55 protein-coding genes (1 of these 55 running past the window's edge) are annotated in these 57671 nt (G+C 34.0%); 26 read left to right on the forward strand and 29 right to left on the reverse strand.

Annotation, left to right across the window (positions count from 1 at the left end):
- The 3 genes from KA845_RS05045 to KA845_RS05055 form a co-directional block, all read left to right on the forward strand.
- Positions 1–194, forward strand: a 194-nt coding sequence (locus tag KA845_RS05045) for a hypothetical protein (protein ID WP_210127818.1), incomplete at its 5' end; no start/stop codon positions are given.
- 148 nt (positions 195–342) lie between these two features.
- Entirely contained in the window at positions 343–2211 is a 1869-nt protein-coding gene (locus KA845_RS05050; protein WP_210127819.1) for an endonuclease/exonuclease/phosphatase family protein, read from the forward strand.
- A 142-nt stretch (positions 2212–2353) separates the two neighbouring features.
- Positions 2354–2848, forward strand: coding sequence for an isoprenylcysteine carboxylmethyltransferase family protein (locus tag KA845_RS05055; RefSeq protein WP_107382472.1), 495 nt, complete (start codon positions 2354–2356; stop codon positions 2846–2848).
- A 173-nt stretch (positions 2849–3021) separates the two neighbouring features.
- Here the strand turns inward: KA845_RS05055 and KA845_RS05060 are convergent, their stop codons facing one another.
- A complete protein-coding gene (locus KA845_RS05060; RefSeq protein ID WP_210127820.1) occupies positions 3022–4728 on the reverse strand; it encodes an ABC-ATPase domain-containing protein in 1707 nt (568 codons plus the stop codon).
- 250 nt (positions 4729–4978) lie between these two features.
- Positions 4979–7189 (reverse strand): YSIRK-targeted triacylglycerol lipase, encoded by a 2211-nt coding sequence (gene lip, locus KA845_RS05065; protein WP_103388295.1) that lies wholly within the window; start codon positions 7187–7189, stop codon positions 4979–4981.
- Positions 7190–7409: 220 nt separating this feature from the next.
- Here lip and KA845_RS05070 point away from each other — a divergent pair, with 220 nt between their 5' ends.
- Positions 7410–7610, forward strand: coding sequence for a hypothetical protein (locus KA845_RS05070; RefSeq protein WP_174888165.1), 201 nt, complete (start codon positions 7410–7412; stop codon positions 7608–7610).
- A 144-nt stretch (positions 7611–7754) separates the two neighbouring features.
- Here KA845_RS05070 and KA845_RS05075 read toward each other — a convergent pair whose 3' ends face one another.
- Complete coding sequence (locus tag KA845_RS05075) at positions 7755–9044, reverse strand: YhgE/Pip domain-containing protein (protein ID WP_210127821.1); 1290 nt, start codon at positions 9042–9044, stop codon at positions 7755–7757.
- A 158-nt stretch (positions 9045–9202) separates the two neighbouring features.
- Here KA845_RS05075 and KA845_RS05080 point away from each other — a divergent pair, with 158 nt between their 5' ends.
- The 6 genes from KA845_RS05080 (at position 9203) to KA845_RS05100 (ending at position 12479) form a co-directional block, all read left to right on the forward strand.
- Positions 9203–9820, forward strand: coding sequence for a TetR/AcrR family transcriptional regulator (locus KA845_RS05080; RefSeq protein WP_210127822.1), 618 nt, complete (start codon positions 9203–9205; stop codon positions 9818–9820).
- 284 nt (positions 9821–10104) lie between these two features.
- A complete protein-coding gene (locus KA845_RS05085; RefSeq protein ID WP_210127823.1) occupies positions 10105–10485 on the forward strand; it encodes an RrF2 family transcriptional regulator in 381 nt (126 codons plus the stop codon).
- Between the two features lie 66 nt (positions 10486–10551).
- Positions 10552–10650 carry an FAD-binding protein gene (locus KA845_RS13010; protein WP_245338050.1) on the forward strand — a complete coding sequence of 33 codons (99 nt, stop codon included), beginning with the start codon at positions 10552–10554 and terminating at the stop codon, positions 10648–10650.
- 16 nt (positions 10651–10666) lie between these two features.
- The gene (locus tag KA845_RS05090; protein WP_325958108.1) at positions 10667–11446 is read left to right on the forward strand and encodes an NAD(P)/FAD-dependent oxidoreductase; all 780 of its coding nucleotides are present in this window, start codon (positions 10667–10669) and stop codon (positions 11444–11446) included.
- Positions 11447–11669: 223 nt separating this feature from the next.
- Positions 11670–12044, forward strand: coding sequence for a nuclear transport factor 2 family protein (locus tag KA845_RS05095; protein ID WP_210124393.1), 375 nt, complete (start codon positions 11670–11672; stop codon positions 12042–12044).
- Positions 12045–12086: 42 nt separating this feature from the next.
- On the forward strand, positions 12087–12479 hold the full coding sequence (locus tag KA845_RS05100; RefSeq protein WP_210127847.1) for a (deoxy)nucleoside triphosphate pyrophosphohydrolase: 393 nt from the start codon (positions 12087–12089) through the stop codon (positions 12477–12479).
- 161 nt (positions 12480–12640) lie between these two features.
- Here KA845_RS05100 and arr read toward each other — a convergent pair whose 3' ends face one another.
- The 13 genes from arr to KA845_RS05165 all read right to left on the reverse strand — a co-directional run bounded on the left by arr (position 12641) and on the right by KA845_RS05165 (position 26292).
- Positions 12641–13066, reverse strand: a complete 426-nt coding sequence (gene arr / locus KA845_RS05105) for an NAD(+)--rifampin ADP-ribosyltransferase (RefSeq protein ID WP_210127824.1) — start codon at positions 13064–13066, stop codon at positions 12641–12643.
- Positions 13067–13228: 162 nt separating this feature from the next.
- Positions 13229–13765 (reverse strand): DUF805 domain-containing protein, encoded by a 537-nt coding sequence (locus tag KA845_RS05110; RefSeq protein WP_103388302.1) that lies wholly within the window; start codon positions 13763–13765, stop codon positions 13229–13231.
- A 119-nt stretch (positions 13766–13884) separates the two neighbouring features.
- On the reverse strand, positions 13885–14919 hold the full coding sequence (locus KA845_RS05115; protein WP_210127825.1) for an SRA domain-containing endonuclease: 1035 nt from the start codon (positions 14917–14919) through the stop codon (positions 13885–13887).
- A gap of 315 nt (positions 14920–15234) precedes the next feature.
- Positions 15235–15624, reverse strand: a complete 390-nt coding sequence (locus tag KA845_RS05120; protein WP_002509967.1) for a tautomerase family protein — start codon at positions 15622–15624, stop codon at positions 15235–15237.
- Between the two features lie 26 nt (positions 15625–15650).
- Positions 15651–16490 (reverse strand): class II fructose-1,6-bisphosphate aldolase, encoded by an 840-nt coding sequence (gene fba / locus KA845_RS05125; RefSeq protein ID WP_021459534.1) that lies wholly within the window; start codon positions 16488–16490, stop codon positions 15651–15653.
- Between the two features lie 27 nt (positions 16491–16517).
- On the reverse strand, positions 16518–17516 hold the full coding sequence (iolG, locus tag KA845_RS05130) for an inositol 2-dehydrogenase (protein WP_197272602.1): 999 nt from the start codon (positions 17514–17516) through the stop codon (positions 16518–16520).
- A gap of 10 nt (positions 17517–17526) precedes the next feature.
- Entirely contained in the window at positions 17527–19116 is a 1590-nt protein-coding gene (locus KA845_RS05135; protein WP_021459536.1) for a solute:sodium symporter family transporter, read from the reverse strand.
- 40 nt (positions 19117–19156) lie between these two features.
- Positions 19157–20056, reverse strand: coding sequence for a myo-inosose-2 dehydratase (gene iolE, locus KA845_RS05140; protein ID WP_204172283.1), 900 nt, complete (start codon positions 20054–20056; stop codon positions 19157–19159).
- Between the two features lie 10 nt (positions 20057–20066).
- Positions 20067–21086 (reverse strand): Gfo/Idh/MocA family protein, encoded by a 1020-nt coding sequence (locus KA845_RS05145; protein ID WP_204172282.1) that lies wholly within the window; start codon positions 21084–21086, stop codon positions 20067–20069.
- A gap of 16 nt (positions 21087–21102) precedes the next feature.
- Positions 21103–23016 (reverse strand): 3D-(3,5/4)-trihydroxycyclohexane-1,2-dione acylhydrolase (decyclizing), encoded by a 1914-nt coding sequence (gene iolD / locus KA845_RS05150; RefSeq protein ID WP_021459539.1) that lies wholly within the window; start codon positions 23014–23016, stop codon positions 21103–21105.
- A gap of 12 nt (positions 23017–23028) precedes the next feature.
- Positions 23029–23988 carry a 5-dehydro-2-deoxygluconokinase gene (iolC, locus tag KA845_RS05155; RefSeq protein WP_021459540.1) on the reverse strand — a complete coding sequence of 320 codons (960 nt, stop codon included), beginning with the start codon at positions 23986–23988 and terminating at the stop codon, positions 23029–23031.
- A gap of 15 nt (positions 23989–24003) precedes the next feature.
- Positions 24004–24822 carry a 5-deoxy-glucuronate isomerase gene (iolB, locus tag KA845_RS05160; RefSeq protein WP_103388307.1) on the reverse strand — a complete coding sequence of 273 codons (819 nt, stop codon included), beginning with the start codon at positions 24820–24822 and terminating at the stop codon, positions 24004–24006.
- Between the two features lie 15 nt (positions 24823–24837).
- Positions 24838–26292, reverse strand: coding sequence for a CoA-acylating methylmalonate-semialdehyde dehydrogenase (locus KA845_RS05165; protein WP_210127826.1), 1455 nt, complete (start codon positions 26290–26292; stop codon positions 24838–24840).
- Positions 26293–26493: 201 nt separating this feature from the next.
- Here KA845_RS05165 and KA845_RS05170 point away from each other — a divergent pair, with 201 nt between their 5' ends.
- The gene (locus KA845_RS05170) at positions 26494–27249 is read left to right on the forward strand and encodes a DeoR/GlpR family DNA-binding transcription regulator (protein ID WP_021459543.1); all 756 of its coding nucleotides are present in this window, start codon (positions 26494–26496) and stop codon (positions 27247–27249) included.
- Between the two features lie 296 nt (positions 27250–27545).
- On the opposite strand, the gene isaB is transcribed toward KA845_RS05170, so the two are convergent.
- Positions 27546–28118, reverse strand: coding sequence for an immunodominant staphylococcal antigen IsaB family protein (isaB, locus tag KA845_RS05175; protein ID WP_210127827.1), 573 nt, complete (start codon positions 28116–28118; stop codon positions 27546–27548).
- Positions 28119–28571: 453 nt separating this feature from the next.
- On the opposite strand from isaB, the gene KA845_RS05180 reads away from it, so the two are divergent.
- The 7 genes from KA845_RS05180 (at position 28572) to KA845_RS05210 (ending at position 34193) form a co-directional block, all read left to right on the forward strand.
- Entirely contained in the window at positions 28572–30038 is a 1467-nt protein-coding gene (locus KA845_RS05180; protein ID WP_210127828.1) for an Msr family ABC-F type ribosomal protection protein, read from the forward strand.
- Positions 30039–30255: 217 nt separating this feature from the next.
- The gene (locus KA845_RS05185; protein WP_002510376.1) at positions 30256–31014 is read left to right on the forward strand and encodes an SDR family oxidoreductase; all 759 of its coding nucleotides are present in this window, start codon (positions 30256–30258) and stop codon (positions 31012–31014) included.
- 32 nt (positions 31015–31046) lie between these two features.
- A complete protein-coding gene (locus tag KA845_RS05190; RefSeq protein ID WP_002510377.1) occupies positions 31047–31367 on the forward strand; it encodes a hypothetical protein in 321 nt (106 codons plus the stop codon).
- Between the two features lie 173 nt (positions 31368–31540).
- On the forward strand, positions 31541–31888 hold the full coding sequence (locus KA845_RS05195) for a MerR family transcriptional regulator (RefSeq protein ID WP_210127829.1): 348 nt from the start codon (positions 31541–31543) through the stop codon (positions 31886–31888).
- 25 nt (positions 31889–31913) lie between these two features.
- Positions 31914–32849, forward strand: coding sequence for a low temperature requirement protein A (locus tag KA845_RS05200; protein WP_002510379.1), 936 nt, complete (start codon positions 31914–31916; stop codon positions 32847–32849).
- Between the two features lie 205 nt (positions 32850–33054).
- Complete coding sequence (locus KA845_RS05205) at positions 33055–33651, forward strand: TetR/AcrR family transcriptional regulator (protein WP_002510380.1); 597 nt, start codon at positions 33055–33057, stop codon at positions 33649–33651.
- Positions 33648–34193 (forward strand): hypothetical protein, encoded by a 546-nt coding sequence (locus KA845_RS05210; protein WP_002510381.1) that lies wholly within the window; start codon positions 33648–33650, stop codon positions 34191–34193. The genes KA845_RS05205 and KA845_RS05210 overlap by 4 nt, the downstream gene beginning before the upstream one ends.
- A 75-nt stretch (positions 34194–34268) precedes the next feature.
- On the opposite strand, the gene KA845_RS05215 is transcribed toward KA845_RS05210, so the two are convergent.
- From KA845_RS05215 to KA845_RS05255, 9 genes are all read right to left on the reverse strand, one after another.
- Entirely contained in the window at positions 34269–35099 is an 831-nt protein-coding gene (locus KA845_RS05215; protein WP_210127830.1) for a nucleotidyltransferase domain-containing protein, read from the reverse strand.
- A 185-nt stretch (positions 35100–35284) separates the two neighbouring features.
- On the reverse strand, positions 35285–35815 hold the full coding sequence (locus KA845_RS05220) for a YdhK family protein (protein WP_210127831.1): 531 nt from the start codon (positions 35813–35815) through the stop codon (positions 35285–35287).
- Positions 35816–35833: 18 nt separating this feature from the next.
- Positions 35834–37918 (reverse strand): heavy metal translocating P-type ATPase, encoded by a 2085-nt coding sequence (locus KA845_RS05225; protein ID WP_210127832.1) that lies wholly within the window; start codon positions 37916–37918, stop codon positions 35834–35836.
- A gap of 430 nt (positions 37919–38348) precedes the next feature.
- Positions 38349–39479 (reverse strand): FAD-dependent oxidoreductase, encoded by a 1131-nt coding sequence (locus KA845_RS05230; RefSeq protein ID WP_210127833.1) that lies wholly within the window; start codon positions 39477–39479, stop codon positions 38349–38351.
- A gap of 23 nt (positions 39480–39502) precedes the next feature.
- Complete coding sequence (locus tag KA845_RS05235) at positions 39503–40078, reverse strand: PadR family transcriptional regulator (RefSeq protein WP_210127834.1); 576 nt, start codon at positions 40076–40078, stop codon at positions 39503–39505.
- A 289-nt stretch (positions 40079–40367) separates the two neighbouring features.
- Entirely contained in the window at positions 40368–41609 is a 1242-nt protein-coding gene (locus tag KA845_RS05240; protein ID WP_002510386.1) for a DUF6421 family protein, read from the reverse strand.
- Between the two features lie 22 nt (positions 41610–41631).
- Positions 41632–42162 carry a hypothetical protein gene (locus KA845_RS05245; protein ID WP_002510387.1) on the reverse strand — a complete coding sequence of 177 codons (531 nt, stop codon included), beginning with the start codon at positions 42160–42162 and terminating at the stop codon, positions 41632–41634.
- Between the two features lie 13 nt (positions 42163–42175).
- Positions 42176–43423, reverse strand: coding sequence for an ATP-grasp domain-containing protein (locus KA845_RS05250; protein WP_210127835.1), 1248 nt, complete (start codon positions 43421–43423; stop codon positions 42176–42178).
- 17 nt (positions 43424–43440) lie between these two features.
- Complete coding sequence (locus KA845_RS05255) at positions 43441–44373, reverse strand: DMT family transporter (RefSeq protein WP_002510389.1); 933 nt, start codon at positions 44371–44373, stop codon at positions 43441–43443.
- Positions 44374–45074: 701 nt separating this feature from the next.
- Here KA845_RS05255 and KA845_RS05260 point away from each other — a divergent pair.
- From KA845_RS05260 to KA845_RS05285, 6 genes are all read left to right on the forward strand, one after another.
- On the forward strand, positions 45075–46493 hold the full coding sequence (locus KA845_RS05260) for an anion permease (protein WP_021459554.1): 1419 nt from the start codon (positions 45075–45077) through the stop codon (positions 46491–46493).
- Positions 46494–46956: 463 nt separating this feature from the next.
- Positions 46957–48864 carry a threonine--tRNA ligase gene (thrS, locus tag KA845_RS05265; RefSeq protein WP_103388323.1) on the forward strand — a complete coding sequence of 636 codons (1908 nt, stop codon included), beginning with the start codon at positions 46957–46959 and terminating at the stop codon, positions 48862–48864.
- A 156-nt stretch (positions 48865–49020) separates the two neighbouring features.
- Positions 49021–49683: an MBL fold metallo-hydrolase gene (locus tag KA845_RS05270; RefSeq protein ID WP_210127836.1), complete on the forward strand. Its 663-nt coding sequence runs from the start codon at positions 49021–49023 to the stop codon at positions 49681–49683.
- 294 nt (positions 49684–49977) lie between these two features.
- The gene (locus tag KA845_RS05275; RefSeq protein WP_002510687.1) at positions 49978–50958 is read left to right on the forward strand and encodes a tRNA dihydrouridine synthase; all 981 of its coding nucleotides are present in this window, start codon (positions 49978–49980) and stop codon (positions 50956–50958) included.
- Positions 50959–51120: 162 nt separating this feature from the next.
- Positions 51121–51546, forward strand: a complete 426-nt coding sequence (locus KA845_RS05280) for an SRPBCC family protein (protein WP_021459556.1) — start codon at positions 51121–51123, stop codon at positions 51544–51546.
- Positions 51546–51866, forward strand: a complete 321-nt coding sequence (locus tag KA845_RS05285) for an ArsR/SmtB family transcription factor (protein ID WP_103388325.1) — start codon at positions 51546–51548, stop codon at positions 51864–51866. Before KA845_RS05280 ends, KA845_RS05285 begins: the two co-directional genes overlap by 1 nt.
- 144 nt (positions 51867–52010) lie before the next feature.
- Here KA845_RS05285 and KA845_RS05290 read toward each other — a convergent pair whose 3' ends face one another.
- Positions 52011–54086, reverse strand: a complete 2076-nt coding sequence (locus tag KA845_RS05290; protein ID WP_103388326.1) for a DUF262 domain-containing protein — start codon at positions 54084–54086, stop codon at positions 52011–52013.
- Positions 54087–54909: 823 nt separating this feature from the next.
- On the opposite strand from KA845_RS05290, the gene KA845_RS05295 reads away from it, so the two are divergent.
- Positions 54910–55839 (forward strand): ketopantoate reductase family protein, encoded by a 930-nt coding sequence (locus tag KA845_RS05295; protein ID WP_103388328.1) that lies wholly within the window; start codon positions 54910–54912, stop codon positions 55837–55839.
- A 194-nt stretch (positions 55840–56033) separates the two neighbouring features.
- On the forward strand, positions 56034–56564 hold the full coding sequence (locus KA845_RS05300; RefSeq protein ID WP_210127837.1) for a hypothetical protein: 531 nt from the start codon (positions 56034–56036) through the stop codon (positions 56562–56564).
- Positions 56565–56747: 183 nt separating this feature from the next.
- Here KA845_RS05300 and KA845_RS05305 read toward each other — a convergent pair whose 3' ends face one another.
- Together KA845_RS05305 and mle are read right to left on the reverse strand one after the other, a co-directional pair.
- Positions 56748–57251, reverse strand: coding sequence for a GNAT family N-acetyltransferase (locus KA845_RS05305; RefSeq protein ID WP_103388329.1), 504 nt, complete (start codon positions 57249–57251; stop codon positions 56748–56750).
- A gap of 171 nt (positions 57252–57422) precedes the next feature.
- Positions 57423–57671: the 3' portion of an alpha/beta fold macrolide esterase gene (mle, locus tag KA845_RS05310; RefSeq protein ID WP_103388330.1), read on the reverse strand. 606 nt of this gene lie beyond the right edge of the window; the window shows 249 of its 855 coding nt (coding positions 607–855); the start codon falls outside the window, past its right edge — the gene reads right to left on this strand; it ends in the stop codon at positions 57423–57425.

Raw genomic sequence — 57671 nt, forward strand, 5'->3', positions numbered from 1 at the left:
ATACGAAACCTCTTTGCATATTGGCAGTAGCTGACTGTATTGAAAATGCGCTTCAAATCAAGCTTTTTTCAATGCTAGTCATCCTTGCCGGGGTGGGACGACGAAATCATTTTTTCAAAATCAGATTTCTGTCCCACTCCCTTTTATTTACCCCTGTATTTTCACAGTTATTGCATATCATTGTCACACACTAACACTAATATTTATGTTCCGTTATTTAAAATTTTACAATAGTTGCTTTAACTTATGACATTTACATATCTTTACTTAAATTTAATTATTCTCCTTATATTCCTTTGCTATACTAAAAATACAATTATGAACAAAGGAGGAATAAAGAGAATGAAAGTAGCTTGGTCTTTCTTAGCAACTATCGTGCTAGGCGCTGTTATCACTACACAAGCTGAAGCAACCACACAACCAACTAAAAAACAAGAAGAAACACATGATCTGTCAATTCATGATATTCAAGGAGACAAGCATAATTCGCCTTATGATGGAGAAAAAGTGACCGATGTACAAGGCATAGTGACATATCAATATAAATTAAAAGGTAGTAACTATATACATATCCAAACACCTGATAAAGCGAAAGATGATAATCCTAATACCTCAGAAGGTCTTATAGTCTATATGGGCAATCAAAATTACGATGTAAAAACCGGGGATTTGGTTAATGTAACTGGTATTGTCGATGAATATCATATAGACGGTTACGACGATAAACAAAAAACAGATTTACCTGTCACACAAATCAATGCACGTGATGACAAAGGCGGTAATGTGGCGATTACTAAACATAATCAACCGTTGCCAAAGGCTTATAACATTCAAAATCCACCCTCTAAAGTTTCAGCTAATGACCAATTTCATACCTTTGATCGTGACCAATACGCTATTGATTATTGGGAATCTTTAGAAGGTATGCGCGTGATGACAAATACAGTACGCAGTGTAAGTCCACAAGAACACGGGGATATTTTTACAGTTTTAGATGATCAACAACCAGAGACAGTCAATGGTGGTGTTCGTTTAACTGAAAACAATCAACATGGCGAGCGCATTGCTTTTAAGATGTATGATAATAATCAAGCGCGTGACTTTGATGTCAAAACTGGTGATAAATTCAAAGGCCCAATTATTGGTTACGTCAATTACGGTTTTCAAAACTATAAAATCAATGTAGATTTAGAAGATATGCAAAAAGCACATGTGCCAGTTAAAACGAAACCACAATCAACAGATTTAACACAAGACAAAGGCAAATTAAATGTAGCATCTTATAATTTAGAAAATTTCTCTAACAATAAACAATCTACTACTGACACTAAAGCTACAAAAATTGCACAAGGTATTAGTACCAGCATGAACAACCCAGACATTGTTGGTGTGACCGAAGTTCAAGACAATGACGGTCCTGATAAAGGTGGGCCTAAAGCCAATGAATCTTATGAACGCTTGATTCAACAAATTCAAGCATCCGGTGGACCTAAATATAAATACGTCAATATCGATCCAGATATGAATGAAGATGGTGGTCAACCCAACGCTAATATTCGTGTCGGTTTCTTATACAATCCAAAACGTGTTCAATTCGACAAATCTATCCAAAAAGGTGATGCTGATAGCGCAGTATCCTACAAAAATGGTAACTTAACTTTAAACCCAGGTCGCATTGACCCTAACAACCCAGCATTTGACGATTCACGTAAACCATTAGCGGCACAATTTAAATTCCGCGGCGAACAAGTAATTATGCTCGCAAATCATTGGAATTCTAAAGGTGGCGATACACCTATATTTGGTAAGCAACAACCACCTGTATTAAATAGCGAAAATCAACGTGTAGAAATCGCAAAAGCTGTAGGTCGTTTTGTAGAGCAAGTACACAAAGATAACCCTGATGCCAATATCGTCTCTGTTGGTGACTACAACGATTTCCAATGGACCAAAGCTTTGAAAACTTTTGAAAACTTTAATATGACAAATATGATGCATAGTGTACCTGCAAGTGAGCGTTACACATATAATTATCACGGTAATTCACAAGCATTGGATCATATCTTTGTTTCCGATAATTTGACCGACTACACACAACTCGATCCTATCCATGTAAACAGTGATTTCACTGATATGTCAGGACGAGCAAGTGACCACGATCCGTTACTAGCTCAAATCGATATTAAATCCAAAAGCAAAGAGACAAAATAATATATTTTAAACACTATAGGCGACTATTGTCGCCTTTTTTTGTTATTAAGGTACATTTTTTACTTGGTATACTCATGCTATTGCTCCAATGTTGAAAAAATTATAACTTAGTTAAGATTAATGAACTAATTGGAGGACCTCAATGATTATACTTATTGTTTTCGGTTTTTTTATTTTACGCTTATACAGCTTAGTCATTTCAATTCGTCATGCTAAGCAGTTGCAACTTCAAGGTGCTACTGAATACGGCAAACGTAATTCTACTTGGCTCGCACTTACACATATCGCCATTTATGTTAGTGCTACTATCGAAGCATGGTTGCAACAAACTACAATGAATAGTCTAAGTGTTATCGGTCTAATACTTATGATTTTCGCTTATATTATATTATTTATGGTAATAAAGACGCTGGGAGCAATATGGACGTTAAAATTATACATTTTGCCACAACACCCGATTATCAAAAGCGGATTATTTAAAATTACCAAACATCCAAACTATTTTTTAAATATCGTACCTGAGCTATTGGGTCTATTACTGCTAACACAAGCCGGTTTCGCTGCCCTTTTACTGCTACCATATGCTTATTTATTATGGCAGCGAATCCATCAGGAAGAACGGCTAATGCATATTTAAATGCCCAAACTACTAATAGTTGTTAATAGTGAAAAAGCACCTAGAACATAAAATGATGTTCAGGTGCTTTTTTCTTATCAAGAAACTACTTATCTATATGGAAAATGCTGATATTATGCCCAAAATTAGACTGACGTCATAGTTCGTTCAGACAAACGGAAGCCTACTTGATGTTATTTGTGTTGGGCAATTTGTAAACCTCGGTAACGATTAAGCGCAGCATAAAACTCTTGTGGTCGTGGTAACGCTAAGTTTCCCGGATGACCTTGATATGGTGATATAGCAGCTAAACCATGCGTATCAATGTGTTGATATAATTGCCTAACAGCTTGAGAAAGTGTTGTTGTATCATTCAACAAATGCCGTTGATAATAAGCTAACATTAATGCTAAACAATTTGTTTGGCTCGTATCCACTAACTGTTCAACAGCTGCTAAATCGATCGGTTCCTTATTGTATAAAATTGTTGTACGACCTTTCACTTTAAAACGCCCATCCTTACCTTTACTGTTAAAACTCGCAGTTAATGGCGTACGTTGAGTTATAGTGCCAAAGTGTTCTGAATGATGATACGGCTTTTGTACACCTGTATTCTTGGCTATGTCATGCGCTTTGGTAGTCACATCTTGTAACACGTATTCGTCCATCATTAAGACATGGTCTGCTACATCAAAATAATCACCCGATCCACCAACAATTAAAATGGTCGACACTTGGTAGTCATCATAAAGGGGCTTCACTTTATGTGCAAAAGGAGTAATAGGTTCTTTTTCCGGTGCAATAAGCTGTTGCATATGGTCATCGCGAATCATAAAGTTTGTGGCAGAAGTATCTTCATCAATAAGTAACACCGAACTACGTGCCTCAAGTGCTTCCATAACATTTGCTGCTTGTGACGTACTACCACTCGCATTTGGCGTAGTAAATTGAGTAGTATCTTTATTTCCTGGTAAATTATCGATAAAGGGCTGAATATTTACTTGGGCAATACTTCGTCCGTCCTCAGCACGGATTTTCATCGCGTCATCACGGGTTATAACGTATTCACGGCCATCGCCTACAATATGAGGATACACACCCCGTTGTAATGCCTCTAGTAATGTCGATTTACCATGATAACCTCCCCCTACAATAAGGGTAATACCCTCAGGTATAGCCATACCTGTTAATTGTTTGCCACTAGGTAAAGTTAAAGCTTGTTCATATGTTGCTGGGCTAGTAAATGATACAGCGTGTGTTAATGGTTGCTGTGACACCCCACTTTGACGAGGCAATATTGAACCATTAGCCACAAAAGCGATATAGCCTTGTTGTACTAAAAATTCACGTATATACTGTTGGTCTTCCATTAATGTCACTTGGTCAGCGAATGCTACTTGGTCTATATTTTTATAAGACAGCGCTCGCGCTACAATTTCAGGCACTATTGTTTTAAAAATATGAGTTGCTGCTGTACCTAAAATTTTCCGTCCTTTAGCAGGCAAACCAATTTCTAAACACACCTCGATAAAGTGATCTGTAATAGTTACCGCACTACGTTCCAATATTTCCGGACCACAATTATCTATCATAATATTCGCATGATAGTTCCTTTGTCGCTGAGTCAATTTATGAATTTCATTATATATATTTCGTGTTAAAAAATCTGACGTAGCGATACGTTTTAATTTAGTATCCACAAGATGTTCAGGTATGCCTGTAGTTACTTTATTTATAATAATACGCACTTTAGACGGTGGCGCATATGGGTCTGCTTGAATATGATCTATTGCTAACTGAAAATTATCGTAAGCATATGTATCTGCCAAACGTTTATACGCACCGTACTTCTGACCGTCTAATGATTGTAATGTCTGAAAAAGCGTGTGGGCTTGTTTCATGGTATGACCTCCTTGTAAGACATTTCCTATACTCATTATAGTATCTTTAGTACTTGTCACACAAAGAAGAGTAGTTAACATATCACTTAGAAGTACTAGGATATCTAACTACTCTCTTCACTATTAGAACCTTATTATTGCTATTTGAATTAATACTATCTTATGCAAAAATAACGGTAACAATACGTAAAAATGACTCTATCAATTGTGGAATCGTGCCTGTCATCTCGCTTCATCCTTTCTTTAAGTATTAAGCTTGTGCGGCAATATCTTCATTACGTACTAAATCTGCAGCAATCCCATGCCAAAATTGCTGTAATGCTTCTGTTGTTACGACAGATTGCGTTACATCTGAACCGATAAAGTCTTCATGATCCCAATCGTGTTTGACTGGTGTAACTTGCCATACACCTTTTTGGACGTCATCCGTAGCTGTCACGAAATCTTGATTAAATGGATGTTGTGCTGAGACAACAGAAACAAGACCATCATTTTCTCGCCATTCAGTTTCAGCTGCTTTGCCAATAACATTACCTGTAAGTCTAAAAGAAAGTTTCATATTAATATCTGATACTTGTCGCCCTGTAATGCTAGCGCGAGTGGATTCCCCTGTGTATGTTTTATACACTACGTTTGGGTCAAGTGATGTCTGTTCATTCAATTCAGCAGCACCTTTACGTGTCAAATCATAAAAGCCATTATCATCTGTTAACCAAATGTTACTTTGATCTTTTACACGTTTGACATAATCGATATATGTTTCATTCGGACGTTGTTTTAAGCCCCATTGAGAAAAACCATAATCTACTTGTGTTAATTTATTATTTTGAAATTTACTATAATCATAGGCGACTTGGCGAATCAATTGTTCGTTACCAAGTTGATCTGCAGCATGTGTACCATTATGAGGTGTCACTATCGTTGTCACGGAAGTTATCATATCATCATTACCACCTTGATATAATGGCGAAATTTCTCCGCCATGTTGCTGATGATACGCAATTTCTTCTTGATTACCTTCACGTAACATTGTGTCTAATAAACGAATCGTTTGTCCACCCATACTGTGCCCTACTAAATGTACTTGTTGACCCGGTTGCCAGTCTTTGTAGACCCCTTCATACGTTCTACCATAACGCTCATGCCCATATTTATTCGCATGCGCTGCACCATAATCTACTGTTCCACCTTTAATATAGTAATACAATTCTACCGCACGATCATAATTACTACTTAAAGCACCAACACTTGCTTCATAAGTTTCATAGCCGTTATCTCGTAAATCTTGACTAATACTCAGTTTATCTCCACCCCAGTAATTACCTTCAGTGGTTGGTTTGTTGTCTCCAGTAAAGCCATTAAAACCATGTACCAGTATAATAGGGTCTTCATTTTTAAATTGTCCTTGTTTCGCAACTTTTGTAGGCTGGTCATCTGTTATTGGCGTGGCTTCTTGAGTTGTATTGTTTGTACGTGTCGCTTGGGTATTACCTTCTAAAGCAGCTAAACTTTTTTGTTCTTCTGGTGTCGAGTTACGTGAAGAACCATGCACTAATAGTGGCTCACCAACTTCTTCTAAAGATACAGGTCTAGTATTTGTCGTTGCTAGAGAGTCTCGATCTATGTTCTTTTGCTGTTGTAGCGTAGTGTCAGCGTAAGTATTTGTTGTCTTTTTATTTGGGGTGATTTTAACTGATGTTTGTGCATTATTGCGTTGCTGATTATTAGTTTCGTACATTTGCAAGTCGTTTGAAATAGTTTGTCGTTGCGTCTCTCTAGGCTGTTCCACTGTTGACACCCCTTTATTAGCATCGTCAGGTGCTATATTCGAAGACTGTTGATTTTGTTGACGTTTATGTTGCTGGTTGTCTGTTGGTTGTAACACTGTAGTCTCTTTTGGTTCTGGATGTTCAATTGTAGATTTAGCCTTTTTATGCTGCGCTTCTGTAGTGCTTTTTGTGTCTTTACTATCAGTTGGTTCATCCTGATTATATTGTGTTGTGTCAGTGGTTGTTACAGCTTGTTGTGAGTTGTCGACAGCTGATGGCTCCTTAAATTGTTCACTATCGCTCTTTTCGTCTGTTATTGTCTGTTGTTTATTATCAACTGTTTCTTTTGTAGTTGTAACTTGTGCGTTTTCACTAGTTTTTGGTCCCTCATACTGCTCATTTTTATTGTTCTCTTTTGTACTTTGTTGATTTTCTTCAGTTGAAAACTCTGTCCTTTCTTCAGTATTTTGTCCGACTGTATTTGTAGTATCTTGTTTTACTGAAGTCTTAGGTTTTTCAAAGTCTTGTTCTGTGGTACTATGCTGCTCCATTGCAGTCTCAGTTGTAGTGTTATTTTGTTGCTCTGATGCATGTGCTGTGTCGTTACTAATAAATAACAACACACCTATCAATGCTGAAGCTGCCCCTATGCTTAATTTACGAATACTATACTTCTGTTTCTCTGTGTTCATTTCAAGCACCCCTCTTTGATATTTACTTTAATTCACTGACTAATACATCAAACTATACAACTTATCTATGACTACTACATGATGTTATTTTAACTTTAATATATCAGACTATTTAATTTTTTTCAATATTAATTTTGCGCAACTTATGAAAATATTACAGTTTATATTTTCTATCCAATTCCAATGTTTCATATGAAACATTAATATTGATAGCACAGAAATGAATGCGGAAAATATTATTTTATTTTTTATAGTATTCTTTGGATTTTTAACACCTGCTATGGCAACTGCAAATTCCTTTACTGAAGCAGCCAACATACAAAGCATTATTGTTACGACGATATATGGCGCAATCGGACTAATATTGCTATTAGGCTCCTATTTATTGTCACTTAAAATATTTAACAGTCAAGAGTTTTAATCATCAAAAAGAGGCTGAGACGAATTAAATACGTCCCAGCCTCTTAATATATAGTGAGTAGGTTATCGCACTGAAAAACGCTTCGAATCAACCTTTCTTCAATGCTCAGCATCAAAGTAGATTTCTACCCCACTTTTCTTAAACTTATGATGGTACTTCTGTTCGTTTCGTACTATGTTTTCGGATTGCTGCAGCTATAAGTGTTGAGGTTGCACCAAAAATCATAAATCCAATGAACATCCACATTGTTGCATCTAATTGAATATTACCATCCAAGTAGAGTATCTCTTTGAGTGAATTAGCATAGTGTGCAAATGGATTCCAACCTACGATATATTTTTGGTAGAACTCTGGTAACATTTGTTGTGGCAATGTTACTAATTGCATACTGAAAAACATTAATATAAAGAAGATGGGCACAGATTTCATACCTAACCATGTCATCGTTCCTAAAATCAATCCGACAAACCCCATAATTGCCAAGGCAATAAATAGTGCTGTCGTATTGGCATCATTAAAATCAAATCCTAGCACCTCTTGCATAAAATAAACATACGCAAATGCACCAATTAAGGCAGTAACAACAGCCATAACGATTTGGCCTAGCGCTGCAATAAGACGATGGTGAATAGCAATATTATTACTCGTTCTAAATGCGAAGAATAACAGTACAGAAATTACTATTGAACCCATCCAAACTGGCATAAACATTAAGAATGGTCCATTACCACCAGCCTGGTGATCACCAACTTTATTCGCTTGTTGATTGTCTACTTTTACCGGCTGTGTTAATTTTTGAATGTCTTTAGCTGGCACCTCAACATTTTGTTTTTCTAATGATGCTAAACCCTGTTTCGAAATATTTTGATTAACGTTGCCCCCCATACCTTTCAGCACTTGAGACACAATTTGGGAGGCTTGCGTACCTGCACCTTGATTTACGATAGTTTTAAAGTGTGCTTGTTCAGGTTTAGCCGTGTTGTCATTTCCACCTTGTGCCATTTGTTGTTGCATTTGCTTCGCTTGAGCTAATGGCACCTCACCAGATTTTACTTTATCTTCCATTTCTTGCTTTTTCGCAGTCATCACAACTTGCTGCGTTTTACTCATTGCATGTTGTGAAAAATCTTTTTCAATTACTGCTGCTCCAAAGTATTTTTGATCTTTCATACCTTGTTTCAAATCATCTTCATCATCAACTTGAATCCATTTTACAGTGTCTTTATCATTATTCAGTAACTTATCTTCTAATTGCTTTCCTATATTGATATTTTTCCCTTGTATGTCAGTGCCTTTGTCATGATTAACGATAGCAATTGGTATATCTTGAGGTTTAGGATTAAACGCAGGATAAAAGGCGATTGAAAATATCAAAAATAAAATAATCGCAACTATTGGTGCTAACCATAATAGTTTATTTTTAAAAATATTCATTCTTTATACCTCCTTATTCATGAACACAGTGTTGCATATCCATTACTCAGTCTATTATAATAGGTGGTATAAATTATACAATATGCAATATACAGCTATTCGTCCTTTATTGAACATGTAGTTCGGAATTGTCTATTAACTACAAAGAGGTGTTAACTATGACCGAAGATCGACGTGTCAGAAAAACACGTACCGCAATTAAATCTGCCTTTATTGACCTATTACGTCACAAAGACTTAGATAAAATTACTGTACGTGATATTACTACTGCCGCTGATGTGAATCGTGGTACGTTTTATTTACATTATGAAGATAAATATTTATTACTGAGCGATATGGAAAATGAATACATTACGCAACTTTCATCAACGTTACTCACTACGGAGGACTTTTATGTGGGAATGGATGCTACGGAATTTGCGCGTGTCTTTACAGAAAAGAAACTCAAGAAAGTCATTTATCACATTAGGGATAATGCTGAATTTTACCAAACCCTGTTCCGACTCGAACGCCGAAGTCAGCTAGAAGAGAAAATAAGTCAACTGATGTATCACAATATGTCCACTAATTTAGCACCGAGTGGCTCTATCGACGGCATTCCTGTCGATTACTTTCATAGTTATGTCGTCGGCGCCCTATTATCCTTTATGAAATACTGGGTGCAAGATGATTTACGCATGCCTCCCAATGAATTAGTAGATAATCTATTCAAAATGGTATTTAATGGACCTTTACGACTGATGGCTAAAGAACAATTCAATATAGATGGTATTTAACACTAATAAAGCTCGATAATGAAATAATTATCGAGCTTTGTTAATTTATAATTTTAAAAATGAGAAAGAACTAACTGAAACCTCTAGACCATATAAATGACTTGTCAGTACCTTCTATAACCAAAACTCCTAACTGGATAGCGTACTTATGACACCTTAACATTTTCACTCCCTTTGCACATTGCCCCTTTAACTTGTATATTACTTATCAAAATTTTTTCTTGCAAAATAATTATAAAGTAGTTATTATAGATATTAAATATCTATAATAGTGAGGTATACACATGAAAATTACGAAAGGTTCAGACTATGCTTTACACGCACTAGCCTATTTAATTACTACCCAATCATCACAAGCAGTCAATGTACAAACATTAGCAGAGAAATTAAATGTATCGGTAACATATTTATCTAAAATTCTAACGCAACTCACAAAAGCTAACGTCATTAAATCATCATCTGGAGCTAGAGGTGGTTATTCGTTAGTTCAGCAATGGGAAGATATTTCAATTTATTCGATTATCACTGCCATAGACGGCCATCAAAGCGCCTTTGAAGACAGTTTTAATCATGGTCCTGAATGCAAGATTCAAAAAATTATTGTCTCTGCTGAAGATGAAATGACTAAAGCATTACAAGAAAAAACTTTAAAAGATTTAATATAAGTTAAATCTTTTTTGTTCCTATTATAGATATTAAGACTCTCTAATATACGAAAAGGTGGTTATACAATGTTTGATGTTATTATTATAGGTGGCGGCCCTGCAGGTTTAGCAAGTGCGCTCACTTTAGGTCGCGCCTTAAAAACAACATTAGTGATAGACAAATAATAATCCTAGAAATAAAGTGACGCAAGCATCTCACGCATATCTTACTCAAGACGGTATCTTACCAGAAGCATTACGCAGCAATGCCGAGCAAGATGTTGATAAATATGAACATGTACAACGTGTATTAGACACTGTGACACATGTCGAACAAGTAACTGATTATTTTATAATTCAAACTGAATCAACAACATATTATGCACGTAAAATTATGTTAGCAATGGGCTTAAAAGAAACATTACCTGATACCCCAGGTACACAAGCGTGTTATGGCACATCTCTATTTTACTGCCCTTGGTGTGATGGCTATGAATTACGTAACCGTTCACTAATTGTTTCTGTGCCAGCTGCTCAAGTTAAACATATGAGTAAGCTCGTGCTCAATTGGTCTCAAGATGTTGTAATACACGTAGCTGATAATGCTTCCATAGATGATGAAGATAAAGCTTATTTAGATCGTAAAGGTATAAGACTCATTACTAGTGCAATAACAGAATACCAACATACTGAAGGTCATTTAACTGCTGTCATCTTTGCTGATGGTACATCAATCAATCGTGACGGTGGCCTGATTGGTATTGAAGTTAATTCTTATTTTGACTTTATACAACCATTACAGTTACAACGTGAAGACAATGGCCGTCTCACAACTAACAATTTCGGTGAAACTTCTGTTCCCGGGGTTTTTGTAGTAGGCGAATCTAAAGACATCATGCCATCGCAACTTATTGATGCCGCTTCGAATGGTAATACAGTAGCCAAATTCGTAGCAATGCAATTGATTGAAGACAATGATTAATCACGCTAAAAAACCAAGACAGACACAGTTCATGTGTTTACCTTGGTTTTTATAGGAGATTATTTTAAAAATCGCTGCCGTTATAGGATAACGTTCGACATAAGAATGACTATCAAAACAACATCACCTATAACTTTTTAGGCATATCACTGTGCCGGTACTATATATCTATAATAAACTAACACTATATTAGTTCGAAAAACATAAAAAAGAAGGTATTACAATGCAAATATTAGATGATTATTTCATACTCTTTGATGAAGCACGCTACAGTGAAGAAAGTTTCCAACAATTAACAGACTTGTTTAGTGAAGATATTGTGTTCGTATTAAACGGTAAATCATTTCAAGGGAAAGCAGCTTGGCAAAATTTCGTCCGCAGTGTCTATCAAACCAATGAAGATTTAAAACACATGCACAACGGTTGGGTCAAACAAGAGGACGGCTCATTTCAAACCCAGTGGGCGATTTGTGGTAAGCGTTTTGAGTCAGGCGTCTATACGCAGGAAGGACTCGATATTGCCCGTATCAATGAAAATGGAAAAATTGCCTATTTAGAAAATAAACCAAATGACACACAATTATTTTCTGGGCAATAATACAGTTATAATTATTTAACTACATAAATGAGGTGTGAAACTGTGAAAAAACATATTGAAGTGGTAGCGGCTGTCATTATCGATGACCAACAAGTACTTTGTGCCCAACGCAGTGACTCGATGTCTTTACCCTTATTATGGGAATTCCCAGGTGGCAAAGTCGAACCTGGAGAATCTAAAAGTACTGCTTTGAAACGTGAAATTAAGGAAGAGCTATTATGTGACATCGTGGTTGGAGATAAGATTACCACCACTACTTACGATTATGATTTTGGTGTAGTACACCTACATTCTTATCAATGCTCTTTACAAACACAAGCCCCTACGCTAACCGAACATAAAACCATTAAGTGGCTCAATATTAGCGAACTTCAACAATTAGCATGGGCACCTGCGGATATTCCAACCGTGGATATTATTAGTCAGTCATATTAGGCTCTTTTGTTCGTTACATCAGCTAACGTGTCAATGTTGAAAAGATTATACAACCGTGCCAGTTTGACTAGGTCGGTGAGTCATTTCATTGCACCAATATGTATCATAATAAAAAGACTGGAACAGTAGTGGTGTTCCAGTCTTTTTATTTAGTCAATTTTTCAGTCTATAATAACATCTTTACCTGTTTTACGTAATTCTTCTAGACCTGCTAACATCGTATTAATTTCTTCATCAGAGTGTCTTTCCCACACAGCTAATTCTGCTACAATTTTAAGTGGTTCTGTTGAACGATATGACCGTGTTGGATTACCCGGAAACTTTTGATCTGTCACATTAGGATCATCTTCAAAATCTCCTAAAGGCGTAACAATATATATCCGTTCTTGATCTTCTTCAGATTTAGCCGTAGCTAATTCAGCTCCCCACTTTGCGGCTTCCAATGTGCCAGTAAAATAAATATGTTTTAAGTGAACATCTTTAAAATTCGACTTAAATCCAGGTTGCAATAAGTCCCCTACAGCTAATTTGACTTTAGTTCCATGAAAATATTGCGTGTTTTCAAACGCTTTGAGTTGCTCATCCATAACACCACTCCTTAACACTAGATTGCATCTAGTATAGTATGTAAATGTTATAAATAGTAGACTGCAACTTTCTACATATTTATAGTATAATTAAAGTGAGGAAAGATACCTTTTATTTATTTGATAATTTGTAACCATTCCTGATGGTTGCAACAATGTATATTAGCTATTACTAGAATGCTCTACTTCAGTCGATACTACGTTTTGCGCTGCCTCAACTTGACAACTTCCACCTGCGCCATACCTATTTGGCTTTTTATTCCCACGCATAATCAATACTATCCACGTATAAAGTGTGACTAATCCAGCAAACAATGTACCAAACACACCAGCCAACACTAAAGCTTTGAGCACACCTATTGTTTCAGTTTGAGTAGCAACTGCGATAATACCTAACACAAAAACGATAGTCCCAAAAGCTGTAATGAAACCACTGATATGTGAAATAATAGCTAACAGCATAGTACGATTGGAATCATGTAACCGTCTCACTTTTACTGTAAAAGTAGGGATGATTAAGAAAAGTGCAAAAACACTACTGAGCGTACCCACTGAAAATATCCCTAACAATGAAGTTATTAAAAAGTTAATCCAAAAAGGATGCCAAAAATCAGAACGTGATGCTCTCCCTTTAACATCTAGAAAACGGGTCCAAAATGCCATGTAACTTTGCATAATTTGTATTGGTAAACTGTTCATAGTTTGTCTCCTCACAACTTGTTACTAACAGTATACAAATAATAATTATTCATTACAAATTAATTTTAAAATTTTTAAATTTTAATTATATTTAAATACTCTATAGAAATATTCAATCATTACATTCCTTTATCTTTATATTGTTTTATTTTAGTTTGTAATAATTCCACATCATTTTCTAAGCCTAATACATGCATTTTTCTATGACATGTAAGGTCTAAAGCAACGGCATTATCAATACTATCCTCACCTTGTTTTGCCAACCAAATTACATGATGACATTCCAAATAAGGTTTACCATTTTTATCTTTAAAGGGCGCAGGTTCACCACACAAATCACAATACCCGTCTGCACGTTCTTTCACATGGGCAGCAACATAGTTATTTCTTTCATATACCGTCGTATATGCTTTCCTCTGTCCGACCTTTTTAGCTTTTTTCGCACGTTGATATAATTCTTCAATTCCTAGTTTATAGGCCTGATTTTCTTGTTGTATCTCTTTATCTTTATAGAATGTTTCTGGTATAACATACTCATTATCATTGAAAGAGAGTGGGAAAATATAAACTTTCCTGCCGTTTTGTTGCTCTGTATAAGGAGTAGCACACAATTTTACTTCTCCTCGAAAAGTATGCTGACCTGAATCAAATGTTTCAAATAAATATACTTTTATACTCAAATCATTTGATTCAAGTAATGTTCTATTCTGAGTTGATTTAAGGTCTTGATCCCCCTGTTGTCCCATACCTGTATAATGCATTATTTGGTTTCCATGCTCATCAATATAACTTTTATCCTCATAAATAGGCTGATTTTTTGAGTGATCTGAAAACAATACAAGTGCATTAGTTAAATGTGAGCGTCTCATACCACCTTGACCAGAACATTTAAATATATCTTGAATAACTTGATTATTGTATATATTACCAACTTTCAATTGGCTTATTGGTCCTCTGTTTTGTTTCAACCACTGATTAAGTTCTTGTTCATCATAGTAATACTTACGTGATTTGACGGTTATAATTTTTCCATGTTCGTTCCATTTTTTAAATGCCCCATCATCAATTTTTAAAGCTTTTTTTACTTCTTGTTTCGTTAGCCATTGTTCCACACTATACGCCCCTTTATCTATAAAACCATCAATTGTCACCATTTAATTAATCGAACTTCTAAATGATTATAATAATATTTAATTTCATTTAAAAAGTCTTTTATTACTTAGGATTTTAACATATAATTTAACACTTTTTTCTACTTCTAAATATAATACTTAATGTCATGGAAAACTTTTATCTTATTGCATAGAACTCAGGGTATACACATTAACATTGCCCCTCACATAAAAAAACTAGAATACTTATCTCCTGTATAAATCTGGAAATAAGTATCCTAGTACTGGTATGGGTTATTTACTTGTTTGGCTAAGGAGCGCTACGTCACCTTAATTCGAAAGGTAATAATGAAATGATTACAGCGCACCATTTAAGAATTGGGCTTCACCATTAAAGAAGCTCCAATCATCGTCAGTGTTTTCTATTAAGCTAAACATAATATCTGCTTTACGTATGCCTAATTGACTATGCAGTTCACTTACTAAGGTTTCATAGAATGATAGTTTTTGTTGTTGTGTTCTTGGTCTAGTAATAATAGTGAAAACAACCACTTCCTCTGTACGTGTGACGCCTAAGCCTGTATCCAAGATTTGCATTTCGTAAGGTTCATGTTGATTGACGATTTGATATCTGTCACCTAATGGCGCATTAAATGTTGTTAGCATGACATCATAAGAAATATCTAATATTTGTTGAATTTCTGTTTGTGTGCGACCTTTTATTACATCAATTTTCATTAACGGCATAGGGCCACGTCCCTTCTTTAACATTTTTAGACACGATTTTGCGATGTGCATTTATGAATAATAGCTTTAACCGTAGTTTTGATAATTTCTTTGCTGGGATTTAAAATTTGTTGTGGGTTAAACAACGATGTATCTTCATTGAGTGTTTGTCTTAATTGATTACTCCATGCAATATTAATTTCAGTATTAAAATTAATTTTGGCATGACCTAAATGTATGGCTTTTAATAAATCTTCATCTGAGATGCCTGACGCACCGTGTAATACTAAGGGTAGATCTAACGCATTTTGTATTTCTTTCATTTCTGCAAAGCCCAAATTGGGTTCACCTTGATACTTTCCATGTACAGAACCTAGTGCTGGCGCCAACGTATCTAGCTGTGTTTCTTTTGCCAATCTCAAACAGTCATTAAAATCTGCATATTTAACATTGCCAATAACACCATCTTCATTACCACCAATTGCCCCTATCTCACCTTCAACTAGAACATTATGTTGATGTGCATAATCGACAACTTCTTTAGTTTGTTTTATATTTTCTTCAATCGGTAACTTCGAACCATCAAACATGACGGAATCATAGCCTGCATCTACTGCCTTTTTACAGTTGTCTACGGTTAAACCATGATCTAAATGAATAATAACAGGGACAGTTATGTTCATAGCCTTCACTTTGTCTTTAATGACTGAACATATAAATTGATATCCACCTAGAAATTCAATAACTTTATCGGTAGTTCCTACAATAATAGGTGAACGTGTATCTTCAGCAGCTTGCAAAATACTTTCAATCCAAATTAATCCATTGACATTAATTTGAGGTATCGCATATTGTTCATCCTTGGCTTGTTGTATAAATGACTTCATTTATGAGCGTCCCACCTTTCTACCTGTTTATAATTTTTGGGGTTGATTCGTTTTTAGTGACTCTTGACATTTTAAAGCGATTTGTTGTGCTTTATAGCCGTCTTCAATTGAACATAAAACGTCTGTATCATTGAGAATAGCATCTATAAAATCATTCATCTCTACTTTATATGCATCGCTATATCTTTCTAGGAAAAAATAAGGTGGACTATCTCTTCTAATACCATCTACACGATGATAATTTAACGTTGAAGATTGCTCGTTTCCTACATCAATCGCGCCATTATCACCTAAAATTTCGATACGTTGATCATAGCCATAAACGCTTCTACGACAATTTTCAATCATAGCAATTGAGCCATTTTCGAATTTCAGTGTAATTAGTGCCGTATCAATATCGTCATATTCTGCGATTTCAGGATTAACCAAAGCATCACCTGAAGCATACACTTCTACGATTTCTGATTGCATTAAGTAGCGTGCCATATCAAAGTCATGAATCGTCATATCCATAAACAACCCACCAGAACGCTTGATATATTCAATTGGTGGTGGCTCTGGATCTCTCGACGTAATTCTTAATGTTTGAATTTGACCTAATTCTCCTTCACTCAAAATAGAATGTAGTTGTTTAAAGTTCTTATCAAACCTTCTATTAAAGCCCATTTGAAGCTTTATGTTAGATTTTTTAACCGCTTCAACCGCTTCTTCTGCTTCTTCCAAGGACATACTGATAGGTTTTTCACAAAAGATATGTTTACCTTGTGCTGATGCTTCTTTAATAATATCTACATGTGTATCTGTTGGAGAACAAATAATTATTGCATCAACTTCTGGATCATTAATAATGTCTCTATGATCTTTAGTTTTATTTTCAATACCTGCTTGTGCAATCCATTCTTCCATCTTGTCGCAGTTTAAATCCGAAATCCATTTAATTTTTACATCTTTATGTGTCTGCAAATAGCTGATATGCAACTGTCCAATTCTACCAGCACCAATTACTCCAAATGTAAGTGTCATAATTTTCCTCCTTTTAAGCTATACCTAGTGGTGAAAATAAGATATAAGTACCAATTACTACTATTACGATAATCGCACCAACTACATATCTATATTTCCACGGTGTAATATCTACTTTTGCGTAATTTACATTGAAATCAAATTCATCCGATGGTTTCCATTTGTTAAATAATAGAACTATGAATAAATCAATAAAGAATAATACACTTAATACATATAAGTAGTGTATGTCTGTTAACAATACTTTTGAAAGCGCATACATAATAATGTGTAAAATAAACATCACTTTAGCACCTTGCTGTGATGTCCTTTTAACGAAAAATCCTACTAGTATTAATACTAATAATGGCATATTGTAAATACCGTTAAATTCTTGAACTACAGCGTACAAACCTTGTGGGAAAATTGAAATCATTGGCGCTATAATTACTACAACAACGCCGACAAGTATCGTTACGATTCTTCCCATTCTAGACACTTGTTTATTTGTAGCTTCTTTATTAATTACTGATTTATAAAAATCTAGAGAGAATAAAGTTGCTGTACTATTTAATGACCCTACAAATGAACTAAGAATTGCTCCAAAAATCACTGCACCAAACAACCCATAAGCCCAACCTGGTAATACTTCATTTACTAACATAGGATATGCATTATCAGGATTTGTGACTTTATCGCCTAACATATTAAAAGCAAGTACTCCTGGGAATACTAAGAATAATGCGCCAAAAATTTTAAATATGCCGACAAACATAGCCCCTTTTTGCGCTTCTTTGAGGTTTTTACCTGCTAATGCTTTTTGAACTATCATTTGGTTAGTACACCAAAAGAATAAATTATTGAAAAACATACCAAAGAATAATGTTGGCCAAGGTACGATATCAGAGTCTATTGCACCTAATGAATTTAATTTCTCCGGTGTGTTTTGCACAACTTTATCAAATCCATGTAACAGACTACCATTACCAAAGAGAATCAAACCTAAGACAGGTATGGCGAGTCCTCCTATAATGAGTCCAATACCATATATAGAATCACTGTGTGCACTTAATGACAGACCACCGATAAACAAATAAATTATTCCGAAAATTCCGATAAATGTTGATATAAGTACCACAGCCGTCATATCACTTATATTTAACATTTCACTAATATTGAATATTTTATTAAATACAAGTGCACCTGAATATAAAACAACTGGTAAAAATGACACAACATATGTAAATATGAATAATAATGATACCAATCGCTTAGTAAACGTATCAAATCGCAGCTCAATAAAATCTGATATCGTATCTACACCGTATCTAAAATACCTTGGTAAAAATACCAGCGCCAATATTACTATGGCTACTGCTGCTGTTACTTCCCATGCCATAACTTCCATACCGGCCATAAAACTTTGACCGTTTTGACCGACTATTTGTTCTGTAGATAGATTTGTCATAATGATAGTAGAAGCAATTGTAAAACCGGTTAAACTTCTACCACCCATGAAGTATCCATCAGAGTTTTTAGTGTTAATTTTTCTACTTCTTAAAAATGCATACAACCCTACTAACAGTATTACTACTATAAATGAAATCCCTGCAAATAAACTCACGGCAATTTCCCTCCCTTGAGGTATAGATCACTCTAACCTGTTATATAACTACGTTATTACAAATATTAGACATGTATTCTTTTGCTTTTTTGGCGTATTTAAATGGATTAGCTATTGATGGATCTTGTTCGGCTTCAACTACAATCCAACCACTATAATTTGAGTTGTATATTTTATTTAAAATGGGTTCAAAATCAATAATGCCGTCTCCTGGTACAGTGAACATACCTTTTCTTACACCTTCTAAAAAACATTGTTGTTCTTTTTCTATTGCTGCTTTTACTTCTTGTCTCACATCTTTAAAATGAATATGCTTAATTCGATCTTCATGCTTGTTAAATATTGCTAGAGGATCTTCTCCAGATACCAAAAGGTGACCAGTGTCAAATAGTAGGGAAACATTATCTTTGCTTGTTCTCTTCATTAACTCATCAATTTCTGCTGTTGTTTGTATACCTGTCCCCATATGGTGGTGATACACAATTTCCATATCTTTCTCATGAGCTAATTGTCCTAATTTTTCCAAACCGTCTATCAAGCGTATCCATTCTGCTTCAGTAAAAATCGGCTTATCTTTAAATAAGGCTTTATCTAACTTTCCTTGAATACTGTTACCTTGCTCTGACACTACGATTACTTTAGCACCAAGTGCATGTAAGAAATCTCTATGCTCAATAAATGCCTGTCTCGTTACTTCATAAGGAGCAGATGTTAAATATAAGCTAAGCCACGCACTTGCTACTGATAATCCCCGTGCCTCTAAATAATCCTTTAATACTTCGGCATCTTTCGGATATTTATTGCCTATTTCAGTACCTTCATATCCTGCTAATGCCATTTCACTAATACATTGTTCAAAGGAATTTTCGTTGCCTAATTCAGGCATATCATCATTTGTCCATGCGATTGGAGCACATGCATAACGAATGTCTCTAGTCATTTTACTCACCTCATAACTTAATTATCTGTTTAGACTCAAATGATTCTTGCATAGCAATGGCAACTTCTGTACTTTTCAAGCCATCCACACCAGTAATCGTTGATTGTTCTTTATTGTTAATTGAATTAACAAATGTATTTAATTCATTCACGAAAGCAAATCTAAATCGTTCAGGAAAATGTTCTGAAGTCGGTCTGACAACACCATTTTTGTCATAAAGTGTTACCAAGTTTTTTTCCGGTGCATTACCGATACGAATCATACCTTCAGTACCAATAATTTCCGTTTCGACATGATAACCGTGCTGCGCATTACGACCAGCTAAAAAGTAAGCAATGGTTCCATCTTCAAGTTCTGATAAACATGCTCCTGTTTCCAGCTCTTCACAATCAGATAATTCAGGTGCGGCGATGTTATTTCCTAGGGAATAAACGCTTTTAAATTCCGATCCAGTGAACCATCTTACTAAATCGATATCATGGATCGACATATCTAAAAAGATCCCACCACTGGCACTGTTTTTGGCAAATTGAATAAAGCTATCAAGACCTGCACTTGGGTCAATACCATAACAGCGCATTGCTGTAATTTTACCTAGGTCACCATTGTCTACAGCTTCTTTGGCATATAAATACGATTCATCGAAACGGCGCATAAAGCCTAATTGAAAGACTTTATCTGGATGCTTATCAATCTCAGTTACGACTTGTTTAATATGTTCTAACTCTAAACCAATGGGTTTTTCAGAGAACACATGCAAACCTTTTTCAAGTGCTTGCGTGATTTGCACGGCATGAAAACCACTCGGTGATACTATAACGACAGCATCTAATTCATCATTTCCAATCATTTCATTGTATGATTTATAACAATGTTGAACACCTAATTGATCTTTTGCATATGCGAGTTCCGCATCCACTACACTTGCAACGGCATATAATTCGGCATTTTTAACATGATTTACTATATTGGAAGCATGCACTTGCCCTAATCTACCAAGACCGACTTGTCCTATTTTTATCTTTGTCATAGTTGTACCACCTATCTTAATAATGTTTCGCTGTTTTCATTGTTTGTGCTTTTTGTGAAAATGCTTCTTTTATTGAAGGTTTGTCACTATGCTCAGAAACTCCGACATTCCAAAAGGACTCATAGCCGTCTGTCATAGTTTTAGGCAACGTTTTAATGTCAATCAACGTAGATTTAGTCTCTTGCTTAGCCTGCTCAATCGCTGTTGCTAACGACTTCGTATCATTCACCTTATAAGATTTGGCACCATAACCTTCAGCCACTTTTTGATAGTCTATATTTAGTGGTTGACCGTTATAATCTGTGAACTCTGTGCAGAAGCTTTCACTTCCATTGCCCATTTGTAAGTTGTTAATACAGCCAAAGCCACTATTATCAAATAAAATAATATTGATTTTATAGTTATACTGCAGTGCTGTTATGAGTTCGGTATGCAACATAAGGAAGCTACCATCACCGACGAGTGCATAAACTTCTTTATTAGGTTCTGCAATTTTCGCACCTACTGCCGCAGCAATTTCATAGCCCATCGTCGAATACCCATATTCCATGTTGTATGTGTTGAACGCATCTGTTTCCCATAATCGTTCTAAATCACCTGGCAAGGAACCTGCTGCGGCAACAATGATTGCATCTGGTGCAATCGTGTTATTCACTTCAATTAACGCATTTGTTTGTGGCAACTCAGTTTGTAATGCTTCCACATATTGTTTCATTTTGGCTTGATCAAACTGATCCGCAATTTCAGGTGTAAAATCGTCACTGTTAATATTGACAGTCGCCAATCTCGCACGTTCATTTGACCATTGCTGTTTAATATCAGAAACTAGGTCTGTTATATCGAATTGATAGTCATTTAATGCATCCTTGAGTTTAAGCACTGACACTTTCGCATCACCTACTACTTGTGTTGCATCTAACTTGTATGCATCCACCCTATTGATATTAATATTTATCAATTTTGCAGTGTCGAAATTAATAGCGGTCTTGGAACTCGTTGTAAAATCGGAGTACCTCGTGCCTATACCAACAATGACATCAGCCTCTTTAGCATAGATATTAGCCGCTAAATTACCTGTCACACCTAATCCACCTAAATTTAATGGATGAGAAGCCTCAATTGTTGATTTACCAGCTTGTGTTTCAGCCATAGGAATGTTGTGCGTTTCAATCAGTTGTTTGATTTCTTTTTGTGCTTCAGAATACTTAGCACCACCGCCAACGATGACTAATGGCTTTTTAGCAGTTTTCAATATGTTACTAGCAAGCTCAATCGCACGTTCAGACGGCTCTAATCTATCTACATAATGGACACGCTTTTCAAAGAAGGTTTCTGGAAAATCAAACGCTTCACCTTGCACATCTTGACTTAATGCCAATGTAACTGGTCCTGCCGTCTGTGGGTTGGTCATTACTTCAAATGCTCTAATAAGTGCTGACATAATTTGTTCTGGTCGTGTAATGCAATCAAAATATCTAGATAATGGTTTAAGCGCATCATTTGTTGTTATACCAATACTTTGGGGATTTTCTATTTGTTGTAATACTGGGTCTGGTTGACGTGTCGCAAACGTATCTCCAGGAAGAAATAGTACAGGGATATGATTGGCTGCCGCAGTACCTGCAGCTGTTACAACATTGGCAGAACCAGGACCAACAGAACTCGTCACTGCAAAAATTTTCTTTCTTAGCCTTTGTTTACTAAAGCCAATCGCAGTATGTGCCATACCTTGTTCATTTTTACCTTGAATAATTTTCAATTCCTGTTGATATTTTGATAATCCTTCACCCATACCAAGTACATTACCGTGTCCGAAGATATTCATTACACCTTCTACAAAACGTGTTTCTTCGCCATCAACATAAATATATTGTTGTGTTAAAAACTTAACGATTGCTTCTCCTGTCGTTAATCTCACCGTATTGACCATGTTTGCACCACCTTAAGATTGTTCTTTAATTAAGTCTTCGATTTTTTCTACAGTAGGCATAGCTTCTGATGAACTGTGACTACTAACTACGATTGCTGCTGATGCGGCACCATATTGCAGTGCTTCCTCCACACTTTTGCCCTTAACATATGCATAAATAAAGGCTGCGGCATATGAGTCTCCTGCACCAAATGTTTTGACAACATTTGCTTTAAAGGCTATACCTTCATATATATTTCCGGCTTTATCAAATGCAAATGAGCCTTGTACACCATGTTTGATGACTACTAAATTAGGGTTTTTAGTGAATAGCACGTTGCTAATCTCTTGGTCTGACAATGCTTGATAACGTTCAACCATGTCGAATTCATCTCTTGTACCAATAACAACATCTGCTTGTTCAGCAATTAATTCATAGTAGATTGACGTTTCTTCTGTATTTCTCCAATTATATGGACGATAATCTAATTCAAAAATCACTTTAACATCATGTTTTTTAGCAAGTGCTAGTGCTTTTAACACAGATTCTCTCGAAGGTGATTGTGCTAAAGCCGTTCCAGAAATGAGCAAATATTCCGAATTTTTGATGTATAACTCATCTACATGTTCTGGAGCTAAAAATAAGTCTGCAACTGCTTCTCTATACATTAAAATGCTAGATTCTGTAGGACTTTTAATTTCAGTAAAAGTTAAACCAATTTTATGTCCTTCTTCATCGACATGAATTTGTGATGTATCAACACCGACTTCATTAAAGTAATTTGTGACAAATCGACCATGTTGGTCATCAGAGACATTGGCAATCATGCCAACGTCTAATCCTAGCTTTGCAGCACCAATCATGATATTTGCTGGAGAACCACCCACATATTTACTAAATGTTGATGTTTCTTCCATGGGTCTATTAATTTCTTTTGCATTTAAATCGACTGCAGCACGACCTATTGCTACGATATGTTTCTTATTAGCCATTTACGAGCACCCCTTTTATTTACGATCAATAATCCATTCATGGTCTGGTTGATTATAAAATTTCCAAACCTTTTTAGGCCCTGCCATAATATTTAAATAATAGCCATCATAACCATCTGGGACAGCTACTGGATGATAGCCTTTAGGAACTATCACTACATCACTATTTTCAACTGCCATTGTTTCATCAAGTGATAAATCATCTGTATACACTCTTTGAAATACAAAACCAGTACGTGGATTCATTTCATGATAATAGGTTTCTTCTAATAATGACTCATTAGGTAAATTATCCTGGTCATGTTTATGTGGCGGATAGCTAGACCAATTACCTTGATCTGTATACACTTCTACAACTAATAATTTCTCACTCGCTTTATGTGTATCTGGTAAAATGTTGTGTACATGACGTTTGTTGGAATATTTCCCTCTATCTTCAATTGAATTTTCACTTGCAGGTATCAATTGTGTCTCTCGAACTTCATCCGCAGGTGCATAGCATAAAATGACTCTTGCATCTGTAACAGCCTCTATTGTTATATTATGCTGTTTTGAAATGTAGACACTATCTGTTGGAATTTTTTCAAATACAGAATCTCTCGTGCCGATATGTTCAAATGTATTAGTACCATCTGACACTGTAACTTTACCTGTTAAGGCTACAATGCATAATTCAAAATCTTCTGTTGCTTCCTCATAATTGCCACCGCTTTTAATATCTAGTACTTTCAAGCCGATATAATCTAGATTAATATCATTGGGTTGCAAATCGTGAATGACTTGTACATCATCACTTAATGGATGATGTACAGGTTTATTTAATAAATGAGCCATTTCTATCTTCACTCCTTAAAATTGTGGTTCTCCGTGACGTGCTGTAACAACTTTTCTGTGAGTATAAAATTCAATACTATCCTTACCATTAGCATGTAATGAACCGTAGAACGAAGATTTCCAACCTGAGAATGGGAAAATCGCCATTGGTGCAGGGACACCTAAGTTAATGCCTAACATGCCTGCATCAACATTTTCTCTAAAGTATCTGATTGATGAAGCACTATCAGTAAATAAGCAAGCACCATTGGCAAATTCAGATTGATTAGCTAAAGCAATGCCTTCTTTTAAACTATCTACTTTAACAAGCGATAATACAGGCGCAAATATTTCATCCTGCCATAACTTCATATCCGTTGTAACATCTTCGAAAATGGTTGGTTTAACGAAATATCCATCTTCATTGTTACCATCTCTACCATCCAGCACTAATTTAGCACCTTCTTTTACACCCTCATCTACATATTGTAATGTCTTCGCTTTATTTTCTTCTCTGATAACTGGACCTAAAAATACATTGTCCTCAATGCCATTACCAATGACAATATCTTTAGATGCCTGCACTAATTTTTCTTTAAATTCATCATAAACATTAGATTGTACTGCAATGACAGCTGCAGCCATACAACGTTCACCTGCTGAACCAAATGCTGCACCGATAACATCTTTAACAGCTGTATCAATATCGGCATCGTTTAAGACAATCGTATGATTTTTAGCACCTGTTAAACATTGCGCACGTTTTAAGTTCTCTGTTGCTTTTTTATACACATACGCGCCAACTGGTTTAGAACCAACGAATGACACGGCCTTAATATGTTCATTTTCACAAATGCCATTAACCACATCATGTGCGCCATGAACAACATTGAATACACCTTTAGGGAAGCCTGCAGCTTCAACTAATTCAGCTAGTTTGTTAACTAATAACGGTGTTTTTTCTGATGGTTTAATTACAAAGGTATTACCTAACGAAATCGCCATCGGGAACATCCAACATGGCACCATCATTGGGAAATTAAATGGCGTAATTCCACCAACAACCCCTACAGGATATTTATAGCTTGTACCTTCAATATTCGTTGCAATACTTGATAACGAATCACCCATCATTAATGATGGTGTACCTGCTGCAAATTCAACATTTTCAATACCACGTTGTACTTCACCTAATGCTTCAGTTGTATTTTTACCATTTTCTTTAGTAATGATTGCTGCGAGTTCATCTTTATTATCTATGAATAATTGTTGTAACTTAAATAGCAAACGCGCACGTTTCGGAACAGCAACTTCTTTCCATTCTTGAAATGCATCATGTGCTATTTGTGCCGCTTCATCTAACTCTTTACGTGTAGATACGGGTACCTTTGCAACAACTTCTTTAGTTGCAGGGTTTAATACATCCAAAGTTTCTGTACTCTCAGATGCTTTCCACTCACCATTAATATAGTTCTTTAAGATTTCTGCCATTATAAAATCCTCCAATCATTTTATGAGTAACCGCTTACAAAAATAGTCGGACAATAAGTACTTTTTGGTTAACTATTGGTTACTTGTTGAAAACATCTTATAATAACGTTAGAATAATGTCAACTTTTGAGTAACTATTTTAGTTTTAGGTTGTTTATACAACTTAAATTGGGTATATTGTAATAAATGGGGGAATCATATATGAAATCTAAACGTATTTATGAAATTGAAGCTTTCATAAAAAATAATAAAACAGCGTCAATAGAAGAGTTGGTTGAAACTTTCAATGTTTCAACTAACACCATCCGACGTGACATAAATCAACTTGTAGATATGAATGTCGTAAAAAAAGTATACGGCGGCATAGAACTTATTGAGGAAAATCATAGAACTGTGGATTATTACCAACGAAATAGTAAAAACTATAAATCCAAAAAGCATATTGGTGAGCTTGCTGCTAAAGAAATTGAAGCCTATGACATTATCTATATTGATACAGGTACTACAACGATACATATCTTAGATTATGTCGATAAAAACTTACCGTTTACGATAATAACTAACAGCTTAGATATAATGAATAAAGCATCACAGTTTGAATACGTCACATTGTTTATTATTGGTGAAAAATATAAACCGATTACGCGATCTTTTATAGGTATTAGTGCTAATATGCTATTAGAAAAATTCAACATTAGCAAAGCCTTTATGGCGGCAACAGGGATTAATGTACAAAATGGATTATCCAATTCCGAAATGGAAGAAAATTTAATTAAACAATATATTACAGGTAAGGCAAAAGAAACATATGTCTTAGCTGATTACAGTAAAATGGGGAAATCCACTTTATTAACCTACTGTCCTTTAAACAGCATTAGTAAAATGTTCACTGATAAAAACCCCCCTAATGATATTAAAGATTATTGTCACGATCAAAACATCACAGTTCACTTTTAATATTAATGCTTAAAGTTCATCAATCGTTTGTAACTATACGTTTTTACAATTAAAGAGTTTAAGTCATTTCTCAAAAAAGCTAGGGAATCAAGTACAAACACACTTGATACCTAGCTTTTTTTGATATTTACATACCATCATTACTTAACTAAAAAAGAGAAGACTTTAACAGTCTCCTCTTCACCTCTCGAAATTTTCGCCCATTTTTATCATAGTGATTTATCAATTAACAATTTAGTGATACTCAAATCTATTATTATCTGGGTCTACATTGATGAAACAATATTTTGCTATCATTAATGAATTTCAATTTGATACAAATAACCTTGTTTATCAAAATAGACATTATAATAACCATCATTTGTTTCATATCTAACAAAAGTACCTACATCACCCGGAGTATCACCTTCTGTTAAAATTGCATTACTTTCATGTGCTTGTTTAAATACTTTTTTAGAAACCGTATCTGGCTTAGTATCAAAACTTAACATTACTACTTCATCTTTTTCATTAAAATTAACGGTTGTATCATACAACTCTTTTGAATGATCAAATTCAATCAGAGCGTTTGGATCTACCTTATAACCATTGATAGCTACATTATCGTATTTTAATGCGCGGACAAAGTTATAATCTTGAGTAAACGAAGGATCATAAGTTGTATATCCCTCATAGTTATACCACGGTGTTTCCGCTTTTAAATTAGTACCACTTTCACTACTAGCACCACCTTCACCATATCCCCATTTTTGAACTTGTTCTGCTGCTTGTGCATTAGTACTACTAGTCGTAATGTATGCTATTGAAGTACCTACAATAAGCGTTGAGACAACAACAGTTGATGAAAATAACTGCATTACCTTTTTCATAGCAAATCACTCCTGTTTATAATATCTCAATTGGCAGAGTGTAATTATTCACTTTAATAGTACGCTTATTTGCTATAATTGCAAGTAAATATAAATTTTATTGATAATTGAAAACGAATTTTGTTTTTATAGCTATATTGTAAAACACATTATAAAATGTTATAGTAATGTCACTACATTACAGGAGAGGAGAATTAAAATGACAGCTTCTATGAGACTTAGACAAACTTTTTTGAATACAAAACTAAATTAATTCAAAAAAGGCTGTCCGCAATACACACTCATAGGTGACGTATGTCATTTTTTATCCTTCGCTAGGAATAATAACACTTTCAAATACAATAGCATCGCAATAATTTTATGCGACCGAAAGTGTAATGTGAATGAGACGGGAGAGGCCTGTCTCATTTTTTTTGCGTACACGTCCTTTAACATTACAAGGAGTGTATCGACATGGAACAATATACAATTAAATTTCACCAAATCAATCATAAATTGACAGATTGGCGCTCACTTAACATTGAGCAGCTTTATGCTTATCAATTTGAAAAAATAGCACTTATTGGAGGTAATGGTACGGGCAAAACCACATTACTAAATATGATTGCGCAAAAAATAACACCAGAATCAGGAACTGTTGAAACTGATGGTGTAGTTCAATATTTCGAACAACTTAACATGGACGTGGACCATGATTTTGATACCTTAGATGGTAGCTTAATGAGTGAACTCGGGATTCCTATGCATACCACTGACAGTATGAGTGGTGGAGAAAAAGCTAAATATAAATTAGCTAATGTGTTATCGAATTATAGTCCAATCTTACTTTTAGATGAACCTACGAATCATTTAGATAACTATGGTAAAGATTATCTTTATAATATTTTAAAATATTATTATGGCACGTTAATTGTAGTGAGTCATGACAGAGCGCTCATAGATCAAATCGCTGACACCATATGGGATATACAAGCAGACGGTACAATCAGAGTGTTCAAAGGGAATTATTCACAATATCAACAACAGCGCGAACAAGAACATTTAGAACAACAGCGTCAATATGACCAATATGTATGTGAGAAGCAAAGGCTATCCCAAGCAAGTAAAACTAAACGAAAACAGGCGCAACAGATGTCCCAAGCATCTTTAAAACAAAAAAACAAAAGTATCGAACCCGATCGTTTAAGTGCTTCAAAACAAAAAGGATCAGTGGAGAAAGCTGCTCAAAAACAAGCGAAACACATTGAAAAAAGAATAGAACATTTAGAAGAAGTCGAAAAACCACAAAATGAACACGGCTTCCATTTTCCACACAATAACATTTATGATATTCATAATAATTATCCAATCATTGCACAAAATCTAACATTAAGACAAGGCAATCAAACATTGTTGTCACAAGTACGTTTCCAAATACCTTATGGTAAAAATATAGCGTTCATAGGTGCTAATGGCGCAGGTAAAACAACTTTACTTGAAGCGATTTATCATCGAATGGAGGGTATTGAGTGTTCTCCAAAAATACAAATGGCCTATTATCGTCAACTTGCTTATGAAGAAATGCGTGATGTTTCTTTATTACAATATTTAATGGACGAAACTGATTCATCCGAATCATTTAGTAGAGCTATTTTAAATAATTTAGGTTTAAATGAAGCACTTGAGCGTTCTTGTAAAGTTTTGAGTGGTGGCGAACGCACTAAATTATCGTTAGCAGTGTTGTTTTCAACACAAGCGAATGTATTAATTTTAGACGAACCCACTAACTTTTTAGACATTAAAACATTAGAAGCATTAGAATTGTTTATGAATAAATACCCAGGTATCATTTTATTCACGTCACATGATAGCAGATTTGTTGAGCATGTAGCAGATCACAAATGGGAACTAACAAAACAGTCCATTTATGATGTAACTTAATTTATAATATTGGCAGTGATTTGGCCCACTTCTGCGAGAAGTGCACTAACATAAAATTACAGGCTAAGGCACATACATTTTGTATGTGCCTTTGTTTTATTTACTGACACGATATTACTACCTCCCTTAAGCATAATTAGAAATATTCAATAAGCGCTTGCTTGATATCGCGCTCTAAGGTTTATGCTTGTAATATATTCAAAGGAGGTTATATAATATGGGCAAATTTAATAGCTTAACAGACAAAGTTGTAGTTATTGCTGGTGGTGCTAAAAACCTTGGTGGCTTATTAAGTACTACGTATGCTAAAGCAGGCGCTAAAATAGTAATCCATCATCACGATGAACATTCGTTAGCCGATGCAAAAGCTACACTGTCACAAGTCGAAGATTTAGGGGGTCAAGGCACACTATTCTCTGGTGATTTAACTAAAGTTGATAATGTCCAGGCATTATTTCAACATGCTGAAAACACCTTTGGAAAAATTGACATCGCAATTAATACCGTAGGAAAAGTACTGAAAAAACCGATTGCTGAAACGACTGAAGCCGAATTTGATAGCATGTCAGACATCAACGCAAAATCAGCGTATTTCTTTATAAAATATGCTGAGAAGTCGATGAATGATAATGGTAAAATCATCACCATAGCTACCGCATTGCTAGCTGCTTATACAGGTTTCTATTCAACTTATGCTGGAGGGAAAGCACCTGTCGAGCATTATACTCGTGCAGCATCAGCAGAGTTTATGGATAGAGGGATTTCTGTTAATGCAGTAGCGCCTGGTCCAATGGACACACCTTTCTTCTATCCTCAAGAAGGTGAAGATGCTGTGGCATTCCATAAATCCCAAGCACTCCATAATCAACTGACTAATATCGAAGACATTGCACCGATTATTACTTTTTTAACTTTAGATGGTTGGTGGATCAACGGACAAACCTTATTTGCAAATGGTGGTTATACGACACGTTAGATAATTTTAAACACTAGGGAGGCCATTTTGATATGAATTACTTTTTAGCACTATATAAAGGAAATGAAACAGAGATCAAAATTATTTCAGAAGAAAGTGTGCTAGACGACAAAAACGTATCTTTATCGAACAATGATTACGTGAAATCTTTAGCTAATGAAATCATAGAACTATCTCATCAAAATAATTTATTCCACAATGATATTCAACGCATTGGCTTACAAATAGATGACCCTGAACGCATAGGTTATATCACTGTAGAAACATTAAAAGATGATATGGAATCAACATTTGGCTTTGAAGCTATCATTCATAATAACTATGACGATTTACTTTCCCAACTTATTAAATAAACACAAAGGGGTTGGGACAGAAATTAAAAAGATTTTGTCATCTCACACTGATAAAATGACTGGAATTAAAAAAGCTTAATTTGAGGCGCAATTTTAGTACTGTCATCTACTGACAATATGACACGCGGCTGGGACGAATCAATGATGTCCTAGCCTTTTTTAGGAGGAAAATTATGCGAGTAAAACAAGTAGCAGATAATTTAGGCATCAGCGAACATACCATTCGCTACTATGATAAAGCAGGACTTTTTCCATTCGTGGCGAGAAATAAAAATGGCTATAGAGACTTTTCCGAAGAAGACTTATATTGGATTGAATTTATAAAATGCATGCGTCAGACACAAATGCCTATATCAAAATTAAAAGAAATTGCCGAATTGTATCATCAAGGAAGCTCTACCAAAATGAAGCGTAGAGACATTTTTTTAAAACATCAAAAAAATTTATTAGAACAAAAAAAACTTATAGATGAAGCACTTCAAGTGTTAGATAAAAAATTCGAATTATTGGAAAGCGAATAACAGCAAAAGATTTAGGAGTGAAAAAATGAAGAAAAAAGAAGTCAGCATGACAGAATTATTTTTTGATTTAATATTTGTTTATGTTTTAGCTACTATCAATCAAACTGTTGAAGGTATTTCACATAATATAATGTCATTAGAAGAATTAGGGAAAAGTTTCATGCTTTTTCTTGTCTTTTTCTCTATATGGATCTATCGAACACTTTTAGTTAACAGGTTCTTCAATCAAAAATGGTATCAATACGTGTTTGTATTTATAGATATGTATTTAATCATTATCTTGTCTAAAGCGATAAATAGTGATTTTCAACAAACATTTTCACCATTTGTTTTAACGACTGCCTTAGTGTATCTAAGTGTATTCATACAATACTTTATTAATTATAAATTTACCGATACAGAAGTAGATTTCAAATTGGTCAAAGTTTACACAAGTGGATTATTATTAACAATTATCCTTTCTGTAATATCAATAATGTTGCCTGCACCGATTAATTTTTGGTTATTTTTCATAGGCATTCTAATTGTAGCAGTCTTTCCACTACTCTTTTATATGGTTTCATATCACAATCCTATATTTTTTAATCATTTGACTGAACGCTTAAGCTTACTCATCATTTTATTATTTGGTGAAGGTCTCGTGCTATTAATCCAAAATATTGAATTAGCCCATTTAAACAGTTTATATACATTATGTTTTGCCTTTATTTCACTGTTATTTATTATTTATGTGTATCACTATAAAGCAACTGACAAAAATACAACTAACAAAACTGGTTTCACCACAATTTATATACATTTATTATTACTCTTTTCATTAGATATGATGTTTTTAATGATTAATAAACTATTATCCCATGGCCAGTTGAATATATTTGAAATATATGGTTTCATACTGTTCTTGCTGTTATTTATCATTAGTACATTAACCAATATACGATTCCATAGAGCGCATGTGTAAATAAATTTTTGTGCTGAAACATAAAGGAAATCATAAAATTTTCATCCTAATACACGCTGTAAAATCCTTCAATTCTACTTGAAGGATTTTTTATTTTATATAATTTATAAATGCACTTATAACAAAAGAAAGTGGCAAATCAGAACTTTACTCATTTCAGACTTTTAATTAATACACTTGTATTAAAATATGTTAAACTAGGAGTATGCCAAAAATAATTAATCACGAACACAAGAAAACCGAAATCATTCAATACGCTTTCGATTCAATTGTAGAAAATGGTGTAAAAGGCTCTACCGTAAGACAAATTGCGCACATAGCGCAAATGACCCCTGGTCAGATTAGATATTATTTTCCAAATCATTCTGAGTTACTAAACGCCGTTATGTCTACCGTAGAAGTGAAAATAAGAAGGAGAATTGAAGCTATATTTACGTCCAAAAACCTTAATACCATTGATAAAGTTAAAGCAAGTTTGCTAACCGTCTTACCCTTAGATCAAGAAAGACTCGCTGATATGGAAGTTTGGATGGCTTTTCGTTATGACATTCATGAATATGGTCAAAGTACGCTAGACGATGGACTAGATCAACTATGTCATAGCATTTTGACTTTATTAAATAATGAACAGCTACTACAAACTAATTTAAATATTCATCTTACTGCAATGAAATTACATGCTTTAATTGATGGTTTAGCTCTGCATAAATTACTTAATCCAAACGACACCTCAAACGAAGATATTCAATCAATAATAGATGAAGAAATAGCGACACTCACATATAAGGGAGGAAAAACATGAACTTTATTGTCTGGCTTATCATTTTTTGTGAAGTTGCCTTTTGGGTAGTCATATTACTCGGACTAGTCACAAGATATATCTTCAAGCTCAAAAAGTTAGGTCTATTCTTTCTAGCACTCACACCTGTGATCGATTTAATACTACTTATAACAACAGCTATAGACCTCATGAATGGTGCAACAGCAGAAACGCCACACGCTATAGCTGCAGTTTATATTGCAGTATCTCTTGTTTTTGGGAAAAGCATGATAACTTGGGCAGACGATAGGTTTAGATATTATGTGATGAAACAAGGTGCCAAACCTTATAAACCTACAGGACTAGACTACGCTAAAAACTATGCCAAAAATTGGTTAAAGCATCTACTTTCTTACCTCTTAGGAACAGGTGTTTTACATTTAATTGTTTATTTAATTAATGATGCAAGTCGCACAGCAGCTTTAGACAGTGTCATTCATATTTGGACAATCGTCATTGTTATTGATTTAATTATTTGTATATCATATTTTGTGTGGCCACCCAAAAAAGAAAGTAAGTCATAATAAGTATAAAAAAGACTTCTTATCAAATAAGAAGTCTTTTTATCGTTGCAAATTAAAGTTTTCGCATATCTTTGATTATAAATGATTGGTTTCATCAATAACATTTCTTAATTCTTCAATAGCTGCCTTGGTTTTATATTCATCTATTGAAAATGAAGATACAATATTATCTATTCTTTGTTTATAATTTTTAGGCTTCACTGGGAATGTATTAATGAGTGCTACAGCTTTCTTTTCATTAATACAATAAACCTCATTTTTTGCAAAGATTACTTGATTCAAACAAGACAAGCATCGGAATAAATGGCCTATTAGATACGAAATATCATCTTTATCAAGGTTGTCCTCGATAAACATTAAGGAGAAAGAAGCTTCAAACGCAAAAAATTGAGTTATGGACTGTTTGACTTCGGGAGGATATGGATATGTTTTTGTTTTAAGCTCATGTAATGTATTTTGAGGATCTGCTAATATTTCACAAATATTTAACTCACCCATATACATCACGTTTAAAAAGCCGTGTGGGTGACCAGTTTGATAATGAATCGTTACACTACCTGCTAAACAATCGTTTATCACATCATTTACTTTATTAATATCACGGAAAATTAAATCTACATGATAACCATCCACAATTAACCAGCCACCACCGTTAATCCATTCTCCCCAATCTCCTAATGCTGTAATTAACTGTTCTTTTTGCTCGTCGTTAAGTTTACCTGCTGCTGTTTCGATATAGTCTGTATTAAACCCTTGTGTTTCATCATAATAGATACCTATATCTATATCGGAATCTGGTCTATGATTACCTTTGGCTCTAGAGCCACCTAGCACAACTCCTACCACACCTGGTAATCCACTTATTTCTGTTACTATTTTGTTAACTATATGATATACAACGCCCATTTAACTCACTCCTACATTTTTTCAAATGATGTTTTATACGAATAAACTTTATCAAATTTTACTATGTATCAAACTATTCAAGCTTTCCCTGTACTATAACACATTGACAAAAGACACATACAGCTGATGTATGTGCCTTTTGACCAATATTATACTCACTATATACCTAACTTTCAAAAGCATTCTTAGCGAGATTTTAGTTCATCGTCCGTCATCCATTTATGATTTTTGACCGTTTTACCGTCGTCTGTAGATTTGTAATCGACCATATAGACAGTAGTCTCTTTCACATCATCTACATCTGCTGTGGCGCCTTTCATGCCAGGCATATGGTCCGCTTCTAATTTGACTGTATCACCTGCGCTAAACCCATGTTCTGGTGTTTCTTTAATTTCTTCATTGACGACCCATTTATGATTATTCACTTTTTTATCACCATTTGTAGGTTTATAACTTACAACATAAGCATGTGTTTTGTAGGCGCCTTTAACTGTAGCTTCTGCACCTTTCATACCTGGCATATGGCCTGCAGTAATCGTCACTTTATCCCCTTGTTCAAACTTGCCTTTAGTCGTCGCTGTCATATCCTCTGGCGCCTTACTTTCATCATTATGGTCCTTATGGTTGTTAGTCCCTTCACTGTGTTCCTCTTTATTTGAACAAGCGGATAATACTAATGCTGATGCTAATATAAGAAAGATTACTTTTTTTATCATGTTAAAAACTCCTGTTTGTTATTTTAATTTCAATGTAAAGGCATTAATTGCAACAATAATGGTACTTAAGGACATTAATACTGCACCAACTGCTGGTGAGAGAATAAGTCCAAGAAATGCTAAAATACCGGCAGCTAATGGTACTGCAATAATATTGTATCCTGCACCCCACCATAAGTTTTGCACCATTTTGCGCATTGTATTTTTGGACAGTGACAAGAAATGAATAATATCCGCCGGGTTACTTTTAACAAGAATGATATCTCCCGAGTCGACAGCAACATCTGTACCTGCACCGATAGCTATACCAATGTCAGCTCTGATAAGACTCGGTGCATCATTGATACCATCACCGACCATCATTACTTTTTTATCATTTTGTTGGTAATCTTTTATAATACTTTCTTTATCTTCTGGCATAAGTTGCGCATGTACATCTTTAATCCCTATTTGTTGTGCAACTGCTTGCGCTACCTCTTTATTATCACCGGTCAGCATGACTGGTGTTATATTTCTTGCTAGTAAATCAGCTACCATTTGTTTTGAACTCTCTTTAATTTTGTCACCTTGAGCAATAATACCTATGACTTGCTGTTCATCAATTAAATAACTAATTGAATTCCCTTGTTGTGCTAATGACGTGAACAAGTCTCGATTATAATCGTAGTCATATTTATCAAGATATGAAACATTTGTGATTTTATACTTTTGCTGATCAACTATACCTTCTAAGCCTACACCTGAAATGTTATTCACATCTTGAGGATTAGCGTATGCAATATTTTTCTGCGTTGCGAAATCAACAATGCCAGTCGCTAAAGGATGATTAGACTGACTTTCAAGTGACGCAAACAAACTTAATATTGTGTCATCGCTCCAATCATCTTTAAAGCTTTCATAATGATTAACTGAAAAATCACCTTCTGTGAGTGTGCCTGTTTTATCCATCATTACATAGTCGATATGTTGTGCAATCTCAACCGCTTCTCTATTTTTAATAATTAAACCATTATGTGCACCTATTGACGTAGAACGTGCAGTAACTAAAGGTATAGCCAATCCTAATGCATGCGGACAAGCAATGACCAATACAGTTACTAGGCGTTCTAACGCAAAATCAATATTATTTTGCACCAACATCCACACAATAAATGCAATCACACCAATACTTACAGCAAAGTAGAACAAATAACCTGCGACCTTATCCGATAATAATTCAGCTTTAGACTTATCATTTTGTGCTTGATTCACAAGTTCCATCACTTGAGAGAGGTAACCATCTTCACCTACTGCTGTAACTTTAACTTGTATAGTACCTGATCCATTGATAGCACCACCAATAACAGCGTCATTTTGAGCTTTTTGTACTTTTTTGGATTCACCGGTAACTAAAGATTCATCTACAGATGTTTGTCCTTGAACGATAATACCATCTGATGGAATGCTTTCTCCTGCTTTCACTTCAACAATATCATCAATAACGATGTCTGAAATTTTAACTTCTTCACGTTGGTCATTATTCGTTACTTTGATAGCACTATTAGGTAACAATTCCGCCATCTTTTTCAATGCATCTCCAGCATTCCCTACAGCATTCATTTCAATCCAATGACCTAACAACATAATCAAAATTAATGTCGCTAATTCCCAGAAAAAGTCCATTGTATGACCTGTTGAACTACTAATATTATTCATGTAAAAAGCATACAAGCTATAAATATAAGCAACTGAAATACCTAAAGCCACTAATGTCATCATACCTGGTTGTTTAGCTGCTATTTCGTCTTTTCCACCAGATAAGAATGGTTTACCAGCATAAAAGAATAATATTGTAGCCAGTATCAAGACAATCCATTCAGACCCTGAAAAAGTAAACTGAAATGGCAATGTAACGCCCATCATTGGCGATAAAATGATAATAGGTATGGCAAAAATTAATGAAACGAAAAATTTAATTTTAAAATTATCATGATGGTGATGTGCATGACCACTCGCATGATCGTGGTGCGCATGTGCTTCATGATGTTGGTGATGATCATGGTGGTCATGGTTTTCGTGATGATCATGGTGCTCATGATGTTCGTGCGCTTCATGATTAGTCAAAGTAAAACCTCCTACATTTCTATTTTTATTATTACACCTATAATATACCCTGTTAGGGTATATGAAAACATCTTATATGCTCATAAGTTCATCTAATGCCCATGCATTACTTATCTAAAGTTGCTTAGTCATTATTATAAGTTTTTATCTTATTTTGAATAAGTGCGGCGAACTATTTCATTGATTTACAATAAGATTGTTTATTGTAAATCATACATACATACTTTTATTTATATAATTAAGAGGTGGAAAATAACCCAATTAAAATAGTAGTGAACAAAATAAAAAGTCAAAAAGGCTCCTCATTACAAGGAGCCTTTAAATCGTTTCTTAATCAACCTTTGTCTTAGTCATGATACATTAAGAAATTATTTCAATAAATTTATAATCATTAACGGTATAGCCATAACTATATATCTTGAGCCAGAAGTTACGCTATTTCCTCAAAAAGTTGGGCCATTGTTTCAGCACCATTGTCCGAGAAAAATATTGCCAAATTATCTTGAGATTCTTGTGCATGAACTTTCGCAATTTCAAACATTTGTTGCTCATAGCTGTTCAAAATTTCAGTAAGATCATCATACATATGGAAGGCCTTGGCTAAAAGATAAGCATCATGTAAAGCCATATTAACACCTTCACCTGCAAATGGACTCATAAGATGCGCAGCATCTCCAATAAGTGTCATATTCTTTTGGGTTTCCCAAGTCAATCCTATAGGAAGTTTGTAAATACGGCGGAATTTAACATCATCATAACTATACGCAATATATTTTTTCAGATCTGCTCCCCAATCATTAAATTCGTGCATCAATCTTTCTTTTAATTCGTCTAAAGAAAGATTACGGTATTCATCAAGAGTGTCATACATCATTTTAAAACTAATGTATGCCATAATACGTCCATCTCCATTGCGTTGACCTAATATCGCTTGATATCCACCTAATGCCATTACTTTCCCATTTTTATTAAATTTGAGAAGATCTGGATGTTCATTTTCATCAGAATTCATTTCAATCATAGAAATACCAGTATACTCAGGCATAGCATCGGTTAAATGTGGTCGAATTTTAGAAAATGCTCCATCCGCTCCAATTACTAAATCTGTAATTACTTTTACACCATTTTCAAATGTGAGTTCGGCTTGACTATTATCAAGTTGTTTCATATTTTCATATTTATAACCATATTTTATGTGTTGTGGATTGATTTGTTCAACTATAATATCGCATAACTTCCCACGATCAATTTCAGGTCTACTGCCCTCATCCTCTGCATCTTCATCGTATAGTATTTTGCCGTCTTTACGCACGATACGGGTATCTTCGCCATCGAAGCGTACATATTTACGAAATACTTCAAATATACCTGCTTGTTTCAAAGCGAGTTGTCCACTATCGTCATGAATATCTAATGACCCGCCTCTATCCTTGTGGATATTTTTGTGGCCACGTTCATAAATGGTAAAGGGTAACCCTTGGTGTTGCAATAGTAAACCAAGCATTAATCCTCCTGGTCCTCCACCAATAATTGCGATATGTTGTAGATTTTGCTTTTTCATCACTATACCTTCTTTGACATATTTTATTTTTCTTCTCTTATATTTAAGAGTTGTACTTTAGTATCCTTTATTAATTGTTGAAATTGATCATATTTATTTTCATCTTTTAGGGCACTTTGTCCTGTTACCATAAATTCTTTGAATAAATCTTGGATTTGATTTCTTAAATCATTCATTTTCTCCATATCCATATTTTTAAATGCTTCCATACGTTTTGTAAATTCATTGTGTTGGCTATGCTCTTTTAAAAATTCCGACCCTTTTGCCGTAACGGTATAGACCTTTTTAGTTCCTTCTTTTGAAACTGACACGAATTCTCGATCTTCTAACATCTGTAAAATAGGATACACACTACCTGGACTTGGTGAATAGAAACCTTTAAATCGCGCTTCTAAATCTTTAATAACTTGATAGCCATGTTTCGGTTCTTCTTCTAACAAACTCAATATGCTTAATTGTAAATTGCCTTTTTTAAAGAAACGGTTTCTTCCTTGCGCAGAGGCAAACATTTTATCAAACCCATCAAACCCACGGCCACCACCTCTATTATCTTGTTGCATTAATACATGTCTTCTATTATGAAAATGTCTATTAAACATAATAATCACCCTTCTTTTTTCGATATATCGAAACAATAAACGATATATCGAAACGTGTCAAATAAATAACTATTTTTAATTATCATTTTTTGCTTATGCTTATATAATGAGTCCTTTAAGTATGCTGTATCATTTATTGATCGTGATGCCCTGGTCAACAGAAGGCATACTAAAAAAGCCACCATTTAAAAGGAGGCTTTTTTAGTATTTTGCAATTAAATTTAAAGAAAATTGATAGCAATTGCTGATAATATTTTAGATAACACCTAAGAATATGGTAATATCTATTTTAAAAACTCATGCTTTTAAAGTCGAGATTTCCAGCAGGTAATACCACTCTTTCAGATAACATTCTATATCTTGTTGGTGTGCTAAAACGATTACCTTCTTTTCCACTAGGTAAGTATTTCATAACTAAAGCTTTCGAAGATTTTTTATACACTTCATCATCATCAATTTTTTCTATAGTTTTGATTTCTTCTACTAATTTAGTAATATCTTCAAGCATCAGTTCGAAATTGATTTCTAAATTTTCTGACTTATTTATTTTCAAACTATTCCCATTCTCAATCAACCACTCGAACAAAAAGTATCCTGTCCCAGCATCAAAATTAGTTAATGCATCTGGCTGTCCTGGATATCTTATCAATCTTTCAAGAATTACAAATTCTAGTAATTCATTTTTATAAGGTAATGAATATTTATCTAAAGTTAAAATTGATTCGCAGTCTACTTTAATTTCTTCTAAAATACCTGAATGAAAATTCATTTTAGACTGTAAATTCTCATTCAAAGGTCGAGGTCCTTTGTGATGAAAGTAATCATGTAAATACCCCCAAATTGATCGAACCGTATAACATTCTTCAGCGGTTAATGTGGTGGAAACCCAATGACTTTGGTCTATTAAAACGTTTGCTCTTTGTATTGTTTCATTCATCCATATTTTTTGAAACTTATTAAAAAAGAACACTGCAAAAGATTGATTATTAATCTTCTCTTTAGTAGAAATATTTTCTGGGAAAAAAACTATACAATTTCCCTCTATTACTCCATTAGATCCGGTTATCAACTTAGTTGATTGGCAACCTGATCCTGGATGTGGTAATAATTTTTCAATTTCATTTAATAATTGTGGTTCATATCGTTGAGCAAATATTGCTTCAAAAAAATACCCTGTAGGTTTAGGACCATTTGGACATTTAACTGGACCAACAAACATTACTAATTCTTTATTGTTAGGTGCTTTTAAGTTTTCCAGGGTATTTATAAAATCTGGTTTAAATTCTAAACCTGATTTTATCCAGTTTTGAATATCTTGTTCAAAAGCTTTAGCCATTAACTCATTATTTGTTGCTTTATAGATATAACTTAACTTTTCATTTAATTGATAAAGTGTTTTTTCTATAAAAAATTTGTCGCCAATTATACTGCCATCTTTTGATTGATGTGCTTTAATGATAGTTGTATATGGTATTATCTCTTGTTCAAAATAAATTGTAATATTTTCTATAGATTCAATGTATTTTTTCATTTTTATACTCCCTCTTTACCATCTAATAATGTATTGTAAATCCCATTGGAACTTCACCAAAATCTTTAATTACTTTCAAACTATACTTTTGAGCTGCTGGTAAAGTCGTAATACATGCATCACTTAACCCCTTTGAACACTGTAAAGCAGCTTGAGAATTTGAGTTAACTAACTTAATATTTTTCGAGACAGTAAAATCATATGCCAATCCTGATGGAGCTGGATGTGTAGCTATGATACTATTTCCTAAATCTTTCGTGTCATCATTTGTCGCTAAAATCATATTATAAGTGGGCATTATGAAGCAATCTACTAGTGATAAATCATTTAAATTGGAAAATACAATTTTATGCAAATCTGGATAAACCACGCAACCTAACAATGCTGCAAAATCATTCTTTTTAACTTCTAATAGTGCATCTTCAAGTGTATTATGTAAAAATACTTCCCCTTCTATTTTATTTTCTTCTAACCATTTATATGCAGCTTGCTCACAGTTTGTGTTGATTGGTCCCAAAGTATGAATGAATTTGATATCTTCAATAGCTTTCATCATTATCCTCCGTTTATTTATAATTTATTAAAATTTCATCATCTAACCATTTGTAATAATTAACGCAGTCATCGTAATTATTATGAGTCGTCAAAACAAATCCCGGATATCCAGAGAAATTAGGGTATGGTTCGACAATATTTCCTACTTGCAAAAATTGGAGAATTCTATTAGTTTCTTCTTGCTTCAAGACATTATTAAAACCTTTTAAACTCGTTATTTCTCCATGGCCCTTTGTTGGCACTATATAGTTCCCTGCTATACATTTTGCCACTTCATTGCTGTTTGGTATTTCAACTTCTTGACCTAGCGCAGCAAATAAAGACCATTTAGCTAGATTAAAACCGGTACTAGCTTTAACAATGAAATGTGAAACACCGGACCCTCCTATACGTGCGCCAACTTCCAATATATAAGGCTGATTAGCATTATCAACTCTTAATTCTGTATGTGTAGGACCATTTATAATTCCTAAAGCTTTATTCGCATGTATTACTTGTGCTTCTATTGCCTCTTTTAATGAGTACGATATTTGGGCTGGCGCAATATAAACCCCTTCTTCAAAATATGGACCTTGTGGATTACCTTTATAACCAATAGAGAGAACAGTCGTTTTCCCGTTGTTAACAAAAGATTCTGCCACATATTCTGGACCATTAATATATTCTTCAACAATAATGCCACTAAAAGAATTCCCTTCATTATGCGACATATAATTCAACGTTTGTTCATTAATTGCTTGTACTGTTTCTATACCATTTTTTGCCTCTTGCTCATTATTTGCTTTGATAACGCCTAGACTTGAAAATCCAGTTTTGGGTTTAATAACTATCGGATAATTCATAGCTTTAATCACATCTATATCACTAATATCATCAATTTCTGCGTATTTTGGGTTATTTATATCATACTTATTAAACTGCTTTCTCATAGCACTTTTATCACGCAAATGTATATGTGAATGCTCTCCAGATTTAGGTAGATTTAATTCTGCTGCCAAGAGAGATGTAAAGGTTACCGCACCATCAAACAAGGTCATGACGCCATCAATAGGATCATGTGAATCCAGGTGTTTTAATTCATTTATTGCCACTTGTTCATTAAAAATATCTATTGATAGTTGTCTTTTAACTGCTGGTAAGTCAACGGGTTGCTGCTTTAGTCTATTCACCAATGTTAATCGAATGCCTAATTTTTCTGCCTCTTCAAATATAAAGGGGATATCAATATTTTGATAAATTAATACAATGTGCTGTCCCATATTTAATTACTCCTTCGTTAAGTATTAGATCTATTTTTGTGAATATTAGTGCTAAAATATTGGAAAATTGTAGTTATAACCTTAGGGCTTATGTTTATGAGCATAACACCGCATAGTATTAAAGCCGTTCCTACATACGTGTAAATATTTAATGTTTCACCTAAAAACAAGGAACCTAAATAGAGCGCTATTGCCGGGGAAATAAATAAATGTGCACTTGCTCTAGATACATGCCAATGCTTTAACAGTGTCATATATAATGCTAGACCAATGACTGATCCAACAGTTGATAAATAGAGTAATGCATATAAACTCGGCCCATGAAAAGTTCGATTCCCATTCTCTAGTAGTAAGCTAGCAAACCCTAATCCGATACCACCTATAATCATTGCTACAGCATTAAAGTTAAATATAGGCATATATGATAAATGGTCTCTTACTTTAATCGTGACTAAAGCACTACCTAGACCACTTGTTAAAATAAGCAACATAGATACAATACTTAATAGAGAATAATCAATTTGAAATGTTTGCCAAAATATTATGATAATTCCAATCAAGCTGAACAAAACCCCAGATATTTGCATCTTTGTAGCAGGTATTCCACCAAAAATTTTATTGAATATTAACAGCATTACAGCAAGCATAGACATTAACACAGAAACTAAACCACTAGATACATATTGCGTTCCCCAGTAAACAGTACCAAAGGGGACACTAAAATAAAAAATGCCATAAAATAAGGCAAGCATATAACCTTTAGGCGGCAACTTCCATTTTTTAAATATTAGCAAAATTATACATATAAGTGATCCTGAAATTATAAAACGCATAGATGATGACCAAAAAGGCAGACTATTTTCCAATCCTATTCTTTGTGCTCCCCACGTCGTTCCATTTACTAAACATATAATTACAAAAAATAACCACAGTAATGATTTATGATTCAATATTATGCACTCCTTTGAAAATACATAATTTATATAATACTATAATATTTTCTTATTACAAGAAAATTCTAAAATTTCTAAATATTTTTAAAATAATAAATTTGTTTAACATGTAAATAAGACCAAAAATGAACTAACCCTTGTTAAAGGATTAGCCCTTGCTATATTTAAAATCTATTTTGTCTCAAAAAGGACGCCTTACAAATAAGGCGTCCTTGTTATGTTAATAACTATTATATTTATTTATAACCAAAAGCTGAAAGTGCTGAATCAAGCAAAGTTACAGCACTATTTCCTACATTTGAAACTTGCTCTCCAAGAAAAGAAATTGCATTATCTTCTACTCCACTAATACTATCAACAAAATCTACGATAGCTTAGTCAAAATTATTTTGCTCTTCTATAATTGCACCTACTCCTTGTCTCTATTTCAGAGTCGACTTTATCAGTCAGATTTATCACCTTACTTAATCATTACGCAAAATATTATTCATGTTCATCTAAACTAATGAAGACGTTTGGAACAATTATCATTCAATACATTTTACAAAAATCGATAAATCAATACTTCAAACAAAAGATTTTTAGGCATAGTAAATTGCAATAAACCTTTATTTATTTCGTGTTTACATACAGTGTTGATAAGCGTAGATTAATAGTTGTAAGTAGTAATATTGTGTAGAAGGAAGGAACGTTTCATCATGAAAAATTCAATAAAATACCGTAAATTTATTTTACCCCTAATTATCGGTATACTCATCTGTGCATTTACCCCTATCAAACCGGACGCATTAAGCCTACAAGCTTGGTATATGTTCGCGATATTTGTAACAACGATTATTGCTTGTATTACACAACCTATGCCAATCGGCGCAGTATCTATACTTGGGTTTACAGCCATGATACTAACAGGCGTAACTGACATCAAAACTGCAGTAGCAGGATTTGGTAATAACAGTATCTGGCTGATTGTCATTGCCTTTTTTATCTCGAGAGGTTTCGTCAAAACTGGTTTAGGCCGTCGTATTGCACTGCAATTTGTAAAATTATTTGGTAAAAAAACTTTAGGATTGGCCTATTCACTTGTCGGCGTTGACCTTATATTAGCCCCTGCCACTCCAAGTAATACAGCACGTGCAGGTGGTATTATGTTCCCCATTATCAAATCACTTTCTGAATCCTTTGATTCGGATCCAAAGCAAGGAACAGAACGGAAAATGGGTGCGTTTCTTATCTTTACCGAATTCCAAGGTAATTTAATTACTGCCGCCATGTTTTTAACTGCAATGGCAGGTAATCCATTAGCACAACACCTTGCCGGAAGTACTGCTAACGTAAATATAACGTGGATGAACTGGTTTTTAGCCGCCTTAGTGCCTGGCTTAATATCTCTAATCGTTATACCTTACGTTATTTATAAAATATATCCCCCAAGCACTAAAGAAACGCCAAATGCTAAAAACTGGGCTAATAAAGAATTAGCAACAATGGGAAAAATATCAACCGCAGAAAAATATATGATTACAATCTTCATCATTTCATTACTGCTTTGGATAACAGGAAGCATGATTAACATAGATGCCACGTTAACAGCATTTATTGCCCTATCGTTATTATTGTTAACAGGCGTACTAGAGTGGAAAGATATTTTAAATGAAACAGGTGCCTGGAATACATTAATTTGGTTCTCAGTGCTCGTACTCATGGCAGATCGGTTAAATAAATTAGGCTTTATTCCATGGTTAAGCAAACTCATCGCCACAAGTTTGGGTCACTTCAATTGGCCCATTGTTCTTGTTATTTTGTTGCTATTCTATTTTTATTCTCACTATTTATTTGCGAGCGCAACCGCACACGTCAGCGCAATGTATGCCGCGCTATTAGGTGTGGCAGTTGCTGCAGGCGCGCCACCGTTATACAGTGCATTAATGCTAGGTTTCTTTGGTAACTTGTTAGCTTCAACGACACATTACAGTAGTGGCCCAGCACCAATCCTATATTCAGCTGGCTATATTTCTCAAAAACGTTGGTGGACTATGAACTTTATCCTGGGAATTGTATATTTCATTATTTGGATAGGTTTAGGTTCCGTTTGGATGAAATTAATTGGTATTCTATAGATTAAACAATGTCCCCACCTTTCGTCATAAGCTTTTATAATATAAAAATAATGTACACTAATCTTTATAAATATAATATAAATGTAACAACGCCCTTCACACATGGTGAAGGGCGTTGTTATTATTAAATTCTGATTATTTTAAAATTAATATTGCAATTGTTAGCCAACTCATTTATGATGGTTAATAATTTAAGATATTAATCGTGGAAAAAGAAAAAGTATTTAGTTCACACACAGGGAATAGAGGTCACCGGCTGAAAGCTTCTATATTTATAAATACTTTACTACTTTGGAGATATGTATGAAAATACATCGTTTAATAACATGTTACGTTATTCCATGAGCCTTAATTGATTAACAAATCAATTAGGGGAATTTGGGTGGTACCACGAGACTGCGCTCGTCCCTATATCTATAGGGATAAGCGCAGTTTTTTATTATAAATTAAAGGAGTGATATCAATGTTTAACGGTAATGTAAAAGTTCAATTATCAAATAATAATGTATTGGAGGTGCCACAAAATACAACACTACTTCATGTTGCTAAAAATATTGGTAGCTCTTTTTCAAAAAAAGCTGCTCTTGGAGACGTTAACGGGGAATTAAAGGAACTAAGTTATTCTCTAAATGAAGATAGTAAAGTAAATTTTATCACTTTTGAAGAACCCGAAGCTGAAGCATCTATAAGATATACATTGTCTTTTTTAGTCGGTTACGTCATTCATAATAACTTTGAAGGTATTGAAATTGCTGATATAGGTGTAAGCAATGAAAGCTTTTATTGTGATTTCCAAACAACTATTAAAAATCTTAATAAAGATGATATAAAACGCATAAATAAATCACTTAACAAGCTTATAGAATCTAATCCCACAATAAAGGTGTCAGAAGTATCATCAGAAAAAGCGCAACAATTGGTAGCTGATCAAAAATACATGCGCTATCACATTGAAAATAATGAGAATGACAAGGTTAAAATTGCTGAAATTGGGGACTATAAATCATTAATTAGTTACCCTATTATTAGTAATTTATCAAAATTGAAAAACTACAAACTCAAAAACATATCATCTACAAATTGGTTGAGAGATGTAAATAATGAAGCATTACAACGTATATCTGGTATAGCTTTTGCTACTGAAACAGCCCTAGCAGCACATGAAAAGTTTCTTGAGCAATACCACAATATCAATCATAGAAAAATAGGTAAAGAACTGGAGTTATTTACATTTTCTGATTATGCTCCTGGTATGCCTTTCTATAAACATAATGGGCAAATTATACGTCTGGAACTACAGAACTTTTTAAGAAAACTACAATTTGCAGAAGATTATCAAGAAGTATATACACCCTTTATCATGAATGAAGCATTATGGAAAAACAGCGGTCATTGGGACCACTATAAAGATAATATGTATTTTACTGAAGTTGATGATGTAAGATATTCATTGAAACCTATGAATTGTCCGGGCCATATGCTTATTTATAAAAATGAACATCACTCATATAGAGACTTACCTATTCGCATGGCCGAATTCGGTCAAGTTCACCGTCATGAGTTAAGTGGTTCTTTAAATGGATTGTTCAGAGTAAGGACATTCAACCAAGATGATGCTCATATTTATGTCACTAAAAATCAAATAGAGCCTGAAATTCTTAACGTACTTAATTTAATTGATAAAGTGTATACTATCTTTGGCTTTGAATATAGTATTGAATTATCTACGCGTCCTGACGATTATATGGGGGAAATAAGCTTATGGAACTTTGCGGAGTCCTCTCTGAAAAATGTTTTACATTATAATAATTTACAGTATACAGTTAATGAAAAAGACGGTGCATTTTATGGACCGAAGATAGATATCCATATTAAAGACGCACTAGGCAGAAGTCACCAATGTGGTACAATACAACTCGATTTCCAAATGCCAGAAAAATTCGATTTGCATTATATTAACGAGAACAATGAAAAAGAAAGACCCGTCGTTATTCATAGAGCTATTTATGGTTCTATCGATCGCTTTTTAGGTATTTTGTTAGAACATTATGCTGGTAATTTACCGTTATGGTTAGCACCAATACAAGTCAACATCATCCCTGTAAATAATCAAGTGCATTTAGATTATGTGACTCAGATTAAACAAAACTTAAAATCTAAAGGTATCAGAGTTGCTGTGGACAGCAGTAATGAAAAAATGGGTTATAAAATAAGAAACGCGCAAATTAAAAAAATTCCTTATACTATAGTTATTGGTGATAATGAGGTAAGCAACCATACGTTATCTGTGCGAAAACACGGTAATAAATCAGCTCAGACTTTTGAAGCCGATGCTTTTATAGAAAAAATCTTAACAGAAAAAATATCGTAAGTTAAAGTAACAACGCCCTTCATACATGGTGAAGGGCGTTTCATTAATAATTATTTTCTATCTATAGCTCAACGCATGTAAAACTATCTTTCTTGTTATTTTGTCAGTTCCATTTTACACTTTAATCATATCAAGAATTATGAAGGAGTGGAAAAATTGGAATTAAAACAAATATCAAATCATATTTATAAATTAACTGTAGAAACCAATGTCGGTATTCCCATTATTATCAATACCTGGTACATCGTAAACGATGACAATGTATATATTGTAGACTCCGGTATGAATTCCTACTCTAAAACACAAATAAAAGCTGCTCTGTTCCTTGGTACGCCTCAAGCATTATTTTTAACACATGGACACGGAGATCATATTAACGGCGCAAAGGAAATAGCTGAATCACTTAATATTCCAATTTATGCACATGAAAATGAGCTCCCTTATATTAATGGAGAATTACCCTATCCCAATAAACAGGTCGTGGAGCGCACGAATGTCGCATATAAAGTTCAACCCATACATCAATCATTAGACGTACCTTTCACATTTTATTTAACACCAGGCCATGCACCGGGTCATGTAGTTTATCATCATGATGGCGATGATATTCTTATTTGTGGTGATTTATTTATCTCCAGTACCACTGCTTTACATCCACCCATATATAAATTTACTTACAACATGTCACAAAATATTAAAAGTGGCACAATTATTGATGACATTCAGCCATACTTAATTAGTACATCACATGGTGAAGACATTGTTTATGCGGAAGAGTTATACCAAATATACACATTTAAATATGGAGAGGCAGAATAAGTGATAGTTGTTACAGGTAAACACCATTGTACATTAATGCTAGAATTCTTGGTAAATTGCTAGCTTCAATGACACACTACAGTAGTGGACCACCCCACTTCTATATTCTGCTAGCTATATCTCGCAAAAATGTTAGTAGAATCACCATGTCCCTATGCCTTTAGACGCCTCAGAGACTACCCTGAATTATAGCTGTGATTGGTCAAAATACTTTTGTGTATGTTGACAATTTATGGTAATATCATCATGGATAAAAATTCGAGATAATTATAGATAAGAAGGTTTAAATATATTATGACTGAAAATTTTTGGCGTGAATTACCACGTCCATTTTTTATTTTGGCGCCTATGGAAGACGTTACAGATATCGTCTTTCGTCATGTAGTTAGTGAAGCAGCTAGACCTGATGTATTTTTTACAGAATTTACAAATACTGAGAGCTTTTGCCATCCAGAAGGTATACACAGTGTTCGTGGACGCTTAACATTCAGTGAAGATGAACAGCCGATGGTCGCTCATATATGGGGTGACAAGCCAGAGCATTTCCGCGAAATGAGTATCGGTATGGCAGAGATGGGCTTTAAGGGCATTGATTTGAATATGGGGTGTCCTGTAGCTAATGTTGCGAGTAAAGGTAAAGGGTCTGGTTTAATTCTACGACCTGAAACCGCAGCAGAAATTATTCAAGCATCCAAAGCAGGTGGACTACCGGTAAGTGTTAAAACACGACTCGGTTATTATGACATAGACGAGTGGAAAGATTGGTTAAAACATGTCTTTGAACAAGACATTGCCAATTTATCTATCCATCTACGTACACGTAAAGAGATGAGTAAGGTTGATGCACACTGGGAATTAATTGCAGCAATCAAACAAATGCGTGACGACATCGCACCAGATACACTGTTAACGATTAACGGGGATATCCCAGATAGAAAAACAGGCCTTGAGCTTGCTGAAAAGTATGGCATTGATGGTGTAATGATTGGCAGAGGCATTTTCCATAACCCTTATGCTTTTGAAAAAGAGCCACGTGAACATACGAGTAAAGAACTGTTAGGTTTGTTGAGATTACATCTTTCATTGTTCGACAAATATTCCAAAGAGGAATCTCGACTATTCAAACCCCTACGCAGATTCTTTAAGATCTACGTTCGTGGCATCAGAGGCGCTAGCGAACTGCGTCATCAATTGATGCAGACCAATACAACCGATGAAGCCCGTGCATTACTTGATGACTTTGAAGCTCGCATGGACGACGAAGTAAAATCCTAATACGTTTGCGTATTGGGATTTTTTTATTATACAAAATTACTTCATTTATAATGGCAATACTTTAATATTACATCCAGCCCATTAAAATTTTGATATGACACCAAAACGTGTTACGATTAATATAACACCTTTTGGTGTCATATTTTTTCTGGAGGTCTTTGCATGTCTAATAATTCTGAGTTAACGGAAATTAAAAAAGTTGTCACCTTAAATGCCAATCAAGATAAAGTTTGGGATGCTGTCGCAACAGCTGAAGGCATCACAGCTTGGTGGATGCCGAATGATTTTGAACCTGTAGAAGGTAAAGCATTCACCTTACATGCAGGGGAATTTGGAGATTCTCCTTGTAAAGTAACTAAGATTAAACCCAAAACGATTGTCAGTTTTGATTGGGGGAAAGATTGGAATCTTACTTTTAAACTCAAAGCAATCGATGACCATACTACTGAATTCACCCTTATTCATTCAGGTTGGGACGACAATAAAGAAACAGAGTTTGGTCAACCACATTCTGTTGTCCAAGGCTTTATGGACGATGGTTGGGATGAAATCGTAAATACACATTTAGTAAATTACGTGACGTCATAATGCAATCGGTACAACCAAAACACGATGTATTTCATGCCATCGCTGACCAACATCGTCGTAAAATTTTAATGTTGCTTGCTAATGATGAAAGATCAATTACATCAATCACTGATGAGTTTTCAATTTCAAGAACAGCGGTCAACAAGCATTTAACCATACTATATGAATCCAACCTTGTAACCAAAAAAACATCCGGCAGAGAAACCAGATACAAAACCCACGCGCAAGAACTAAAAAAAGTGAGTGACTGGTTGCAGTATTTTGATGTGTACTGGGATAATAAGCTGGAAAACCTTAAAAATTATGTGAATGACAATTAAGTTAAATTATAAAAAGCCTGCTCTTATTATTTGCTATAAGAGCGGGCCTATTTTTATTTTTTCAATAAATCTACTTGCTTTCACTTTAATTTACAATGAGTTATAAAATGCTTTTGTTACTTTATGTTTACAATTAATAACTGTTTAATTTTTATATTCAACATCTAATGATAATTGGTCATATGATATATTATATTTTTCGAAAAACTTGTTAATATAGTTCATTTTTCTTTCATTGGATAATTGTACAAATAAATATACACCTGGGACTATTTCCTCAGTATCATCTGTTTTTTCGCTAAATATAGCTGATTCAAAGCCAATTTTTGTGTCTATTTTTGTACATTCAATCAATGGATTCAAATCAATTTTAGCCAATAATTTAAATAGCTCTACAAATAAACCCTTCCATGTTTTTACAGGAATATATTCATCATTAATAAATGTAAATCCATGTATTTTATAATTAGAAAAAGTCTCATTACCATCATAGATATACATTTCTTTTTCTTCTATCATTTCATGTATTGTCGATTCAGGAAAATCCCAAATTTCTAATGCAGAAGTAATTAGCTGATTTGTTCTCTCAATTATTTCAGCTTCACCCCATTTGTCACTTCTAGCTGGTAATTTGTTTAAATTAACAAAATGACTTTCTTTAAAACCTTTTTCCATATTTTGTTTATCTTGGAAACTTCTATTGCTATATTTTGAATTATATCCAGTTATAGTCAAGTTTCCTAATGAGTTGACATAATTTTCATGAATTCTTTGGTAATTATTTCCTAATTCATTTTTCCAATCAGAGCTTAATTTTTGTGGCATAATATGTTCAATACTATAATCTTTATTTTTTAGTCCCTCGTAAATTGATAATGATTCAATGTGGTTATGGTTTTCTAACCTTTCAAATATATATGAACGATATGATGAATTAATATTATACCAATCATTATGTTTAAAGTTTCTAATTAGTTCTTCATCCGTTGGTACTCTTCCAGACCCTTGTTTTTTAAGTAGTAAAAATATGATAACTTCTGAATCTTTATATTGATTGTTATGTTTATCTTGAAACTGCCTAAAATCTCTATACAAAGTTGCTATAACTTTATTTAACGCATTCGAAGGTGTTTTGGTAATTATCCTTCTTGCTATATATTTTTCAACTAGTTCTACTATTTTGATAGCTTCTTCTTCGACAATTTTATTAGAAACAAAATCATTAATTATAGCCATTATAAATGGTCTAATTACAGTGACATTTAATTCTAAAAATCTATTTAAAATTACATCTATTTTCTTTGTCCCTGTATTACACTCAAGAATCATTTTATAAGTATTAGAGAAGTCATTAATGTCTTCAAATAAATTTTGTTTATCAAAATCAAGATTATTATAAGTGGTCTTAAATTCATCATACACATTTGATATCTTTGGAAATTGTGCATTTTTGATTGTTAAAAAATACCTAAAAAATTTACTTACTTCGAAATGAGTATTTTCTTCTAATGGTTGCCAATAGTTTTGAAAATACTTATTTTGTTCAGGCAAATTCTCATTCATAAGTAAGAAGTTGCGTATTTTATCTGCATCTGTTAGAGCGACCCCGGTTGAATTGAGACTTTCAAAAATTAATTGTGGGTCATCATCAGGTGAATTTAAATTAACTACCATAAATTGAAGCTTTTGTATTGAACTCATTAATTGATCAATTGAGATATTCATATTATCAATACATGAATAAAAATACTCATAGTTTAAAGTAATATTTGAAGATTTGTCATAAAATTTTTCATTCCCAAATAATAATTTATATGACTTATAATCTCTTGGATTAGGTTGTAAAATTAATTTATCTGTAGTATTTAAGTATTGATCTTGTAAAAAAGTATTTAAAACATATTCCGGTGTTAAACGTACTTTTTTAGCTTCTTCTTCATTTTTGTCCAACCAATTTTTTATAGCTAACATTAAAAGAGATAACGTTGTCAATCTTTGTTGCCCATCTATGACAATTATATCTTGCGCATAATTACCTGGTTTTACAACTATACTACCAAAAAAATGTGTTTGTTTATTGCTTGTTTCTAAATCAATTAAATCCTCAAACAGCAATTCACAGTTTTCTCTCTTCCAATCATAGTTCCTCTGATAAACAGGAATAATAATTTGTATTGCTCCCCTTAAAAATTCTATCGCAGAGCGGACGTTTCCATCCATAAATAATCACCCTTATTTTTATTTATAGTTATATACAGATTAACATATACCCTATTAAAATAAATTGTTTCATAAATATTTTGTGATTTTAGAGTATATACTTTAGTTAAATGAAGAAGTTAGAAGTTACGTACCACCCATCTAATAATTTCAAGAAAAGCACCTAATACTATGTGACTACGTTAAACTCACTTCAAAATTTCATTTGGCAGTCGTTTTGAAGGTTACGGCATAGTGGCGTCACACAACCCGATGACTCACCCCACCGTATTTTTATATGCCTGTTATCTTTCAAGTAAATGTTAATATAAAAGCTTGCCCCTTTTATTAAACCAAAGGGAGCAATCAGCAATAAAATGTAAGATTTAGAACCCGGCGTCGTAAATCTATTAAAAAATGGATATAACATGCTGATACAACTATTAAATATGACCGCAAACATAACGACTGACATTAAAATATCTATCAGTGGATGAATGTCAGTCTCCAATAATAAAGCTTAGATAAGCAGGGGCAATCCCTATCGACGCTTTGTTGCCTTTACTAAACATGATATAAATCCCCCACTAACATGAATTGATAAATGGTTTTTAAATTGTGCAAATTACAAGGAAGTATGATATTAATCACTTGTAACTTCTAATTTTGTTTCAAACTTACTTTTCAAACAAAATATAAGCACATTTGAATCCTGCAATACTGCCAAAAATTATTAACACCAAAATAACAGACGCAATATTATTTATAAAAAAATATAAAATGCTATAGTGGAGATATATTAAACAATTGTTTTTTAAATCAACATGACTAAGGGAGTGTTTCGATGTATAAAATAGGTATAGCCGGAGCAGGCGCAATGGGTGGACGTATTGGTGTTTCCATAAAGGAAGCAGGTTATGATGTTACACTTATAGATCATTGGGAAGCACACGTCAACCGTATTAATACATATGGTATGGATATTAAAACAGAGACGGAGAACTATACAGTCGACATTCCTGCTATATTAGCGCAAGATGTAACAACTGAATTCGATCTGATCATTATATTGACGAAAGCGATGCACTCTGAAGCAATGTTAAAACATTTACTAGCAGCCGGCTGCATCCACGAAGATACAGCTATCATGAGTATGATGAATGGATTAGGTCACGAAGAACGATTATCACAAATCGTGCCATTATCACAAATTTATCTTGCTGTAACGATGTGGACTGCAGGACTACGTGGTCCAGGACAATTGTTACTAGAAGGAGAAGGCACGATCCATTTACAAAGAGCTGATGGCGAAATGGATAGTCATACTAATAGCATACTTCAAATACTCAACAAAGCAGGACTGAATGCACAAATTAGCGACAATGTGTTCGAAGCGATTTGGTCTAAGGCGACCTTAAATAGTGTGGTAAATCCATTATGTACCATTTTAAACAAAACCATTCACGAATTTGGTAGCTACCCGCATTCAGCGGAGATGGTCAAGCCTATCATTGATGAAATTGTCGCAGTGGCTCAAGCCAAAAGTATCGAATTGAATAGTCATGACCTTTTACAAAAAGTCGAAGCAGCTTATCCCAAAGAAACGCAAGGCCTGCATTACCCTTCCATGCACCAAGATTATGCAAACGGACGTTTAACTGAAGTAGATTACCTTAATGGTCAAATAGCTGCGTATGGGCAAGCAGCCAATATACCGACACCTCGCAATACCATGCTCACTCAGATGATCCATCAATTAGAAACAAAATTATAATACCGAGTGGCAGTTGACCAATTATTTTCTCGATGAAGTATGGAAGCACACTTCATTTTTTGTGACTATTAATTTACTTTTTAAAACTATTCTATAAAATATTAACCTTCATCAAAAACTCTATATAATATTAACTATATGTAGAGTGAATGTAGGACATACAATGCAAATTTGAAATGAATAGGTGATGTATATTGGATATCCAATTAGCACAGTTAACTATAAACTTTAAAACAGAAGAACCTGCTCCGTTTTTTCAAGTAAATAACGACTATAGAGTAAGATTCGATATAGACAATATTAATCGTTCGAATCTTACTCACATCATAGATATGCTTTTTAATGACACGGACAATATTAAAATTTCTTATTACTTCGGTACATTAGTTCCATATATTTTCAAAGAACCCACTCGCATAGGCAAATATATTTCAATTAATAGTTGGGAAGAGCGATTATTTGAAGCAGAAAACGAATATGATAGTAAAGACATATATAAGATTGTCATCATTAAAAATGTTAAAAAAGCTGAAATAATTAATTATCTGTTGTACTTAAAATATGCGTTAAAAAATCCATATATGTGCATTTATAATGACTACCATTTACTCAGTAATAGTACGGATGTCATAGATATTGTGAGTAGTTCTACGGGTATGATCAATAACTTAAAAACACGCTTCGCCCCCATTGTAGACCACTTTTATGATGACCATACGAAATGAGACTGGAACATATCAATAATGTTCCAGTCTCTTATTATTTATATATTTTGTTTTAGCAATCTCAATTCACCATTAGTCATTGATTTTAAAATCAGTTCTAATGAAGTCACACAACCCGACGGCTTATTTTAGTGGTATTGTTATATGTTTAGCAATGTCTTAAGAGTCACACCTTTAACTTAATCATGATTTTATATCGATCCAAAACCTACGAATACGCTTGCCATTGTCCTCTATATATGGCGTTCCTTCTAGACCTCCAGCATTTTGAATCACTTTCGCAGAACCAATATTATCTTCATCACAAGTTACAAGAACCCTTTGAATACCCAGTTTCTGACAAATTTTTAAGGACTCTAATAAAATTTTTGTCGCATAGCCTTGTCTTCGAAATGAAGGTGCAATACCATATCCAATATGTCCGCCTCTTTTCAAAAAATCTTCCGTTAACTCATGTCGTATATTTGCAGCACCAATAATCACATTGTCTTCTATATAGAAATACGTTGAATTTTTCATCCAATCCTCGTTAGTTTCTTGATACTTCCAATCACTCAACACCTCTTCATAATCCACAAAGCGACTAAATCTAGTAGAAAAAGGAACGATTTTATCTGTATGCTTCCAGTCATCCCAATAATTTAAAAATGCTTGTTTATCTTCTATAGTTAATTTACGAAACGTCATCAATTCCTCACTCCTATTTGATGTTATTAATAAACCAGTCTAATATTGTATATCTAAATTTTTATTCTAACTCACTGTGATGATCAGACAAAAAAAGACTGCAACTCATAGTTTCAGCCTCTTTATATTTGTGTTTTCAATATCACAAGATATTTCTGTCATTCAACTCTATCATTCTTTTACCATATGATTCTTAATGGCATCTATTATTTTCGGCCACTCTTTTGTATGAAATTCGTGACCGCTTCCTTCTAATGCTAGCATTTCCGAATTTGGAATTTCATTTTTTAACGCAAGTCCATGTTCAAAAGGTAACACGAGATCTTCTGTTCCATGTATGATTAAAGTAGGAACTTGTATAGCTTTAATTTTATCGTTGTAATAATCATCGCCTGTTAAACTTGCATGGTTAAACATACT

Source organism: Staphylococcus sp. GDX8P114P-2, from assembly GCF_017892945.1.
In the GTDB taxonomy this organism is placed as follows: domain Bacteria; phylum Bacillota; class Bacilli; order Staphylococcales; family Staphylococcaceae; genus Staphylococcus; species Staphylococcus arlettae.

Coding starts and splice junctions, on each gene's coding strand:
- KA845_RS05050 (WP_210127819.1), top strand. CDS start 343: ATGAAAGTAGCTTGGTCTTTCTTAGCAACTATCGTGCTAGGCGCTGTT.
- KA845_RS05055 (WP_107382472.1), top strand. CDS start 2,354: ATGATTATACTTATTGTTTTCGGTTTTTTTATTTTACGCTTATACAGC.
- KA845_RS05060 (WP_210127820.1), bottom strand. CDS start 4,728: ATGAAACAAGCCCACACGCTTTTTCAGACATTACAATCATTAGACGGT.
- lip (WP_103388295.1), bottom strand. CDS start 7,189: ATGAACACAGAGAAACAGAAGTATAGTATTCGTAAATTAAGCATAGGG.
- KA845_RS05070 (WP_174888165.1), top strand. CDS start 7,410: ATGAATGCGGAAAATATTATTTTATTTTTTATAGTATTCTTTGGATTT.
- KA845_RS05075 (WP_210127821.1), bottom strand. CDS start 9,044: ATGAATATTTTTAAAAATAAACTATTATGGTTAGCACCAATAGTTGCG.
- KA845_RS05080 (WP_210127822.1), top strand. CDS start 9,203: ATGACCGAAGATCGACGTGTCAGAAAAACACGTACCGCAATTAAATCT.
- KA845_RS05085 (WP_210127823.1), top strand. CDS start 10,105: ATGAAAATTACGAAAGGTTCAGACTATGCTTTACACGCACTAGCCTAT.
- KA845_RS13010 (WP_245338050.1), top strand. CDS start 10,552: ATGTTTGATGTTATTATTATAGGTGGCGGCCCTGCAGGTTTAGCAAGT.
- KA845_RS05095 (WP_210124393.1), top strand. CDS start 11,670: ATGCAAATATTAGATGATTATTTCATACTCTTTGATGAAGCACGCTAC.
- arr (WP_210127824.1), bottom strand. CDS start 13,066: ATGGATGAGCAACTCAAAGCGTTTGAAAACACGCAATATTTTCATGGA.
- KA845_RS05110 (WP_103388302.1), bottom strand. CDS start 13,765: ATGAACAGTTTACCAATACAAATTATGCAAAGTTACATGGCATTTTGG.
- KA845_RS05115 (WP_210127825.1), bottom strand. CDS start 14,919: ATGGTGACAATTGATGGTTTTATAGATAAAGGGGCGTATAGTGTGGAA.
- KA845_RS05120 (WP_002509967.1), bottom strand. CDS start 15,624: ATGCCGTTAATGAAAATTGATGTAATAAAAGGTCGCACACAAACAGAA.
- fba (WP_021459534.1), bottom strand. CDS start 16,490: ATGAAGTCATTTATACAACAAGCCAAGGATGAACAATATGCGATACCT.
- iolE (WP_204172283.1), bottom strand. CDS start 20,056: ATGACTAGAGACATTCGTTATGCATGTGCTCCAATCGCATGGACAAAT.
- KA845_RS05145 (WP_204172282.1), bottom strand. CDS start 21,086: ATGACAAAGATAAAAATAGGACAAGTCGGTCTTGGTAGATTAGGGCAA.
- iolD (WP_021459539.1), bottom strand. CDS start 23,016: ATGGTCAATACGGTGAGATTAACGACAGGAGAAGCAATCGTTAAGTTT.
- iolC (WP_021459540.1), bottom strand. CDS start 23,988: ATGGCTAATAAGAAACATATCGTAGCAATAGGTCGTGCTGCAGTCGAT.
- iolB (WP_103388307.1), bottom strand. CDS start 24,822: ATGGCTCATTTATTAAATAAACCTGTACATCATCCATTAAGTGATGAT.
- KA845_RS05165 (WP_210127826.1), bottom strand. CDS start 26,292: ATGGCAGAAATCTTAAAGAACTATATTAATGGTGAGTGGAAAGCATCT.
- KA845_RS05170 (WP_021459543.1), top strand. CDS start 26,494: ATGAAATCTAAACGTATTTATGAAATTGAAGCTTTCATAAAAAATAAT.
- isaB (WP_210127827.1), bottom strand. CDS start 28,118: ATGAAAAAGGTAATGCAGTTATTTTCATCAACTGTTGTTGTCTCAACG.
- KA845_RS05180 (WP_210127828.1), top strand. CDS start 28,572: ATGGAACAATATACAATTAAATTTCACCAAATCAATCATAAATTGACA.
- KA845_RS05185 (WP_002510376.1), top strand. CDS start 30,256: ATGGGCAAATTTAATAGCTTAACAGACAAAGTTGTAGTTATTGCTGGT.
- KA845_RS05190 (WP_002510377.1), top strand. CDS start 31,047: ATGAATTACTTTTTAGCACTATATAAAGGAAATGAAACAGAGATCAAA.
- KA845_RS05195 (WP_210127829.1), top strand. CDS start 31,541: ATGCGAGTAAAACAAGTAGCAGATAATTTAGGCATCAGCGAACATACC.
- KA845_RS05200 (WP_002510379.1), top strand. CDS start 31,914: ATGAAGAAAAAAGAAGTCAGCATGACAGAATTATTTTTTGATTTAATA.
- KA845_RS05205 (WP_002510380.1), top strand. CDS start 33,055: ATGCCAAAAATAATTAATCACGAACACAAGAAAACCGAAATCATTCAA.
- KA845_RS05210 (WP_002510381.1), top strand. CDS start 33,648: ATGAACTTTATTGTCTGGCTTATCATTTTTTGTGAAGTTGCCTTTTGG.
- KA845_RS05215 (WP_210127830.1), bottom strand. CDS start 35,099: ATGGGCGTTGTATATCATATAGTTAACAAAATAGTAACAGAAATAAGT.
- KA845_RS05220 (WP_210127831.1), bottom strand. CDS start 35,815: ATGATAAAAAAAGTAATCTTTCTTATATTAGCATCAGCATTAGTATTA.
- KA845_RS05230 (WP_210127833.1), bottom strand. CDS start 39,479: ATGAAAAAGCAAAATCTACAACATATCGCAATTATTGGTGGAGGACCA.
- KA845_RS05235 (WP_210127834.1), bottom strand. CDS start 40,078: ATGTTTAATAGACATTTTCATAATAGAAGACATGTATTAATGCAACAA.
- KA845_RS05240 (WP_002510386.1), bottom strand. CDS start 41,609: ATGAAAAAATACATTGAATCTATAGAAAATATTACAATTTATTTTGAA.
- KA845_RS05245 (WP_002510387.1), bottom strand. CDS start 42,162: ATGAAAGCTATTGAAGATATCAAATTCATTCATACTTTGGGACCAATC.
- KA845_RS05250 (WP_210127835.1), bottom strand. CDS start 43,423: ATGGGACAGCACATTGTATTAATTTATCAAAATATTGATATCCCCTTT.
- KA845_RS05260 (WP_021459554.1), top strand. CDS start 45,075: ATGAAAAATTCAATAAAATACCGTAAATTTATTTTACCCCTAATTATC.
- thrS (WP_103388323.1), top strand. CDS start 46,957: ATGTTTAACGGTAATGTAAAAGTTCAATTATCAAATAATAATGTATTG.
- KA845_RS05275 (WP_002510687.1), top strand. CDS start 49,978: ATGACTGAAAATTTTTGGCGTGAATTACCACGTCCATTTTTTATTTTG.
- KA845_RS05280 (WP_021459556.1), top strand. CDS start 51,121: ATGTCTAATAATTCTGAGTTAACGGAAATTAAAAAAGTTGTCACCTTA.
- KA845_RS05285 (WP_103388325.1), top strand. CDS start 51,546: ATGCAATCGGTACAACCAAAACACGATGTATTTCATGCCATCGCTGAC.
- KA845_RS05290 (WP_103388326.1), bottom strand. CDS start 54,086: ATGGATGGAAACGTCCGCTCTGCGATAGAATTTTTAAGGGGAGCAATA.
- KA845_RS05295 (WP_103388328.1), top strand. CDS start 54,910: ATGTATAAAATAGGTATAGCCGGAGCAGGCGCAATGGGTGGACGTATT.
- KA845_RS05305 (WP_103388329.1), bottom strand. CDS start 57,251: ATGACGTTTCGTAAATTAACTATAGAAGATAAACAAGCATTTTTAAAT.